The sequence below is a fragment of the Duganella sp. P38 genome (assembly GCF_050859475.1).
Taxonomy (GTDB): domain Bacteria; phylum Pseudomonadota; class Gammaproteobacteria; order Burkholderiales; family Burkholderiaceae_D; genus Rugamonas.
Window position 1 is genome coordinate 2,608,353 of sequence record NZ_CP193936.1, and the last position, 57,086, is coordinate 2,665,438.

50 protein-coding genes and 1 pseudogene (2 of these 51 cut by a window edge) are annotated in these 57,086 nt (G+C 66.3%); 35 read left to right on the forward strand and 16 right to left on the reverse strand.

Going from position 1 to position 57,086, the window contains the following annotated elements:
* The 9 genes from ACRQ5J_RS12130 to ACRQ5J_RS12170 all read left to right on the forward strand — a co-directional run.
* Positions 1–135 carry the end of a proline iminopeptidase-family hydrolase gene (locus tag ACRQ5J_RS12130; RefSeq protein ID WP_432383505.1) on the forward strand. Its footprint begins 858 nt before the window's first position, so 135 of the gene's 993 nt are visible here — the last part of the coding sequence; the start codon falls outside the window, past its left edge; it ends in the stop codon at positions 133–135.
* 99 nt (positions 136–234) lie between these two features.
* Entirely contained in the window at positions 235–783 is a 549-nt protein-coding gene (locus ACRQ5J_RS12135) for an RNA polymerase sigma factor (protein ID WP_432383506.1), read from the forward strand.
* Positions 780–1,832: a FecR family protein gene (locus ACRQ5J_RS12140; RefSeq protein WP_432383507.1), complete on the forward strand. Its 1,053-nt coding sequence runs from the start codon at positions 780–782 to the stop codon at positions 1,830–1,832. Before ACRQ5J_RS12135 ends, ACRQ5J_RS12140 begins: the two co-directional genes overlap by 4 nt.
* Positions 1,833–1,939: 107 nt before the next feature.
* Positions 1,940–3,550 carry a PepSY-associated TM helix domain-containing protein gene (locus ACRQ5J_RS12145; RefSeq protein WP_432383508.1) on the forward strand — a complete coding sequence of 537 codons (1,611 nt, stop codon included), beginning with the start codon at positions 1,940–1,942 and terminating at the stop codon, positions 3,548–3,550.
* Positions 3,547–3,846 (forward strand): DUF3649 domain-containing protein, encoded by a 300-nt coding sequence (locus ACRQ5J_RS12150; RefSeq protein WP_432383509.1) that lies wholly within the window; start codon positions 3,547–3,549, stop codon positions 3,844–3,846. Before ACRQ5J_RS12145 ends, ACRQ5J_RS12150 begins: the two co-directional genes overlap by 4 nt.
* Positions 3,843–4,661 (forward strand): DUF3325 family protein, encoded by an 819-nt coding sequence (locus ACRQ5J_RS12155; RefSeq protein WP_432383510.1) that lies wholly within the window; start codon positions 3,843–3,845, stop codon positions 4,659–4,661. The genes ACRQ5J_RS12150 and ACRQ5J_RS12155 overlap by 4 nt, the downstream gene beginning before the upstream one ends.
* Entirely contained in the window at positions 4,661–5,029 is a 369-nt protein-coding gene (locus tag ACRQ5J_RS12160) for a hypothetical protein (RefSeq protein ID WP_432383511.1), read from the forward strand. The genes ACRQ5J_RS12155 and ACRQ5J_RS12160 overlap by 1 nt, the downstream gene beginning before the upstream one ends.
* Before the next feature lie 16 nt (positions 5,030–5,045).
* On the forward strand, positions 5,046–6,458 hold the full coding sequence (locus tag ACRQ5J_RS12165) for an efflux transporter outer membrane subunit (RefSeq protein WP_432383512.1): 1,413 nt from the start codon (positions 5,046–5,048) through the stop codon (positions 6,456–6,458).
* Positions 6,455–6,904: a Fur family transcriptional regulator gene (locus tag ACRQ5J_RS12170; protein ID WP_432383513.1), complete on the forward strand. Its 450-nt coding sequence runs from the start codon at positions 6,455–6,457 to the stop codon at positions 6,902–6,904. Before ACRQ5J_RS12165 ends, ACRQ5J_RS12170 begins: the two co-directional genes overlap by 4 nt.
* Before the next feature lie 7 nt (positions 6,905–6,911).
* On the opposite strand, the gene ACRQ5J_RS12175 is transcribed toward ACRQ5J_RS12170, so the two are convergent.
* Complete coding sequence (locus tag ACRQ5J_RS12175) at positions 6,912–7,844, reverse strand: glycoside hydrolase family 43 protein (protein WP_432383514.1); 933 nt, start codon at positions 7,842–7,844, stop codon at positions 6,912–6,914.
* Positions 7,845–8,064: 220 nt separating this feature from the next.
* Here ACRQ5J_RS12175 and ACRQ5J_RS12180 point away from each other — a divergent pair, with 220 nt between their 5' ends.
* The 5 genes and pseudogenes from ACRQ5J_RS12180 to ACRQ5J_RS12200 all read left to right on the forward strand — a co-directional run bounded on the left by ACRQ5J_RS12180 (position 8,065) and on the right by ACRQ5J_RS12200 (position 17,611).
* Complete coding sequence (locus ACRQ5J_RS12180) at positions 8,065–10,251, forward strand: formylglycine-generating enzyme family protein (protein WP_432383515.1); 2,187 nt, start codon at positions 8,065–8,067, stop codon at positions 10,249–10,251.
* A gap of 192 nt (positions 10,252–10,443) precedes the next feature.
* Positions 10,444–12,192, forward strand: a complete 1,749-nt coding sequence (locus ACRQ5J_RS12185; protein WP_432383516.1) for an EAL domain-containing protein — start codon at positions 10,444–10,446, stop codon at positions 12,190–12,192.
* A 113-nt stretch (positions 12,193–12,305) separates the two neighbouring features.
* Positions 12,306–14,135 (forward strand): cyanophycin synthetase family protein, encoded by a 1,830-nt coding sequence (locus ACRQ5J_RS12190; protein WP_432383517.1) that lies wholly within the window; start codon positions 12,306–12,308, stop codon positions 14,133–14,135.
* A gap of 21 nt (positions 14,136–14,156) precedes the next feature.
* Entirely contained in the window at positions 14,157–15,059 is a 903-nt protein-coding gene (locus ACRQ5J_RS12195) for an isoaspartyl peptidase/L-asparaginase (RefSeq protein WP_432383518.1), read from the forward strand.
* A gap of 3 nt (positions 15,060–15,062) precedes the next feature.
* Positions 15,063–17,611: pseudogene (locus ACRQ5J_RS12200) on the forward strand (excinuclease ABC subunit A).
* 73 nt (positions 17,612–17,684) lie between these two features.
* On the opposite strand, the gene ACRQ5J_RS12205 reads toward ACRQ5J_RS12200, so the two are convergent.
* From ACRQ5J_RS12205 to ACRQ5J_RS12230, 6 genes are read right to left on the reverse strand one after another with little or no spacing between them, the layout of a single operon-like run.
* A complete protein-coding gene (locus tag ACRQ5J_RS12205; RefSeq protein ID WP_432383519.1) occupies positions 17,685–18,473 on the reverse strand; it encodes a c-type cytochrome in 789 nt (262 codons plus the stop codon).
* A 4-nt stretch (positions 18,474–18,477) separates the two neighbouring features.
* Positions 18,478–20,100: a b(o/a)3-type cytochrome-c oxidase subunit 1 gene (locus ACRQ5J_RS12210; protein WP_432383520.1), complete on the reverse strand. Its 1,623-nt coding sequence runs from the start codon at positions 20,098–20,100 to the stop codon at positions 18,478–18,480.
* The gene (locus ACRQ5J_RS12215) at positions 20,084–20,647 is read right to left on the reverse strand and encodes a cytochrome C oxidase subunit II (RefSeq protein WP_432383521.1); all 564 of its coding nucleotides are present in this window, start codon (positions 20,645–20,647) and stop codon (positions 20,084–20,086) included. The genes ACRQ5J_RS12210 and ACRQ5J_RS12215 overlap by 17 nt, the downstream gene beginning before the upstream one ends.
* Positions 20,648–20,827, reverse strand: a complete 180-nt coding sequence (locus ACRQ5J_RS12220; RefSeq protein WP_432383522.1) for a hypothetical protein — start codon at positions 20,825–20,827, stop codon at positions 20,648–20,650.
* 10 nt (positions 20,828–20,837) lie between these two features.
* Positions 20,838–22,043: a c-type cytochrome gene (locus ACRQ5J_RS12225; RefSeq protein WP_432383523.1), complete on the reverse strand. Its 1,206-nt coding sequence runs from the start codon at positions 22,041–22,043 to the stop codon at positions 20,838–20,840.
* 55 nt (positions 22,044–22,098) lie between these two features.
* Positions 22,099–22,854, reverse strand: a complete 756-nt coding sequence (locus ACRQ5J_RS12230; RefSeq protein ID WP_432383524.1) for a c-type cytochrome — start codon at positions 22,852–22,854, stop codon at positions 22,099–22,101.
* Positions 22,855–23,118: 264 nt separating this feature from the next.
* Between ACRQ5J_RS12230 and ACRQ5J_RS12235 the strand changes: the two genes are divergently transcribed.
* The 5 genes from ACRQ5J_RS12235 (at position 23,119) to ACRQ5J_RS12255 (ending at position 28,004) form a co-directional block, all read left to right on the forward strand.
* On the forward strand, positions 23,119–25,398 hold the full coding sequence (locus tag ACRQ5J_RS12235; RefSeq protein ID WP_432383525.1) for a TonB-dependent hemoglobin/transferrin/lactoferrin family receptor: 2,280 nt from the start codon (positions 23,119–23,121) through the stop codon (positions 25,396–25,398).
* Between the two features lie 18 nt (positions 25,399–25,416).
* Positions 25,417–25,923, forward strand: a complete 507-nt coding sequence (locus tag ACRQ5J_RS12240) for an EF-hand domain-containing protein (RefSeq protein ID WP_432383526.1) — start codon at positions 25,417–25,419, stop codon at positions 25,921–25,923.
* The gene (locus ACRQ5J_RS12245; RefSeq protein ID WP_432383527.1) at positions 25,920–26,723 is read left to right on the forward strand and encodes a DUF4198 domain-containing protein; all 804 of its coding nucleotides are present in this window, start codon (positions 25,920–25,922) and stop codon (positions 26,721–26,723) included. The genes ACRQ5J_RS12240 and ACRQ5J_RS12245 overlap by 4 nt, the downstream gene beginning before the upstream one ends.
* Positions 26,724–26,811: 88 nt before the next feature.
* Positions 26,812–27,585 (forward strand): DUF1624 domain-containing protein, encoded by a 774-nt coding sequence (locus ACRQ5J_RS12250; protein ID WP_432383528.1) that lies wholly within the window; start codon positions 26,812–26,814, stop codon positions 27,583–27,585.
* Positions 27,564–28,004, forward strand: coding sequence for a hypothetical protein (locus ACRQ5J_RS12255; protein ID WP_432383529.1), 441 nt, complete (start codon positions 27,564–27,566; stop codon positions 28,002–28,004). The genes ACRQ5J_RS12250 and ACRQ5J_RS12255 overlap by 22 nt, the downstream gene beginning before the upstream one ends.
* 62 nt (positions 28,005–28,066) lie before the next feature.
* Here the strand turns inward: ACRQ5J_RS12255 and ACRQ5J_RS12260 are convergent, their stop codons facing one another.
* Together ACRQ5J_RS12260 and ACRQ5J_RS12265 are read right to left on the reverse strand one after the other, a co-directional pair.
* Complete coding sequence (locus ACRQ5J_RS12260; protein WP_432383530.1) at positions 28,067–29,374, reverse strand: sugar MFS transporter; 1,308 nt, start codon at positions 29,372–29,374, stop codon at positions 28,067–28,069.
* A gap of 113 nt (positions 29,375–29,487) precedes the next feature.
* A complete protein-coding gene (locus ACRQ5J_RS12265; protein ID WP_432383531.1) occupies positions 29,488–30,393 on the reverse strand; it encodes a LysR family transcriptional regulator in 906 nt (301 codons plus the stop codon).
* A 114-nt stretch (positions 30,394–30,507) separates the two neighbouring features.
* Between ACRQ5J_RS12265 and ACRQ5J_RS12270 the strand changes: the two genes are divergently transcribed.
* The 3 genes from ACRQ5J_RS12270 to ACRQ5J_RS12280 all read left to right on the forward strand — a co-directional run bounded on the left by ACRQ5J_RS12270 (position 30,508) and on the right by ACRQ5J_RS12280 (position 32,972).
* Entirely contained in the window at positions 30,508–31,242 is a 735-nt protein-coding gene (locus ACRQ5J_RS12270) for an SDR family NAD(P)-dependent oxidoreductase (protein WP_432383532.1), read from the forward strand.
* Between the two features lie 107 nt (positions 31,243–31,349).
* A complete protein-coding gene (locus tag ACRQ5J_RS12275; RefSeq protein ID WP_432383533.1) occupies positions 31,350–32,483 on the forward strand; it encodes a sensor histidine kinase in 1,134 nt (377 codons plus the stop codon).
* A gap of 99 nt (positions 32,484–32,582) precedes the next feature.
* Positions 32,583–32,972 carry a response regulator gene (locus ACRQ5J_RS12280; protein ID WP_432383534.1) on the forward strand — a complete coding sequence of 130 codons (390 nt, stop codon included), beginning with the start codon at positions 32,583–32,585 and terminating at the stop codon, positions 32,970–32,972.
* On the opposite strand, the gene ACRQ5J_RS12285 is transcribed toward ACRQ5J_RS12280, so the two are convergent.
* The 3 genes from ACRQ5J_RS12285 to ACRQ5J_RS12295 all read right to left on the reverse strand — a co-directional run bounded on the left by ACRQ5J_RS12285 (position 32,964) and on the right by ACRQ5J_RS12295 (position 34,957).
* Positions 32,964–33,248 (reverse strand): hypothetical protein, encoded by a 285-nt coding sequence (locus ACRQ5J_RS12285; protein WP_432383535.1) that lies wholly within the window; start codon positions 33,246–33,248, stop codon positions 32,964–32,966. The genes ACRQ5J_RS12280 and ACRQ5J_RS12285 overlap by 9 nt on opposite strands.
* Before the next feature lie 132 nt (positions 33,249–33,380).
* Positions 33,381–33,596, reverse strand: a complete 216-nt coding sequence (locus tag ACRQ5J_RS12290; RefSeq protein ID WP_432383536.1) for a 2-hydroxymuconate tautomerase family protein — start codon at positions 33,594–33,596, stop codon at positions 33,381–33,383.
* On the reverse strand, positions 33,584–34,957 hold the full coding sequence (locus ACRQ5J_RS12295; RefSeq protein ID WP_432383537.1) for an MFS transporter: 1,374 nt from the start codon (positions 34,955–34,957) through the stop codon (positions 33,584–33,586). The genes ACRQ5J_RS12290 and ACRQ5J_RS12295 overlap by 13 nt, the downstream gene beginning before the upstream one ends.
* A gap of 98 nt (positions 34,958–35,055) precedes the next feature.
* On the opposite strand from ACRQ5J_RS12295, the gene ACRQ5J_RS12300 reads away from it, so the two are divergent.
* Positions 35,056–35,922 (forward strand): LysR substrate-binding domain-containing protein, encoded by an 867-nt coding sequence (locus ACRQ5J_RS12300; protein ID WP_432383538.1) that lies wholly within the window; start codon positions 35,056–35,058, stop codon positions 35,920–35,922.
* A gap of 188 nt (positions 35,923–36,110) precedes the next feature.
* Here ACRQ5J_RS12300 and ACRQ5J_RS12305 read toward each other — a convergent pair whose 3' ends face one another.
* Positions 36,111–36,371, reverse strand: coding sequence for a hypothetical protein (locus ACRQ5J_RS12305; protein ID WP_432383539.1), 261 nt, complete (start codon positions 36,369–36,371; stop codon positions 36,111–36,113).
* A gap of 154 nt (positions 36,372–36,525) precedes the next feature.
* Here ACRQ5J_RS12305 and ACRQ5J_RS12310 point away from each other — a divergent pair, with 154 nt between their 5' ends.
* Positions 36,526–37,509 (forward strand): ribonuclease T2 family protein, encoded by a 984-nt coding sequence (locus ACRQ5J_RS12310; protein ID WP_432383540.1) that lies wholly within the window; start codon positions 36,526–36,528, stop codon positions 37,507–37,509.
* A gap of 6 nt (positions 37,510–37,515) precedes the next feature.
* Here ACRQ5J_RS12310 and ACRQ5J_RS12315 read toward each other — a convergent pair whose 3' ends face one another.
* Positions 37,516–38,259 (reverse strand): SDR family oxidoreductase, encoded by a 744-nt coding sequence (locus ACRQ5J_RS12315; protein ID WP_432383541.1) that lies wholly within the window; start codon positions 38,257–38,259, stop codon positions 37,516–37,518.
* 109 nt (positions 38,260–38,368) lie between these two features.
* Between ACRQ5J_RS12315 and ACRQ5J_RS12320 the strand changes: the two genes are divergently transcribed.
* From ACRQ5J_RS12320 to ACRQ5J_RS12370, 11 genes are all read left to right on the forward strand, one after another.
* Positions 38,369–39,298 (forward strand): LysR family transcriptional regulator, encoded by a 930-nt coding sequence (locus ACRQ5J_RS12320; protein WP_432383542.1) that lies wholly within the window; start codon positions 38,369–38,371, stop codon positions 39,296–39,298.
* A gap of 47 nt (positions 39,299–39,345) precedes the next feature.
* Positions 39,346–40,416, forward strand: coding sequence for an SGNH/GDSL hydrolase family protein (locus ACRQ5J_RS12325; protein ID WP_432383543.1), 1,071 nt, complete (start codon positions 39,346–39,348; stop codon positions 40,414–40,416).
* Positions 40,417–40,615: 199 nt separating this feature from the next.
* A complete protein-coding gene (locus ACRQ5J_RS12330) occupies positions 40,616–40,882 on the forward strand; it encodes a UBP-type zinc finger domain-containing protein (protein WP_432383544.1) in 267 nt (88 codons plus the stop codon).
* A 91-nt stretch (positions 40,883–40,973) separates the two neighbouring features.
* On the forward strand, positions 40,974–41,936 hold the full coding sequence (locus tag ACRQ5J_RS12335) for an OmpA family protein (protein WP_432383545.1): 963 nt from the start codon (positions 40,974–40,976) through the stop codon (positions 41,934–41,936).
* Positions 41,936–42,643, forward strand: a complete 708-nt coding sequence (locus ACRQ5J_RS12340) for a hypothetical protein (RefSeq protein ID WP_432383546.1) — start codon at positions 41,936–41,938, stop codon at positions 42,641–42,643. The genes ACRQ5J_RS12335 and ACRQ5J_RS12340 overlap by 1 nt, the downstream gene beginning before the upstream one ends.
* 100 nt (positions 42,644–42,743) lie before the next feature.
* The gene (locus ACRQ5J_RS12345) at positions 42,744–45,116 is read left to right on the forward strand and encodes a beta-L-arabinofuranosidase domain-containing protein (RefSeq protein ID WP_432383547.1); all 2,373 of its coding nucleotides are present in this window, start codon (positions 42,744–42,746) and stop codon (positions 45,114–45,116) included.
* Positions 45,117–45,420: 304 nt separating this feature from the next.
* A complete protein-coding gene (locus tag ACRQ5J_RS12350; protein ID WP_432383548.1) occupies positions 45,421–46,692 on the forward strand; it encodes a dicarboxylate/amino acid:cation symporter in 1,272 nt (423 codons plus the stop codon).
* 26 nt (positions 46,693–46,718) lie between these two features.
* On the forward strand, positions 46,719–46,928 hold the full coding sequence (locus ACRQ5J_RS12355) for a hypothetical protein (protein ID WP_432383736.1): 210 nt from the start codon (positions 46,719–46,721) through the stop codon (positions 46,926–46,928).
* The gene (locus ACRQ5J_RS12360) at positions 46,907–47,707 is read left to right on the forward strand and encodes a porin (RefSeq protein ID WP_432383639.1); all 801 of its coding nucleotides are present in this window, start codon (positions 46,907–46,909) and stop codon (positions 47,705–47,707) included. Before ACRQ5J_RS12355 ends, ACRQ5J_RS12360 begins: the two co-directional genes overlap by 22 nt.
* Before the next feature lie 34 nt (positions 47,708–47,741).
* Positions 47,742–49,568 carry a sensor histidine kinase gene (locus ACRQ5J_RS12365; RefSeq protein ID WP_432383549.1) on the forward strand — a complete coding sequence of 609 codons (1,827 nt, stop codon included), beginning with the start codon at positions 47,742–47,744 and terminating at the stop codon, positions 49,566–49,568.
* The gene (locus tag ACRQ5J_RS12370; protein ID WP_432383550.1) at positions 49,565–50,899 is read left to right on the forward strand and encodes a sigma-54-dependent transcriptional regulator; all 1,335 of its coding nucleotides are present in this window, start codon (positions 49,565–49,567) and stop codon (positions 50,897–50,899) included. Before ACRQ5J_RS12365 ends, ACRQ5J_RS12370 begins: the two co-directional genes overlap by 4 nt.
* On the opposite strand, the gene ACRQ5J_RS12375 is transcribed toward ACRQ5J_RS12370, so the two are convergent.
* On the reverse strand, positions 50,896–52,911 hold the full coding sequence (locus tag ACRQ5J_RS12375) for an AsmA family protein (protein ID WP_432383551.1): 2,016 nt from the start codon (positions 52,909–52,911) through the stop codon (positions 50,896–50,898). The two genes, ACRQ5J_RS12370 and ACRQ5J_RS12375, sit on opposite strands and share 4 nt — an antisense overlap.
* A gap of 56 nt (positions 52,912–52,967) precedes the next feature.
* Positions 52,968–57,086, reverse strand: the 3' portion of a protein-coding gene (locus ACRQ5J_RS12380; RefSeq protein WP_432377229.1) for a DEAD/DEAH box helicase. It continues 273 nt past the right edge of the window; 4,119 of the gene's 4,392 nt are visible here — the last part of the coding sequence; its start codon lies beyond the right edge, outside the window; its stop codon occupies positions 52,968–52,970.

Sequence of the window (57,086 nt, forward strand, 5' to 3'; positions counted from 1 at the left end):
GACGATATCCGCAAGATGGCGCGCCTGATGCCGAACGCGCGCGCGGCCATCTGCGAGCACGGCAGCCACCTGGCGATGTGGGACGCGCAGGCGGTGTACTTCGGCCATCTGCTGAAGTTCCTCAGGTCCGTTTGATTGCGATATAATGAGAATCATTTTCATTCAGTATCGGATCAACGGGTGCCTGTCTCTGGCAATCAACAGTTAAAGCAACGCCGGTTAGCGGGCGACACCTTGGCCAGCCTTTACGCGCGCTGGCGGGTGCCGTTGCTGCGTTTGCTGCAACGGCGCACCGGCAGCCGTGATCTGGCCGAGGACGCCACGCACGATGTGTTTGTGCGGCTGGCGGCGTCGGGCAGGGCGCTGGCGCCGGCCGAGGAGGCGCCGTACCTGGCCACGTCGGCGCGCAACGCGGCCACCGACCAGTGGCGGCGCGCCGACGCCGAGGTGGTGTCGATGGAGGCGGCGGCGCAGGAGTTGCGCGCCTTGCCCGACCAGGCGCAGCGCGAGCCGCAGCAGATTGCCGAACAGCGGCAGCGCATCGCGCGGCTCAATGACGCGGTGGCGGAGTTGCCGGAGCGGCAGCGGCAGGCGTTTCTGCTGAATCGCATCGATGGCTTGACGCATGAGGAGGTGGCCGAGGCCATGGGCATTTCGGCGCGCATGGTGGCCAAGCATTTGAGCCGGGCGATGGCGTATTGCCAGTTGCGGGTCAATTACGACAGCGTCGAGCAGATGGCGCGTTTGCATGTGCTCGATGACGCGGCCGAGGATGTGGCATGAGCGAGGCGCTGATTGCCCTGCATGAGCAGGCCGCGCAGTGGTTCCTGCGCCGCAGCGAGCCGGGCTGGACCGGCGCCGACGAGCGCGCCTTGAACGCGTGGCTGGCGGCCTCGCCGCAGCACCGCGATATTTTCGACGGCATGGCGCTGACCGCGCACGACCTGCATCAGATTCCGCTGACCCAGGATGCATCCTGGCGCCCAGGCGCCGCGCCGGGCGCTGCCCGCGCCACGGCAAAGCCGGGGGCCGCCGGCGAGCAAGCCGGTCAGGCCGGCACCGGCGCTTCTGCGCGCAGCCGCTGGGGGCGGCGCGCCTGGCTGGCGCCGGCGCTGGCGGCCTGCGCGGTGCTGGCGGTCGGCGCCGGCTTCGGCTGGCAGCACTGGCAGAACGCGCCTGCCTATGAACTTCAGCTCGCCACCGCAGCCGGCGAAACCCGCACGCTGGGCCTGCCGGACGGCTCCAGCATCGCGCTCAACATCGACAGCAAACTGTCGGTCCGCTACTCCAACCGCCGCCGCGAGGTGGTGCTGGAGCGCGGCGAGGCGTTCTTCCAGGTCGCCAGAGACGCCGGCCGCCCGTTCACCGTAGCCAGCGGCGCCAGCCAGGTCAAGGTGGTCGGCACCGCCTTCAATGTGCGCGCCGCAGCGGCCCACACGGTCGTCAAAGTGCGCGAAGGCCGGGTCGAAGTGCGACCTGACCTTGGCGCGGCGCGGCAACAAGTGCTGCTGCTTAATCCCGGCGACGGCCTCAGCATCGACAGCGCCAGCCACCGCGCGCGCCGCATCAGCGCTGCCGTGCAGGCGGTGGGCGACTGGCGCGGCGGCCATCTGCATTTCAGCAGCACGCCGCTGTCGGAAGTGGCCAGCGAACTGCAGCGTTACATCGGCAAGCCGGTGCTCATCGACGACGCGGCGCTGGCCGCGCAGCCCATTTCCGGCGTTGCCACCACCGGCAATCCGCAGGTCTTCCTGCAAGCGCTGCCGGCCGCCTTGCCGCTGCGCGTGCGGCAGCAAACCGACGGCAGCTGGCGCCTCAGCGCCGTGCGCTAACAATTATTTCAGCATTACTCGCATTCCCAGGTTCCGTATTTCCCAGGCTGAGCGTTATTACTTCTAGGGACAACCCTAGCGCTACATATTAACTTGGGATGGGGAAGATGAAGGAGTCGTTACGTCAATGTGCAGCCTGGCTGCATACCTGGGCCGGCCTGGTGGTCGGCTGGGTATTGTTCTTTGTGTTTGTGACCGGCACGGCCGGCTATTTCCAGTACGAGATCACGCGCTGGATGCAGCCGGAACGCGTGGCCCCGCAGGCGCCGGCGCAGCCGGCCACGCTGGCCGAGACGCAACGCCTGGCCGGCCTGGCGCTGGACCGGCTGCAACAGGCGGCGCCGCAGGCCGCCAACTGGCGCATCACGCTGCCGCATTACGGACAGGGCAACCGCGCGTGGCAGGAATTCGGCATCCGCTGGGAGCAGCTGCCGGAGCCGGGCCACGATTACGGCCCCAGCGTCGCCGAGCGGCTGGACCCGGCCAGCGGCGCCTTGCTGCCGCAGGAAGCCGAGCCGCGCGCCACCACCGGCGGCGCCGGCCTGTACCGCATGCACTACTCGCTGCACTACATGCCGTACACCTGGGCGATCCGCGTGGTCGGCGTCTGCACCATGCTGATGCTGATCGCCATCGTCACCGGCGTCATCACGCACAAGAAAATCTTCAAGGACTTCTTCACCTTCCGTCCCGGCAAGGGCCAGCGCAGCTGGCTGGACGCGCACAACGCCATCAGCGTCATGGCGCTGCCGTTCTTCCTGATGATTACCTACAGCGGCTTGGTGTTCTTCCTCTACACCTACATGCCGGCCGGGCGCGACATCGTCTACGGCACCGACCATGACCAGGTCGAAGCCTTCTTCGACGAGCTGTACGACGGCGGCCACAAGCACCTGCCGGTCGCCCGTCCGGCCATTCCGCTGGCGCCGCTGGTGGCCAGGGCGGAAGCCGAATGGGGCCAGGGCAAGCTGGCCAGCATCCTGATCGAGGCGGACCAGGGCGAGCCGCCGCAGGTGGTGCTGGCGCGCGTGGCCGGCAACCACCTGAGCGCCTATCGCCCGGCCACGCTGCGCTTCAACGCGCAGACCGGCGAGCAACTGCCGGAGAAGCCGGAGCCGGGCGGCAGCGCGGCGGCCACGCAGGGTGCAATGTTCAGCCTGCACGAGGGGATCTTCGCCAACGTCTGGGGCCGCTGGCTGTATTTCGCCGCCGGCCTGCTGGGTTGCGCCATGATCGGCACCGGCCTGGTGCTGTGGACCGTCAAGCGCCGCAGGCATCACCTGGCGTCCGGCCTGGAGGGCGCGGACCACTTCGGCGTGCGGCTGGTGGAAAACCTCAACGTCGCTACCATCGCCGGCCTGCCGCTGGCGCTGGCCGCCTATTTCTTCGCCAACCGGCTGCTGCCGGTGGAACTCAACGAGCGCGCAGCTTGGGAGATGCACTGCCTGTTTGCCGTCTGGCTGGGCACGCTGTTCTACGCCATGGCCCGGCCGCTGACGCGCGCCTGGATCGAGCTGCTGTGGGCTGCCTGCCTGGGCTATGCGCTGGTGCCGGTGGTAAATCTGCTGACCACGACGCGCCACCTCGGCAACACCGTGGCGCAGGGCGACTGGGTGCTGGCCGGTTTCGACCTCACCATGCTGGGCATGGCGGCGCTGTTCGCCGTGATGGCCGTCAAAGTACAACGCCGCCTCGCGCCGGCCAGGGGAATCGCATGAGCAAGACATCCAAACTGACTGTGGCCGACCGTCTGTCGGTATTTTCACGCGTGCTGGCCGCCGCCTTCGGCGGGTATGCGCTGACGTCGGCGGCGACCGTGCTGCTGGCGCTGGTCTGGCCGGCGCCCAGGGCGCAGGCCGTGCTGTGGGGCACCATGCTCAGCTTTGCCGTCTACACCACCGCGGTGATCTGGGCCTTCACCACCCGCAGCGCCACGCGCGCGTGGCTCGGCATGGCCGGCAGCGCGATTGTTTGCGCCGCCGCCGCGTGGTTGCTGAAAGGCGGTGCCGCATGAATACCGCGCTGCATATCGGCCTTCTGATCATCAGCCTGCTGGGCTTGTTCGCGCTGGCGCTGGCGACCGAGCGTTACGGCGAACATTTGCTGGGCCGCCAGCCGTCCGTGGCGCTGCAACGGACGGCGCGCGTCATCGGCTGGCTGCTGCTGGCGCTGGCGCTGGCCTGGGGCATTGCCGAGCTGAACGCCGGCATCGGCATCGCCATGTGGCTGGGCTGGCTGAGCGTGGCGGCGCTGGCGCTGGTGTTCAGCTTTCCGAAATGGCCGTGGCAGCCGGCAGCGCGCGAGAAGGCCGAGCGCGCGCCGCGGTTGCCGGACGCCAGCACGATACCGGTGCCGCGCGTACGCCGCATGGTGGCCGCGGTGCTGCTGCTGTTGACCGGCAGCGTGTTCGCCTACAGCCTGGCGCAGGTGGAACCGCAGTTGCTGAAGCGGCCGGACGCGGTGCGCGGCAAGATCGGGCCGTGGGACTACACGCTGGCCGAGGCGCACCGCGAGGCGCCGGAGCTGATGGCCATGGATATCCCGTTCAAGGAGTTCAGCATCCGTTTCTGCGAAAGCTGCGACCTGGAAATCCGCCAGGTGCTGATCAAGGTGAACAAGCCGCGCAACGAGCGCACCAATGGCATGGCCTTTTTCGGCGCGCGCTGGGAGCGCCGGGCCGAGATTCCGCTGCCTGCGACCACCACCGCCAACAGCGAACTGTGGCTGACCGTCATCGGCAAGGATGGCAGCGTCCACCAGGGCGCCGTGCCGCTGGCGCGGGTGTCGCCGAAAACGGTGGAATGGTTCAACCAACAAAGGAGTAATTGATGCGATACATCGAACGCACGATCGCGCGCGGCCTGGCGCTGGCCGGCCTGACGCTGGCCGCCGCCGGCGCGCTGGCGCACGAACCGGTCGCCAAGTGTTATCTGCTGGATGAGCAGACGGTGCGCTGCCGCGGTTCGACCAACGACGACGAGGCGCTGCCCGGCGCGCGCATGGAGGTGGTGGCGCACAATGGCAAGACGCTGATCGAGGCCAAGCTCGACGCCAACTCCACGCTCACGTTCAAGAAACCGCAGCAAGCTTTCTATGTGCTGTTCGATACCGGGCCGGGATTGCAGGCGGTCGTCGAACAGGAGGAAATCACCAAACCGTTGCCAGGGCGCGCGCCCAGCTGGATGCGCAATCCATAGGCCCGGAGTCGTAACCATGCCATTTGTCTGGAAACTTCCTGTGGCGGCGCTGGCGGCCGGCGTTGCAGCCGCCTTGTCCGCTTGTGCCGGTCCCGGCGGCAGTACGCCTGCGGACGCCGCTGTTGTTGTCGCGCCGCCTGCGCGCTTCGGCGCTCCCGCCGCCCCCGGCAGCGCCGTCAACCGCGACTGGTGGCGCGGCTTCGGCAGCGAGGAGCTGAACGCGCTGGTGGCCAGCGCGCAGTCGCAAAGCCTGGACCTGGCGGCAGCCATCGCGCGCGTGCGGCAGGCTCAGGCCTCGGCCCGCATCGCCGGTGCTGCCTTGCTGCCGGCCCTGGACGGCAACCTGGACGCCAGCCGCCAGGGCCGCATCGGCGGCAATGGCGACGTCAACGGCACGGTAATGACCGCCGGCCTTTCCGCCAGCTACGAAGTCGACTTCTGGGGCGGCAACCGCGCCAGCGCTGCGGCGGCCCAGGCCAGCCTGCAGGCGAGCGCCTTCGACCGCGACACCGTGCGCCTGACCGTGACCGCCGGCGTCGCCAACGCCTGGCTGCAAGCTGTCGCGCTGCGCGAGCGCATCGCCATCGGCCAGCGCAACCTCGTCAATGCCGAACGCCTGTTGACGGTGGTGACATCGCGCGCCAACGCCGGCTCGGCCACGCAACTGGAACTGGCCCAGCAACGCGGCCTGGTCGCCGGCCAGCAGCGCGCGCTGGCTGCGCTGCGACAGCAGGAGGCCGAAGCCCGCACCGCCATCGCCATCCTGCTCGGACAGGCCGCCAGCCCGTCGCTGGCCGCGCAAACGCTGGCGCCGCTGCAAATGCCAACCATCGGCCCCGGCCTGCCTTCCGAACTGCTGGCGCGCCGCCCCGACGTCGCCCGCGCCGAAGCGCAACTGGCCGCCGCCAGCGCCGACATCCAGGCCGCCCGCGCCGCCATGCTGCCGCGCCTGACGCTGGGCGCCACCGTCGGCGGCAGTGGCGAGCGTGTCAACCGCGTGCTGGATAATCCGCTCTACAGCCTGGCCGCCGGCCTGGCCGCGCCCATCTTTAACGGCGGCCGCTTGGCCGGCCGGCGCGACCTCGCGCTGGCGCGGCAGGAAGAATTGCTGGCCGGCTACCGCGCCGCCATCGTCGCCGCGTTTGGCGACGTCGAAGTCTCGCTTAACGCCGCCGCCGGCCTGGAAGCGCAGACACTCGCGCAGACGGAGGAGCTGGCGCAGGCGCGGCGGGCGCTGGCGCTGGCCGAGTCGCGTTACCGCGCCGGCGCCGAAACGCTGCTGGTGCTGCTGGATGCGCAACGCACGCTGTACGCCGCGCAAGACGCCGCCGTGCAGCTCAAGGCCCAGCGCCTGCGCGCCGTGGTCGATCTCAATAAGGCGCTGGGCGGCGGCTGGCAACGGCCAGCCACCATTGCTGAAGACGCATGAGCGACGACAAGCTGATACAACTGCTGCGCGCGGTCAAGCTGCGTCCGACCATCAGCCGGATCAGCGTGATGCGGGTGCTGGATACCGCCGGCGGCGAGCCGCTCAGCGCCGACGACCTGTTCCGCCGCCTGATGGAGCAGGGCGAGCGCTGCAACATCGGCACCGTCTACCGCACCTTGCAGCAGTGCGAGGGCGCCGGCATGCTGCTGCGCGCCTGGGATGACGCGCAGCGCCGCTCGGTCTATCGCATCAGGCAGGGCGACGCCGGCGGCCCCGCCGTCTGCCTGTTGTGCCGCGGTTGCGACCGCAGTTTCGCGCTCGACGACGCGCTGCTGTACGAACATCTGGCGCGGGTGATGCAGCAGCACGGCGTGCGCGTTGCCGACCAGGCGGTGCAGATCGAAATCACTTGCGCCGCCTGCCCGCGCATCGGCTACGCATCCTGACGCGGCGCTAGTTGGCCGGGCGGGCGGCGTCCGCCTCCGGCGTGCCGAAATCGGGCGTGCCGTCGGCGCGCCACTGGATCAGCTGGGCGCGCGTGTGGCGGTTCGGGTCGCCAAGCGGATCGCCCTTGATGTCGCGGTAGTTGCGCGCGTGGTAGACCAGGATGTCGACCTTGCCGTCCGGCGTGGTGGTGAAGGAATTATGTCCCGGCCCATACTGGCTGTTCTTCTCGCTGCTGGCAAACACCGGCGCCGGCGATTTTTTCCACGACGCCGGATCGAGCAGGTCGGCGCCGGCGTCCGCCGTCAGCAGGCCCAGCACGTAATTCGCATCGGTCTTGCTGGCCGAATAGGTCATGAACACGCGGCCGTTTTTGACCAGCACCGCCGGCGCCTCATTCACATCGAAGCCGATCTTCTCCCACGCCAGCTCGGGCTGGCTCAACATCACGGCCGGGCCGCTGATGGACAGCGGCGTGTCCATTTTGGCGAGGTAGATCGCCGTGATGTGCTTGTCGATTTCCGGCGGCCGCTGCGTCCACGCCAGGTAGCGCTGCTTGCCGACGGTGAAGGTGGTGGCGTCCAGCGAGAACGTCTCCCAGCCGGTCTTCAGCTGGCCGCGCTCGGTCCAGCTGCCTGCCAGCGGATTGGCGGACGCGTTCTCCAGCACATACAGCCGGATTTCCCACGGCTTTTGCGACGAGCCGGCGGTAAAGTACAGATACCACTTGCCATCGATGAAATGGATCTCCGGCGCCCAGATATGCGCGGCCATCTCGCCGCTGGCGTGCTTGCGCCAGACGGTCTTCGCCTCGGCCTTGCCCAGCTCGTCCAGCGTCCTGGCCCGCCGCAACTCGATGCGGTCGTACTCGGGCACGGTGGCGGTGTAATAGTAGTAGCCGTCGCTGTGCAGCATCACCTGCGGATCGGCGCGTTGCAGCACCAGCGGGTTTTGAAAGCCGGCGCCGCCCACACGGGCGGCGCCAGCAGCGCGGCAGCCAGCGCAAAAGCCAAGCGGTTCATTGAATGTCTCCTGAGTATTTTCCGAAGATGATCGGATGAAACCGCCGGGGCATCCAATAACTTTTTTGCATGCTGCGATACTTTTATTGGGATCTGTTGCGCTTGCCGTAAAATGCATCCTCCGACCAAGAAACATTTGCATGAAACTGCCTACATTCAAAGCCCTGCGGCCGCTGATGATCGCCGCCGCACTGGCCGCGCCAGCCCACGCGCAGGACACGCGCCATGTGCCGCACGCTTCCTACACCCAGCTGGCGATTCCCGGCCCGGCCTGCCTGACGATGAACCAGCCGTGGGAGGGCGCGTGGAATCCGTGCTCCGAGGCCGACCACAAGGACTGGCTGCAAGATCTGCGCCACTGGCGCGACGAGCGCCGCATCCGCATCGGCTATGACGGCAGCCGCTACGCCCGGCCATCGGCGGCGTGGACGCAATCGAGCTATATGCAGGCGCAGATGATGGTCGAGGACCGCTATTTCTACGATCCGGCAAAGCGGCAATACACGGTGGACCGCTATCTCGACGACCTCGAGCGGCGCTTCGGCGGCATCGACGCGGTGCTGGTGTGGCCGACCTACCCGAACATCGGGCTGGACGACCGCAACACCATCGACATGGTGCGCTCGCTGCCGGGCGGCATTCCGGGCGTGAAGAAAATGGTGGCGGACTTCCACCGGCGCGGCGTGCGCGTGATGTTCCCGATGATGTTGTGGGACCAGGGCACGCGCGCGCTGCAGCGCTCCTGGCCCGACGAGCTGGCCGCGCTGATGAAGGAGATCGGCGCCGACGGCATCAACGGCGACACCCAGGACGGCGTGCCGCTGGCGTTCACGCTGGCCGCCGACAAGATCAATCATCCGCTGGTGTTCCAGCCGGAAGGCCTGCCGTCGGACGAGGCGCTGGCGTGGAACCTGATGACCTGGGGCCAGTACGCCTTCCCCTTCGCGCCGACGGTGGACCGCTACAAGTGGCTGGAAACGCGCCACATGGTCAATATCTCGGACCGCTGGAACCGCAGCAAGACCGACGACCTGCAATTTGCCTTCTTCAACGGCGTCGGCTGGGAGAGCTGGGAAAACATCTGGGGCATCTGGAACGGCGTCACGCCGCGCGACGGCGAGGCCACGCGCCGCGTCGCCACGCTGTCGCGCATGTACTCGCGCTTCCTGGTCAGCCCGGACTGGGAGCCGCATTACCCGTCGCGCCGCCATGGCGTGTTCACCAGCCGCTGGCCGCTGGCCGAGGGCACGCTGTGGACCATCGTCAACCGCAACGAATACGAGAGCAAAGGCGTGCAGCTGCGCGTGCCATACCGCGCCGGCGCGCGCTACTTCGACGCCTACCACGGCGTTGAGCTGAAGCCGCAGCGCGATGGCGACGGCGCGCTGCTGTCGTTCCCGATCGAGGCGCGCGGCTTCGGCGCCGTGCTGATGACGCATGCCGCGCCGGACGCCCCGCTGCAAGCCAACCTGGACAAGATGAAGGCGATGACCGCGCGCCCGCTGGCCTCCTGGCCGGCCGAATGGAAGCCGCTGCCGCAGACGCTGACGCCGGTAACGCCAACCAGGGCGGCGGCCAGCGCGCCGCCGGGCATGGTGGCGATTCCGGCCGCCAGCTTCGACTTCACCATGCGCGGCCTGGCCATCGAGGGCGGCAACAGCGCCGGCGTCGATGTGCAGTATCCGTGGGAGGACAGCGCGCGCCGCTTCCACCAGCACACGATGGACATCAAGGCTTTCTATATCGACCGCTACCCGGTCAGCAACGCCCAGTTCAAAGCCTTCATCGACGCCACCGGGTACCATCCGGCCGACGACGCCAACTTCCTCAAGCACTGGCAGAACGGCACGTATCCGGCCGGCTGGGCCAACAAGCCGGTCACCTGGGTGAGCCTGGAAGACGCGCGCGCCTACGCCGCCTGGGCCGGCAAGCGCCTGCCGCGCGAATGGGAGTGGCAGTACGCGGCCACCGGCAGCGACGGCCGCCTCTACCCATGGGGCAACGACTGGCGCGCCGACCTGGTGCCGCAAGCCGCCACCGGCCGGCTGGTGGCCGCGCCGGACGACGTCGACGCCCATCCGGGCGGCGCCAGCCCGTTCGGCGTGCAGGACCTGGTCGGCAATGTCTGGCAATGGACCGATGAGTACAGCGATGAACACACCCGTTTCGCCATCCTGCGCGGCGGCAGTTCCTATCGTCCGCAAGGTTCGATGTGGTATTTTCCGCAGGCGTACCGCAACGACCAGCACGGCAAGCTGCTGCTGATGGCGCCCGGCCGCGACCGCGCCGCCACGCTCGGCTTCCGTTGCGTGACGGATGCCGAATAACGCCCACGCCGCCGTCGTTCCCGCGCAGGCGGGAACCCATGCTGAGTTCGCGTGCAGGCGGGCCATAGCGAAGATGCGCGCGTGGCATGGGTTCCCGCCTGCGCGGGAACGACGGGCGGCATGCCAATCGTTGCGCAAACCGCCGAGCTAACCGATATTATTCGCTGGCAACCTGCTTTTACTGGATAGCTGATGACTACTTTCGATGCCCTGACCGGCCTGGCCGACCGTCCCACCTTCCGCGAAGGCTTGCGCGCGGCGCTGCAACGCGCGGCCCGCGCCGATACCGAGGTGGCGCTGGTGCTGGTGGACCTGGATGGGTTTCAGTCCGTCAACGACCTGCACGGCCAGGATGGCGGCGACGCCTTGCTGCGCGAGATGGCCGACCGCTTGCAGCACCTGGCGCGCGCCGGCGAACTGGCGGCGCGGCTCGGCGGCGATGAATTCGCCATCGTCTGCGAGCAGGTGACGGCGCCGGCCGGGCTGGCGGCGCTGGCCGAGCGCATCGGCCGCGCGGTGCAGGCGCCGGCCAGCATCAACGGCGCCACTGCCGTGGTGACGGCCAGCATCGGCATCGCCACCGCCGGCGACGTCGGCGCCTCGCTGGCGGCCAGCGCCGGTGACGACTTGCTGCGCTTCGCGGGCGCGGCGGTACAGGTGGCGCGCCAGGCCGGCGGCAACAACTGGCGATTTTTCGACCCGCAGCTGCACGACCGCGCCTTGCACCGGATGGACCTGGCCAACGGCCTGCAACTGGCGCTGGAGCGCAATGAGATGGCGCCGCGCTTCCAGCCCATCGTCGAGGCCGATAGCGGCCGCATCGTCGGCGCCGAATTGCTGCTGCGCTGGTTCCCGGCGCAGGGCGAGGTGTCGCCGGCCGAGTTCATCCCGATTGCCGAGGCCAACGGCGCGGTGATCGCCATCGGCGCCTGGGTGTTCCGCCAGGCCTGCCTGGCCGAGCGCGACTGGCGCCAGCGCTGGGGCGCGGCGGCGCCGTATGTCTCGGTCAACGTTTCGGTGCGCCAGCTCGACGAGCCGGGACTGGCCGACAGCTTCGCCGCCATCCTGCGCGACACCGGCGCCGATCCGCAGCGCCTGCTGCTGGAAATCACCGAGAGCATGCTGATGGACGACATCGACGCCAAGCTGCGCGTGCTGTCCAGGCTGTCCGCGCTGGGCCTGCGCATGGCGATGGACGACTTCGGCACCGGCTACTCGTCGCTGGCGCAGCTGGCGCGCTTGCCGGTGCAGGTGCTCAAGATCGACCGTTCCTTCATCCGCGACATTGCCGAGAGCGGCGAGAGCCGGGCAGTGGTCGAGGCCATCATCAGCCTCGGCCGCGCGCTCGGCCTGCGGCTGGTGGCCGAGGGCGTGGAAACCGCCGCCCAGCAGCTGGAACTGTGCGGCTATGGCTGCGACTACATCCAGGGCTACCATTTCTACCGTCCGATGGAGGCCGGTCAACTGCTGGCGGCGGTCGAGCGGCAGACCGCGCAGGACCAGCTGCCGCGCCCCGGCGGCCTGTATTTCCTGCTGTACGTCAGCGAGGCGGTGGCGCCGATGACGCCCGAACAGCTGGAACGGCTGCTGCACCGCACGCGCGCCAACAACGCCGAGGCCGGCATCACCGGCTGCCTGCTGTACGAGGACGACCATTTCATGCAAATCCTCGAAGGCGAGCGCAGCCAGGTGCTGGCCACCTTCGAGCGCATCCGTGGCAACGACCTGCATACCGGCGTCCGCGTCGTCATCGAAGGCCCGGCGCGGCGCCGCGTGTTCACCCACTGGAGCATGTTGTTGCCCGACAGTACGGCGGCGCGCCGCGATGGCCCGGATTTCCGCTCCTGGCAGCCGCATCCGATGCGCTTCGACACCATCGCCGACGACGCCCGCGTGTGCTACGCCTTCATCACCGCCTACGTGCCCGATGTGAAACACTGATGCCGCTGCGTAAGCTTTGTCTTACGCAAACACAGCGCTCGCCCCTATGCAACAGGCTGGCGAAAGTCCAGATAATCGATCCATTCACCGGATACTGGAAGCGGTCGGCCATCATGAAGATTATCAAGCAGCGCCTGTTGCGCGGCGCCAGCGTGCACGGCGCGCAGCCTTCCCTGCAAGCCATACTTGACGTGCAGCAGTGGCATGAACGCTCGTCGGTGGAGTTCCCGGCGCTGCAGCAACGCCTGCTGGCGCTGATGCCGAGCCTGCGCAAGCAGCGGCGCGGCGGCGGCCGTCCCGGTGGCTTCGTCGAGCGGCTGGAACAGGGCGCGCATTTCGCCGATATCGTCAAGCATGTGGCGATGGAGTTGCAGCACCTGGCCGGCAACTATGTTACGTTCAGCCGCGTCAGCGAGTTGCGCGGCCTACCGGGCCGCTACTGCGTGGTCTGCGCCTACGCCTCGGAGCGCGTGGCAAGCGCCGCGCTGGCGATGGCGGTGGCGCTGACCGACGCGCTGGCGCGCGCTGCCGCCGACGACGATGCGGGTTACGACTATCATGCCGAACTGGGCCGGTTGCGCCGCCTGGCGCAGCGCTGCGCCGTCAGCCCGGCCGTCAGCGCGCTGCTGAAGACCGCGCGCCGGCGCGGCATACCGGTGCACCGCATCAGCGAAGATGCGGAAGAATTCCAGCTCGGCTGGGGCAGCCGCCAGCAGCTGATGCAGGCCGGCACCTCGGCCGCCCGGCTGGACGCCATGCTGGCCGGCGGCGACGGACGCATTCCCGTAATCGCCATCACCGGCACCAACGGCAAGACCACCACCACCCGGCTGATCGCCCACGCGGCCGGGCAGAACGGCGTGCGCGTCGGCATGGCCAGCAGCGAAGGCGTGTATATCGGCGGCGTGCTGGCCGACACCGGCGACTGCACCGGCTACCATTCGGCGCGCATGGTGCTGGGTTCGCCGCAGGTGGATTTCGCCGTGCTGGAAACGGCGCGCGGCGGCATCCTGCGGCGCGGCCTGGCGTTCGACCGCTGCGACGTCAGCGTGCTGCTCAACGTCAGCGAAGACCATCTCGGCATGGATGGCGTAGAGACCTTGGCGGAGCTGGCGCGCGTCAAGCAGGTGGTGGTCAACGCCGCCTCGCGCGCGGTGGTGCTCAACGCCGACGACCGGCTGTGCGTGGACATTGGCGCGCAGTTGCGCGGCGGCCCGGAGCTGCTGTATTTCTCGCTCGACCCTGAAAATCCGCAACTACTGCGCCACCTGGCGCAGGGCGGGCGCGCGGTCTACTTGCAGGACAACGCGGCCGTGCTGGCCGATGGCGTGCGCCACCAGGCGCTGCTGGACGTGCGCCGCATGCCGGTCACGCTGGCGGGCGCGGCGCGCTGCCATACCGCCAACGTGCTGGCCGCCGCTGCCGCCCTGATCGCCGCCGGCCACACGCCGGCGCAGGTGGTGGCCGGCTTGTCCAGCTACGTGGACGACAGCCGCAACGAGGTGCTGCGCTCTAAGCTTATCGATGTCAACGGCGTCAAGGTCATCGTCGACTACGCCCATAACGCGGCCGCCTACGAGGCGCTGGCCGCGATGGCGCACGCGGTGTCGGACGGCCATGTGGTGGGCGTGATCTCGCTGCCGGGCGACCGCCGCGATGCGGACCTGCTGAAGGTCGGCGCGGTCTGCGCCGCCGGCTTCGACGACCTGGTGATCTACGAGGCCGACAACCGCGGCCGCGCACAAGGCGAAACCGCGCGCCTGCTGACCTGCGGCGTGCGCGGCGCGGCAGTCCGCAGGGGACGGCTGCATTGCAAGCTCGACGCCCAGCGCGCGATCCGTTTCGGGCTGGGCATGTGCAAGCCGGGCGATGTGCTGGTATTCGGCTGCGGCACCTCGCTGAAAGACCTGATGACGGCGCTGCCACCGGCTGTGCCAGCTTAAAACACGGAGAAGGCAGGAATAATGCAAGCAGCTTCAAGCGCAATTGTGGTCCACGGCGGCGCCGGGGCCGGTGAGGAACTCAGCGACGGCTGCCGCTGCGCCGCCGAAGCCGCCGCCCAGGCGCTGGCGCGCGGCGAGCAAGGACTGGCGGCGGTCATCGCCGCCGTGGTGGTGCTCGAAGATGATGAACGCTTCAACGCCGGCACCGGCGCGGCGCTGGGACTGGACGGCAAGACCATCGAGATGGACGCGTCGGTGATGGACAGCCGGGGCACGCTGAGCGCCGTTGCAGCGCTGCGCTCGGTGAAAAATCCCGTGCTGGTGGCGCGCGACGTGGCCCGCTCGCCGCATGTGCTGCTGGCCGGCGAGGGCGCGCAACGCTACGCCCGCTTAATGGGCCACGCGCCCTACGACGTGGTGCCGGAGACGGCGCGGCGCCGCCACTGGGAACTGCTGGAGAAAATGGGCACCTGCGAGCAGCCGATGGCGGGCGTCGACAATATCGAGTTCGCCCGTTTCTGGAACTACGGCGGCCAGCCCGGATTCGACGCGCCGCAAGGCTGCGACACCGTGGGCGCGGTGGTGCGCGACGCCGACGGCCACTTCGCCGTGGCCGGCTCCACCGGCGGCTCGGCGCCGTCGCTGCTGGGCCGGGTAGGCGACACGCCGCTGATCGGCTGCGGCTTCTATGCCGGGCCGGCCGGCGCGGTGGCGGCGACCGGCATTGGCGAGTACATCATTCGCAACATGCTGGCCATCACGGTTTATCATTGGATCGCGGCCGGCGTCGATTTGCATCTGGCTTTGCAGCGCGGACTGGCGCTGGTGCCGCCCGACGCCAGCACCGGCCTGATCGCGGTGAGCAAGACGCAGGCGGGCTGGCTGGCCAATAGTTCCACCCCCTTCGCCCATATTCAGGATTGATACATGGCATCTGACTTCGACGGCTACGTCCGTGTGCGCGGTGCGCGCGAGCATAATCTGAAAAACGTGGATGTCGACATCCCGCGCAACGCGCTGGTGGTGTTTACCGGCGTGTCCGGCTCGGGCAAGTCGTCGCTGGCGTTCGGCACGCTGTACGCCGAGGCGCAGCGGCGCTACCTGGAATCGGTGTCGCCGTATGCGCGGCGGCTGTTCCACCAGATGCCGGTGCCCGAGGTGGACGCGGTCGACGGCCTGCCGCCGGCGGTGGCCTTGCAGCAGCAGCGCGGCACGCCGACGACGCGCTCGTCCGTGGGCAGCGTCAGCACCTTGTCGAATTCGCTGCGCATGCTGTACTCGCGCGCCGGCGATTACCCGGCCGGGCAGGAACTGCTGTACGCCGAGTCGTTCTCGCCGAATACGCCGCAGGGCGCCTGCCCCCAATGCCATGGCCTGGGCCGCGTCTACGAGGCCACCGAGAAGTCGATGGTGCCGGACGACAGCCTGACCATCCGCGAACGCGCCGTCGCCGCCTGGCCGACCGCCTGGCACGGCCAGAACCTGCGCGACATCCTGGTCACGCTGGGCTATGACGTCGACGTGCCGTGGCGCGAGCTGCCGAAGAAAACCCGCGACTGGATACTGTTCACCGACGAACAGCCGACCGTGCCGGTCTACGCCGGCCTGACGCCGGCCGAAACGCGGCGCGCGCTCAAGCGCAAGGAAACGCCCAGTTACCAGGGCACTTTCACCGGCGCGCGCAAGTATGTGCTGCAAACCTTTGCCGGCACCGAAAGCGCGCTGATGAAAAAGCGCGTGGCGCAATACCTGGTCAGCATGGCTTGCCCAAGCTGCGACGGCAAGCGGCTGCGCAAGGAGGCGCTGTCGGTGACGTTTGCCGGCCACGATATCACCGAAATCTCGCGCCTGTCGCTGCGCCAGCTGGCGCAGTTGCTGGCGCCGTTCGCGGAGGGCGCGCCGGCTGGCGGCAAGCGGCTGGCGGCGAAAAAGGGCAGCCCGGGCGCGCCGATAAAGCGCATCCCGAGAAAGCGCTGGTCACGCAGCGCATCGCTGCCGACTTGCTGGCGCGGCTGGAGGTGATGCTGGACCTCGGCCTCGGCTATTTGAATCTGGAGCGCGGCACGCCGACCTTGTCGCCCGGCGAGTTGCAGCGCCTGCGGCTGGCGACGCAGGTGCGGTCCAGCCTGTTCGGCGTGGTCTACGTGCTGGACGAGCCATCGGCCGGCCTGCATCCGGCCGATACCGAAGCGTTGTTGCGTGCGCTGGACCGGTTGAAGGCGTCGGGCAACTCGCTGTTCGTGGTCGAGCACGCACTGGATGTGATACGGCATGCGGACTGGATCGTTGATGTCGGTCCGAAAGCGGGCCAGCACGGCGGCCAGGTGCTGTACAGCGGCCGGCCGGAGGGACTGAAGGCGGTGCCGGATTCGCGCACCGCGCAGTATCTGTTCGGCGCGGCGCAACGGTGCGCGCGGCCGCCGCGCGCACCGCGGGGCTGGCTGCAATTGCGCGGCGTGGTGCGCAACAACCTGCACGGGCTGGACGCCGATTTTCCGCTGGGCGTGCTGGCCAGCGTGAGCGGTGTCTCCGGCTCGGGCAAGTCCAGCCTGGTGAGCCAGGCGCTGATCCAGCTGGTGCAGGCCCGGCTGGGACAGCCGGCCGCCGCCGAACCGGCCGAGTCCAGCGAGGATTTGCTCGACGCGGCGGAGCAGGGCGAGCTGCGAGGCCACATCGCCGGTGGGCTCGACACGATACGGCGGCTGGTGCAGGTCGACCAGAAGCCGATCGGCCGCACACCGCGCTCCAACCTGGCCACTTATACCGGCCTGTTCGACCATGTGCGCAAGCTGTTCGCCGGCACGCGCGCGGCGAAGGCGAAGCATTATGATGCCGGCCGCTTCTCGTTCAATGTCGCCAAGGGCCGCTGTCCGCATTGCTCGGGCGAAGGCTTTGTCATGGTCGAGCTGCTGTTCCTGCCGAGCGTCTACGCGCCGTGCCCGGAATGCGCGGGCGCGCGCTACAACCGGCAGACGCTGGCGGTGCGCTACCGCGATCACAACATCGCCGAGGTGCTGGCGATGACGGTGGACGCGGCCTGGGCATTCTTCGAGGACGTGCCGCCGCTGCGCCACGCGCTGGACGTGCTGCGCGCGGTCGGGCTCGGCTATCTGCGGCTGGGGCAGCCGGCGACCGAGCTGTCCGGCGGCGAGGCGCAGCGCATCAAGCTGGCCACCGAATTGCAGCGCGCCAGCCGGGGCGACACGCTGTACGTGCTGGACGAGCCGACCACCGGCCTGCATCCTTCCGACATCGACCTGCTGCTGGAACAGCTGCACGGCCTGGTGGACGGCGGCAATACCGTCATCGTGGTCGAGCACAATGTGCAGGTGCTGGCCGATAGCGATTGGCTGATCGATGTCGGTCCCGGCGCGGGCGAGGAGGGCGGCCGCATCGTCGCCAGCGGTCCGCCGGCCACGGTGGCGCGGGACAAGCACAGCCGAACAGCGCCATATCTGCGCCGCGCCCTGCCTTGACTGCCGCCGCGCCGGAGCTTGCCGTGGCCGCCGTCTCCTGGCTGTCGCTGCCGCGCTGCGCCATCGCGCGCTGTTAGCGGCTGGCGTAGTACGCGGCCAGCTCGGCGATCTCGGCGTCGGTCAGCTGGCGCGCGACGTTGCGCATTTGCTGGTTGAGGTCGTTGGCGCGGGCGCCGTTGCGGAAGGCGTACAACTGGTCGCGGATATAGGTTTCCGGCTCGCCGTCGAGGATCGGCGTGGCCGCCTGGCGCGCATAGCCGCCGTGGCAGCTGGCGCAGGCGCCGATGTTGCGCATCGGCGCGCCATTGCTGACCAGCAGCGGCGCCGCCCGCGTGTCCCGCCCCGGCTCGCGCTCGTGCGGCAGGTAGGCGTAGTACGCCGACAGGTCGCGCATGTCGCGGTCGCTCAGGCCGGCCACCATCGGCCGCATGATGGCGCTGACCCGGTGGCCCGACTGATAATCGCGCAGCTGTTTGTAGATGGCCGCCTCGACCTGTCCCGCCAGATTGGGCGAGTTGGCCTCGCTGACGCCGCGTATGCCGTGGCACATGGTGCAGCGCATGGCCAGCGTGGCGCCACGGCCGATCGATTCGGCATTGGCCGGGCGCATCATGTTGGCGCTGACGATGACGTTGCTGGGACGCATGGCGGCATCGTCGCCCAGCGCGCTGGTGCGGGTGCCGGCCGGGATGCCGGCGGCGCTGCAAATGGCCTCCCACAGCGACAGCGCGGCCTGGCGGTTGTTGGCGTAAGGCACCCAGATGAACCCGACCGCCGCCGATACCAGCGCGGTCGCCAGCAGGATGACCACGCTGTAGCGCGTCCAGCGGTTTTTCAGGGAAAGGACGGAAGGTTCTTGCATGGCATCACCTGATCGGAACGGCCGGCACGGCGGTATTCGGGGTGTTGAGCAGCTGCGCGATCGGGAAGCCGTAGTTGATCAGGCTCAGGCCGACCATCAGCGCGAGCCACAGCGCGAAGCCGTTCAGCGCGGCCGGAATGCGGCCGGTCGCGTGCACCGGCGCGCTGAAGCGGAACTGCGGCAATTCGATGCGCGCGCCGCGGTGGCCGCGCAACAAGATCCACAGGAACAGCACGCCCGAGGCCAGCAGCATCAGCCCGCCGGTGAAGGTGATGATGACCGAAACCGCCATCGGCGCCAGGTCGGCGGCCGTGTAGTCGTAGTAGGCCATGCGGCGCGGCATGCCGAGAATGCCGACCCAGTGCCATGGCAGCGTCACCACCATCATGCCGACAAACCACAGCCACAGCTGCACGCGCATCAGCTTCCAGCAGTCGAGCGCGCGGCCGGTCAGGTGCGGCCACAGGTCGTAGGCGACGGCGAAGTACATGATGACGATGGCGCCGCCGAAGATCAGGTGGAAGTGGCCGGTGATCCACTGCGTGTTGTGGATGGCGAAGTCGAGCTGGTAGCTCATGTTGATTAAACCGCCAGCGCCGCCAAAGCCAAGCATGATGAACGACAGCGCCACCGCCAGCATCAGCGGGTTCTTCCACGGCAGCTTGCCGATCCAGGCGAACTTGCCGCTGCCGCCGCGCAACCGGCCGGCGATTTCGACCGAGGCGCAGATGGTGAAGATGGTCAGCAGCGTCGGCACCGACACCATGCCGGTGAACACGGCATGCAGGAACTTGACGCCGGTGCCGACCTGCGGGTCCTGGAACAGATGGTGGACGCCGATCGGCATCGAGAACACCAGGAACAGGATGAAGGAGATGCGCGCCATGGCGTCGCTGTACAGCCGCCCGCCGATGGCGCGCGGCACCAGCGTGTAGAAGGCGATGTAGGCCGGCATCAGCCAGAAGTAGACGATGGCGTGCAGCGTCCACGAGAAAAATACCCGCGCCAGGCCGGCGTCGATGGTCGTCTTGAAGCCGAGCGCCACCGGCAGGATCAGGAACAGGATCTCAACCGCCGCGCCGACCGAGGTCCAGGCCCACAGGTAGGCGCCGGCGTTGTTGGCGAACATCGCCAGCGGCACCGTCTCGCCCGGATGGTTGCGGCGCCACGCGCGCAGGTTGAGCGCCATCAGCGCCACCCAGATCCACGAGCCGACCACCACCAGCACCACGCCGATGTAGTAGAAGGCGTTGCCGATCAACGGCGGGTAAAAGGTGTACAGCACCGAGGCCTTGCCCAGCGCCACCGGCACCATGGCGACGATGGTGCCGGCCACCACCAGGCCGAAGCCGGCCCAGGCCCATTTCAGGCCGACCAGCGCCTGCTTCAGCGCCAGCTCGACGATGGCGTAGCCGAAGCCCATCGCCACCAGCGTCGGGAACACATAGCCCATGGCCGAGCCGTGCGCGGTGACGGAGCGGTAGTACAGCTCGGGATTGCCCAGCCAGCCCGCCAGCGGGCTGCGGATATACATCTGCCATTCGCCGAGGAGCAGCGCCAAGAAGAAGGCGATGAAGGCCAGCCAGAAATGGGCCAGCACCAGGCGCCGGTTAGGAACGTTCAGCACAGCTCAGCCTCCGTTTCTGTTGCGCCAGGCGCGCGAAGGTTTCCTTGTCGACCACCTTGACGTGGGCCCACATGGCGGCGTGGCCGGTGCCGCAGAACTCGTGGCAGGGCATGGTGTGCTCGCCGGTTTGCCTGAAGCGCGCCTGGAAGGTCGAGACATAGCCGGGCACCAGGTTGACGTTGATATTGGTGTTGGTGACGCTGAAGCCGTGCACCACGTCGGCGCTGGTCGAGCGTATCGTCACCGGCGTATCGACCGGCACCAGCACGCATTGCGGCGTGAACGAATACTGGCTGCCGACCAGGCGCACGGTGACGCTGCCATCGTCCTCGGCGGCGCTGCCGAGGTTGGCCTCGACGAATTCGCCGGCCAGGTGCAGCGTGCCGGGATTGACGGTTTCCATGCGCTGCGGCGGCATCGTGATCCAGTGCAGGCTCATGTAGCCCATCATGCACAGCAGCGTGGCGACGACGATGCCCACCACCCACACCCAGCGGGTTTCCGCCTGCTCGGCGACGTGGGCGGCGGTATGCTGTTGCTCGCTCATCTAGGCACCTCCGCGGGCGACGAACACCAGGAAATAAAAGGCAAACCAGATCAGCATGACGATCGCCACCGCCACCCCCGCCAGCGCGAAGGCGCCGCCCGGTCCCTGCGCCACGATGGCGTCCACGCGCTGCTGCTCGGCCGCCGCGTTGTCCGCCGGCGTATCGGGTTCCACGATCATTGCTGTCCTCCTATTCAAGCAGCGCGCTGCGCAGCTGGTTGACTTGTTGCGAGGTCACCGGCGTGGCGCCGTTGCCCCAGGCGTTGCGGATGTAGGTGGCCACGGCGGCCACCTGCGCGTCGTTCAGGTCCTGGGCGAACGGCGGCATGCCATATGGCATCGGGTTCTTGCGCGTGCCGGGCGGGTAGCCGCCGTTGAGGATCATGCGCACCGGGTTCACCGACGAACTCATCAGGATTGACTGGTTGGCGGCCAGCGGCGGGAAGTGCGGCGGCATGCCGCGCCCGTCGGCCGCGTGGCAGCTGGCGCACTGCGCCTCGTAAATGCGCTGGCCTTCGGCGAACTGCTGCTGGACATCGTTGGTCAGCGCCGGCGGCGGCGGGGCCGGCGGATCGTCGCCCGGCAGGCTCTTCAGGTAGACCGCCATCGCCTTGACGTCGGCGTCGGTCAGGTGCTGCAGGCTGTTGAAGGTGACTTCCGCCATCGGCCCGTAGACGGTGCCGCGATGCGAGACGCCGGTTTGCAGCAGGTCCATGATGTCCTGCAATTCCCAGTTGCCGAGGCCGGCCTCGCGGTTGGAGGTCAGCGACGGCGCATACCAGTTCTGCATCGGGATCAGGCCGCCCTGGAAGGCCTTGGCTTCGGCCGAGCCGCCCAGCGCGTTGATCGGCGAGTGGCACATGGCGCAGTGGCCCAGGCCCTGCACCAGATAGGCGCCGCGGTTCCATTCGACCGATTGCTGCGGGTCGGGCTGGTATTCGCCTTCCTGGAAGTACAGCGTGCGCCAGCCGATCAGCAGGCTGCGGTTGTTGTACGGGAAGCGCAGCTCGTGCTCGCGGTTGGCCTTGCGCACCGGCGGCACCGACATCAGGTAGGCGAAGATGGCGTCGGAATCCGCGCGCGTCACCTTGGTGTAGGAGGCGAACGGCATGGCCGGGTAGAGCAGCTTTCCGTCCGGCGAACGGCCGGTGTGCAGCATGTCGTAGAACTGCGCCGGGGTCCACTTGCCGATGCCGGTTTCCTTGTCCGGCGTGATGTTGGGCGCGTACAGGTTGCCGAACGGCGTGGGCATGGCCCGGTTGCCGGAGAAAATGGCCTGGCCCGGCACGGTATGGCAGGCGATGCAGTCGCCGGCCTGCGCCGGTATTTGCCGCGCTCGACCTGCGCGGTGTCGATGATGGTTTCGGGCGCCGGCGAGCCGCGGTTCATCAGCCACCAGGCGGCGCCGGCGGCCAGCACCAGCAGCAGGAAGACGGTCAGCAGCGCGCGCTTCATGGCCTGGCTCCCGCCGTGGCGGCCGGAGCGTGCCGACCCTGGCTGCCGCAGCCCATCGGCAATTGCGTGCTGTCGGCCGGGGCCGGCTTGTCGTTGGCCGGCACCGGCAGCGTCGACAGGTAGGCCGAGACGGCTGCCACTTCCGGTTCGGACAAGGTGGCGGCGATGATTTGCATGCAGTCCGGCGCCAGCGCCGTGCGGGTGCCGTAGCGCCACGCGCCCAGCTGCGCGCTGACGTAATCGGTGCGCAGGCCGAGCAGGCCGGGAATGCCCGGTTCGCGGCCGGTCAGCGCGGCGCCGTGACAGGTGGTACAGGCCGGGATTTTCTTCTCCGGCAGACCCTTGGTGACGATTTGCTGGCCCTGGGCGATGGTGGCGGCCGGCGCGGCCGGCGCGGTGACGGCGATCGGATCGGGACTCTGCGCGGCGAAATAGTCGGCCATCTGCTTCAGGTAGGCGGGCGGCAGGTAGGCCAGCAGATAGTTCATCGGCGCATAGCGGCGGCGGCCTTCCTGGAACGCGACCAGCTGGTTGTACAGGTAGCCGGACGGCTTGCCGGCCAGGCGCGGGAAGTAGACGTTGGCGACGCCGCGGCCCTTGTCGCCGTGACAGCCGACGCAGGCCAGGGTGCGCGCCTCCATCGTATCCGGCGCGCGCTGCGGGGCAGGGATGGCGGCTGGTTGCTGCGCGTAGGCGCAACCGGCAAGCGTGCTTAAAACCAGTGAAACCAATAGGCCGCGGGATGGGACCATGCCTTCTCCTCTGGAGTGCTGCACAGTGAAGTGCGAATCAATGTATATTTTACAACCTTGCGTGGCTGAATTGACATTGAGCAGCCATTCGGCAGAGACGCTGTTGCATTTTTTGAACGCTTTGTCCACGACAAGCATCATGGTTATTCATATATATGGATGTAAATGATTCTCATTTAATATATGATTGCGTGCCAGCCAGAAATCCCCCAGGTATCCAGCTAATAACAACAACGATGAAACGATTTTATGACTGGATTTGCTATGCGGGATGCATTCCCGAAACGGCGCCTGGCGCTTGCCATCTCTTCCCTGTTCCTGGCGTCCGCGTGCGCGCAGGAGCGCGTTACCCAGGTGTTGCCGCAGGTTGATGTGACCGAGCAGGCCGAGCCGGGCACGGCCACCACCATCAGCGGCGACGAACTTGACCGCGCCAATAATATGAAAGACGTAGTGCGCAACCAGCCGCTGGTGTCGGCGCCGGGCACCGCCGCCGGCGCCACGCGCAATCGCAGCAGCTTCGACCGTTCCGGCACCACCGGCTACAATATTCGCGGCATTGAGGGCAACCGCGTCGGCATGGATGTCGATGGCGTGGAAATGCCCGAGGCCACCACGCGCCCTTACGTCAGCCGTGTTGGCGCCAATACCTTTGGCGTCGGCCGCGACTTCATCGATCCGGAGATGTTCTCCACCGTCAGCATCCTTTCCGGCACCACGTCGGCGCGGCGCTCGGCGGGCGGCATTGGCGGCGCGGTGAGCTTTAAGACCAAGTCGGCCGACGACTATCTGCGCGGCGGCAAGACTTCTTACTTCGGCGGCAAGCTGGGCTACGACTCGGCCGACCGGTCGTGGAACGAGAGCGTCACCGCAGCCGGCAAAAGCGGCAACCTCGACGGCTTGGTCAGCTACTCGCGCCGCGATGGCCACGCCACCCGCAACAACAGCGACGTCATCGACAGCATGCCCGACGACTGGCACTCGGACGCGCTGCTGCTCAAGGGCGGCCTGCGCATCGACGCGGCCAACCGGCTGGAGCTGTCGGCGGACCTGTACCGCCGCAAGAACGATACCGTTTTCAATGGGTGGGATACCACCAGCACCGTCATCACCGAGAATTCGCGGCAGGATAGCGACACCAGCCGCAACACGCTACAGCTGACGCACCAGTGGACGCCGAATAACGCCTGGCTCGACCTGGCCGATACGCGCCTGTATTTCCAGAGCACCGATACGGAAGACACGACCGATACCACCACCGTGGCCAGCAAGGCCACAGTGCGCAATATTTCCGAGAACAAGACCCGCAGCTGGGGCTTGTCGAGCGTGGCCAGCAAGCGGCTGGAGCAGCACTATCTGAGCTATGGTGTCAATGTCTCGACGGCGGACGTGGAGCGGCGCTGGAACGTGGTCGGCTACATGAAGCCGCAACCCGACACCACCACCGAGCGCGCCGGCTTCTTCGTGCAGGATGACATCAGCTTCGACGTCGGCGGCCACCGCCTGGCGCTGATCCCGGCATTGCGCGCCGATTACGTCAAGATCAAGATGCGCAACCTCGCCAACTTCGTCTCGGCGCCGCTGACGCCGGCCGATGTGGAAAAGCTGTACGGCAGCCCGAGCAACGTCATCTGGAGTCCCAGCCTTGGACTGAGCTATAACCTGACGCCGGGCTTTCTCGCGTATGCGCAGTACAAGCGCAGCGGCCGGGCGCCGTCGGCCGGCGAAATCTTTGGTTCGTGGAACATGACCAGCAACTACGTCGCCAGCAACCAATATGCGCTGGTCGGCAACCGCAACCTGAAAGAGGAAACCAGCGACGCCTTTGAAGTCGGCCTGAAGGGCAAGCCGGCGCAGGGCGTGACCTTGAACACCTCGCTGTTCTACACCAGGTACAAGGACTTCATCGCTTACACGCGCTACACGCGCGCGCTGTTCCCGGCGCTGTTTGCAGACATGCCGGCGCACATCGGCACCATTTACCAGGCCGAGAATCGTGACGATGCCAAAATCTACGGCTTCGAACTGAGCGCGCGGCTGGATCACGGGCAGTGGAGTCCCGGCGCCCGAGGTTTCTATTCGACCTGGGCTGTGGGCCTGAGCCGCGGCACCGCCAAGTCCAACTACGCCGGCGACAAGGATGTGCCGATCGAGTCCGTGTTGCCGCGCAAGGCCATCATTGGCGCCGGCTACGACGCGCCGCAGAAGGCGTGGGGCCTGAATCTGACCGGCACCTTCAGCGCCGGCAAGCGGGCGGTGGCGACCAACCGCGATGCCTACAACAACTCCGGGCCGGTGCTGACCGATTCCACCACGGTCCTGTTCGGCGTGCCGGGCTATGCCGCGTTCGACCTGACCAGCTACTGGCAGATCAGCAAGAACCTGCGGCTCGATGTCGGCGTCTACAACCTCGGCGACAAGCGCTACTGGGATTATTCCAGCACGCGCACGCTGCAACCATCGGTCGCGCGCGACCGCCGCGACATCGAACTGCTGACCGAACCGGGTCGCACCGCGGCGCTAACCTTGAATATGGCGTTCTAACTTCTCAGAGGACTCAAGATGGAAAACCAAAAAAGCCCACGCGGCAGGCACGCCGGCCGCCTGGCCATCGCGCTGGCGGTGGCAGCCATGACGGCGGCCTGCGCGTCGACCACGCAAGCCCCGCCGGCCGACGGGCCAGCAGCACCGGCCGGCGGCCATGGGCTGTCGGCCTTCATCGGCGGCTTCGACGCCAACCGCGACGGCGTGGTAACGCGCGCCGAATACGACACCGTGCGCAAGCAGCGCTTCACGTCCGCCGACACGAATCGCGACGGCTGGCTCAGCGAAGACGAGTACGTGGCCGAATTCGAAGGCCGCCTGAAGCAGCAATACGCCGACCGCCCGCAGGACGAACGCTACGCCGCCTCGATCAAGCAGGCGCACGTGCGCTTCAAGATCCTCGACACCGACCACGACGGCAAGCTGACGCTCGACGAGGAGAACGCCATCGCCGAAAAAACCTTTAAGCGCACCGATACCAACGGCGACGGCAAGATCGATAAAACAGACGGAGAAAAATCATGAAACGACCATTGTTGCTGCGCGGCCTGCTCGCCGCATCGTGCCTCGTCGCGCTGACGGCGCAGGCCCACACGCCATACCTGCTGCCGATCAGCTTTGACGTGCAGCCGAAGGACACGATCGGCGTCGATGCCGGCTTTACCGAGAAGTTCTTCATTCCGGACGTGGCTTTTGGCGCCACCGAGTTTGCCATCGTGACGCCGGAAGGCGCGCGCATTCCGTTCGGCGACATCCGCCAGTTCAAGCAGCGCACGGTGGCCGAGCAAAAGCTGCCCGATGAGAAGGGTACCTACCGCCTCAGCACCGGGCCGCGGCTGGGCGCGGTGTTCCGCACCTGGGAGCGCAATGGCAAGACCGAAAGCGCGCGCGATCCGCAGCAGGCGATGCCGGCCGACGCCAAGTTGCTGAGTCACTACCAGTCGCTGTCGGTGTCCGAGGCCTACGTCACGGCCGGCAAGCCATCGGCGAAAGCGCTGGCGCCGGTGGGCAAGGGGCTGGAAATCGTCGCCATCACGCATCCTAGCGATCTGTTCGTCAACGAGAAGTTCGAGTTCACCGTGCAGTACAACGGCAAGCCGTTGCCGAACCAGAAGGTCAGCATCTATCGCTCGCCGATGGACCTGGCCAGCCAGAGCACGGTGCAGAATGTATCGACCGATGCCGACGGCAAAGTCGCGCTGCCGTTGACGAAATCCGGCATCTACCTGGCGCTGGTCCGCTACCAGGCAGCGGCGCCGGCCGGCGCTGCCGCGCCGATGTACGGCAACAACTACACGCTGACCTACCGCGTGCTGGATCAATAAGTTGCCAAGGCTGCGGCCGGCCCCGGCCTTTTGTTCTTATCGATAACCGGTTATCATTTACCCTTTGTCGAACGGGCCGGAGTATCAATTGGAAAACATTGCATCAATTATTCGACCGCCGCAGCGCGCCGATGCGGCGGCCATCGCCGTGAACCGGCGCCGGTTGCAGAGCCTGGACGCGTTGCGCGGCTTCGTGATGGTGATCATGTTGATCGACCATATCCGCGAGAACTGGTATCTGTACATGAACGTCAGCGACCCGGTCAACCCGCTCACGGTGGAACCGGCGCTGTTCTTCATGCGCCTGGCCACCAATCTGTGCGCGCCGATATTCGTGGCGCTGACCGGCCTCGGCGCCTACCTGTATGGCCAGAACCATACCAGGGCGGAAACCGCCAGCTATCTGGTTAAACGGGGCCTGCTGCTGATGGCGATCGACGTCCTGCTCATCACGCTGGCCTGGACGGTCAAGCTGCCGATGACGTTCTGGCTCCAGGTCATCTGGGCCATCGGGCTGTGCATGATCGCCCTGGCCGGCCTGATCTACCTGCCGAAGAAATTGCTGCTGGCGCTGGGCTTGCTGATTGTGTGTGGCCACAACCTGCTCGACGGCATCCGCTTGACGCCGGATGAACCCGGCTTCATCGCCTGGGCCATGCTGCACCAGCGCGACCTGATCGCCTTGCCGTTTGGCGCGGCCGCGCGCACCTCGTATCCGGTGCTGCCGTGGATCGGCGTGATCGTGCTTGGCTATCTGCTGGGCGCCTGGTTCGAGCGCGACACGGATGGCGGGCAGCGCGTGCGTCGCCTGCTGGTGCTGGGTGTGTCGATGCTGGCGGCGTGGTGGCGCTGCGTGCGCTGAACGTCTACGGCGACCAGCCCTGGCTGGTGCACGACTCGGCGCGGCACACGGTGATGGGATTCATCGCGCTGACCAAATATCCGCCGTCCTTGCTGTTCCTGCTACAAACGCTGGGCATAGGGGTGGTGTTGCTGGCGCTGTTCGAGCGCTGGCAGGGCCATCCGTGGCTGACCGCGCTGGCGGTGTTCGGCGGCGCGCCGATGTTCTTCTACATCTTGCACATGTATGTGCTGCGGGCGCTGTACCACGTTGCGTTCTTTATCTGGGGACCGACGCATGGCGTGAGTTTCGGCCTGGATCACTTCAACTGGATCTGGCTGTGGTACGCGGTCTTGCTGCCCGTGCTGTATGTGCCGACAGCATGGTATTCCCGCCTCAAAGCGCGCCGCCGCGACATCACCTGGCTTAAATACTTCTGACCGCCAAAAAATGCCTGCGCGAGGCAGGCATTCGGGCGGGAGCGCGCTGTGGCCGCCGTTGCTTACGCGGCTTTTTCGGCCGGGAAGGCGTTGGTGGCTTTCGAGCCCCAGACGGCGTAGAACAGCACGTACAGTTCGCACAGCGCGGTCAGCAGGAAGGACAGTTGCAGGCCGACGGTGTCGGCCAGCCAGCCTTGCACCACCACCAGCGCGCCGCCGGCGATGGCCATGATCAGCAGGCCGGCGCCTTCTTCGGTCAGCGGGCCCAGGCCCTTGATGCCCAGCGTGAAGATGGTTGGGAACATGACCGAGTGGAACAGGCCGACCGAGATCAGCGCCCACATGGCGACGCTGCCGGTGCCCAGCGCGGCAATCATCATCACGATAAAGGCGCCGATCGCGCAGAAGGCCAGCACGCGCTCGGCGCTGGTTTTGTTCATCGCCCACGCGCCGACGAAACGGCCGACCAGCATGCCGCCCCACAGCAGGAACAGGTAGTGCGCGCCTTGCTCGTGGCTCAGGCCGCCAATTTCAGGTTGGGCGGTGAAGTTGATGAACAGGTTGGCCACGCCGATTTCAGCGATCAGGTAAATGAAGATGGCCGGGATGCCGAACACCAGGTTGCGGTGCTTCCACAGCGACAGCTTTTCACGCTCGGCGTCCGACACGCGGCTGGTGGCGCCGTGGTGCATCGACGGCATCTTGAAGCGGGCGATGACCAGCGCCAGAATCACCAGCACGCAGGCGACGATCAGGTAGGGCAGTTGCACCGCCTGGGCGTCGGCCAGGCGTTCGGCCTGGGTCAGCACGCGGCCGGCTTCGGCGGTGCCGGAGTTGGAGCGGCCGAGGATCAGGTAGGCGCCGAACAGCGGCGCCAGCGTCGCGCCCAGCGAGTTGAACGCCTGCACCAGGTTCAGGCGCGAGGACGCGGTTTCCGGCGAGCCGAGCACCGCCACATACGGGTTGGCCGACACTTGCAGCAGCGTGATGCCGCAGGCGATGACGAACAGCGCCATCAGCGTGACGCCGTAGGACGGCATGCGCGCGGCCGGGATCATCAGCAGCGCGCCGGCAGCCATCATGACCAGGCCGAACACCATCGATTTCTGGTAGCCGATGCGCTCGATCAGGCGCGCCGACGGAATCGAGGCGAAGAAGTAGGCGATGAACCAGACCGATTCGATCAGCGTGGTTTGCGTGTAGTTGAGGTCGAACACGCTGCGCAGGTGCGGCAGCAGCGTGTTGTTGATGACGGTGATGAAGCCCCAGGTGAAGAACAGGCTGGTCAGCAGCGACAGGACGGCGCGGTTGCTGGTGCCGTTGGCGTGCGCTTGCACGGAACTGGTGGCGCTGGAAATGGGTGCGGGCATGGGTGTCTCTGGAAGTTTTCTTAATCTTGTAATGCTATAGCAGTGCTCGTATGTTCTCCAATGCCAAAAAAATCATTATCAATAACATTTGGGTATAGCTGGCATGACGGAAGTTATTTATTGCCAACAAGGAAGTCGACCAGCGTGCGCACCCGCAGCGACAGGTGGCGCGCATGCGGATACAGCAGGAGGAATGGCCGCGATGCGCCGCCGTGCTGGGGCAGCAGTTCGACCAGCGCGCCGCTGGCCAGGTCCTGTTCGACGATGAAGCGGTAGGTCTGCACCAGGCCGGCGCCGGCGCGCGCCAGCGTGACGACGCCGAGCACGTCCTCGGAACAGCACAAGCCGCCGTGCGTGACGACGTCGATCTGCCGGCCGTCGCGCATGAATGGCCACGGGATGCGCTTGCCGGTGCTGGGCAGGTCGAACTGGATGCATTCGTGCCGGCCGAGTTCGTCCAGCGATTGCGGCGTGCCGGCCCGCTTCAGGTAGGCGGGGGCGGCGACCAGCACCAGTTCGGCGTCTTCCAGCTTGCGGGCGACCAGGTTGGAGTCGGCCGGCGCGCGGCCACGGATGGCCAGGTCGTAGCCCTCGTCGGCAAAGTCGATGTTGCCGTTGCTGACGTGGATGTCGATGGTGACGCCGGGATAGCGGCGACGGAATTCCGCCAGCAGCGGCAGCAGCCGGTAGTGCGCGTAAGGCGTCGGCGCGCTGATGCGCAGCGGGCCGGCGGGCTGGACCTGGGCGCCGGTGATCTGCCGTTCGGCCTCGGACAGCTGCGACAGCGCCTGCCGGCATTGCTCGAAGTAGGCGCGGCCGCTGTCGGTCAGGCGGATCTGGCGCGTGGTGCGGACGAACAGGCGCACGCCCAGCCGCTCTTCGAGCCGGGCGACCGAGCGGCTGACGGCGGCCGGCGTGACGCCGGCGCTGGCGGCGGCGGCGGTAAAGCTGGAGAGTTCCGCCGCCAGGCAGAACAGCTCGATGCTGCCGAGCAGGACATCGTCGAATTGGCGTTTCATGGTCGGAGATTGATTACGTGGTGTATCAATTGTTTTGTGTTTCCCTGTCTTTATCAAGGTGTGGCGCAAAAGTATAGTTTGCTTACACCAACCAGTTTTGAAAGGAAACACATCATGAGCAAGACAGTGATTATCACCGGCGCCTCCAGCGGCATCGGCTTTGCGCTGGCCGAGGCCTACCTGAAACGCGGCTACAACGTGGTCGGCAACGCCCGCACCATTGCGCGCCTGAAGCAGGCGGCCGACAAGTTGGGCAATCCCGCCAACTTCGTGCTGGTGCCGGGCGATATTGCCAGCGCGGCCACCGCCACGGCGTTGTTCGCGCGCGCCGTCGACGCTTTCGGCAAGGTGGACATCCTGGTCAACAACGCCGGCATCTTTATCGCCAAGCCGGTCGGCGACTATACGGAGGACGATCTGGAGGCGCTGCTCGATACCAACCTGAAGGGCATGTTCTTCCCGACCCAGCAGGCGGCCGCGCACATGGGCGCCAACCGTTCGGGCCACATTGTCAATATCACCGCCAGCATTGCGATGCAGCCGAACGTGAAAGTGCCGGCGTTGCTGCCGGTGCTGATCAAAGGCGGGCTGAATCATGCCACCCGCGCGCTGGCGATCGAGCTGGCCGCGTCCAACGTCCGGGTGAACGCGGTGGCGCCGGGCATCATCGCCACGCCGATGCATAGCCAGGACGAGGCCACGCAGGCGTTCTTCCGCACGCTGTCGCCAGGCGGCGCGACCGGCGTGACCGACGATATCGTCAACGCGGTGCTGTACCTGACCGAATCCAGCTTCACCAGCGGCGCCATTCTGCCGGTCGATGGCGGCGCCAGCGCCGGCACCTGGTAGCTGCGGCGCCGGCAAAAAGACCGCGCCAGCACGGCTTAGTGCGGTCTTGCACGATATCGCGCCGGGTTTTGGGCTAAGCTGGCGGCTGCACTGAGAGGAAGCCGCCCATGACCCTAGCGACGGATCAAAAAGACGACGAAGCCGGACTGTCCGCCACCTCAAAGGCCATGCTTGCCATGCGCCAGCAGGTGTTCGACCTGTGGGAAGCCGGTGTGCGCGACCATATCGACGAGGCGCAAGCCGTGTCCGGCCCGATCCTGGTCAACACGCTGCCGGCGTTCTACGACAATATCGCCGAGGCGCTGACGCCGTCCTATCCGCGCCGGCATGGCGCCGACAACACCACCTCGATGTCCGCCCACGGCGGCGAGCGGGCGCGCATGACCACCTTTCGCGCCGACCAGATCATTCTCGAATACCAGCTGTTCCGCGACGCCATCGCCACCGCCGCCAGCCGCAACGGCCTGCGCTTCGCGGCCGAGGAGTGGCGCGTGGTGGAGGTGTCGATCGATGTCGCCGTGCGCGACGCCATCCGCGAGTTCGCGCTGATCCACGAGCGCATGCGCGAGCGGCTGGCGGCCACGCTGTCGCACGATATGCGCAATCCGCTGTCGCTGATACTGGCTGCCACGCAACTGATCGCCCGCAGCCCGGACCTGGATGCCGCGCGCCGCATGGCCGGCAAGATCGAGGTGGGCGCCAAGCGCATGCAGCTGATGCTGGCGCAGCTGGTCGATGTGCTGACCTTTGAACGCGCCGCCAGGCTGCCGCTGGTGTTGTCGGTGTTCGATATCCGTGACCTGCTGATCAGCGCCGCCCAGCAGTTCAACATCGGCGGCGATGAACGTGTCGAGGTCAGCAGCATATCGATGGTCGGCCACTGGTGCCGCAGCTCGCTCTACCGCGCGCTGGAAAACCTGATCACCAACGCCGTCAAGTATGGCGACGGTGGCGTTATCCGGCTCAAGGCCACCAATGACCGGGGACGGCTCATGCTCAGCGTGCACAACACCGGCCATCCGATTGCCGAGGACCAGCGCGAACGTATCTTCGAATACTTGCGCCGCGAGGGCGAGGGCCAGATGGCCGAAGGGTGGGGCATCGGCCTGCCATATGTGCGCTCGGTGGCAGAGGGCCACGGCGGCAGCGTGGCGGTGGACAGCTCGGCCGCCGCCGGCACCACCTTCATTGTCGACATTCCGCTCGATTGCCGGCCTTACGCCGGTGAGCGGTCGGGTTGAGCCGGGCATTCTCCTACTTGTCGACAAGCTTCAGGCTTACTGGAGACCGGCGCGCGCTGGCTTACCATGCCTGCATACGCTACATCGCAAGGAGACATGATGCCGCAAGCAGCAACGCAGCGTCGGATTTTGATCGTGGACGATAACCGCGACGCGGCCGACTTGCTGGCCCAGGTGCTGGCGCTGCATGGCCATGCCACCGATGTCGCGTATGACGGCGAGGAGGGCTTGGCGGCGGTGGAGCGCCTGCACCCGGATTTGATCTTCCTCGATATCGGCATGCCGCTGATGAACGGCTACCAGGTTGCCGAGCGCATCCGTGAGATGCGCCATATTCCGCAACCGCTGCTGATCGCCTTTACCGCCTGGAGCGATGATGAGGCAAAAGCGCGCGTTATTGCCGCCGGGTTCGATCTTCACATGACCAAGCCGGCAGATTTCACTGTACTGCTGGAGACGGTATTGCAGTCGCCGGTGGTGTCACTGTAGCGCTGTCGACTGCTTGCCAGGCCGGCCTTGCGCACCCGACAGGCGGAACTTGTTGCGGCGGTCACCCATCAGATTTTGCAGTTCACGCACCGGCATGCCGGTCACCTCGTGCATGCGGATCAGCAGCGATGCGCCGACCGGCATGCGGAAGTTGCGCACCTTGCTGATCATCGGCGCCGTGACTTCCAGCGTGCGCGCCAGCGCGGCATCGTTCTTCAGGTTGAGCTTAAGGGAGATATTGTCGAGCAGGTAGTTGGGATCGTATTGCGTTTGCATGGGGGCCTCCGTTGATGGAATCAATTCCAAATCCACTGTAGCGAAAAAGTTTGTTGAAGCGCCGCATTTTCAATCGTGCTGTGCGAATCATAAAAATACTTTTATTTTTCGCACAGCCTGTCCACGACAAGTTTATTTTGCGGCCTCAGCCGCGCGCTTGCGCAGCGTGGTGACGGCGGTGCCGGCCACGCCCCAGTTATCGGTTTCCACTTCGTCGATGATGACGAAGGTGGTGGCCGGGTTCTTGTTGAGCACCTTTTGCAGCAGGTCGGTCACGCCCTGAATCAGTTCCTGCTTTTGCTCGGCGGTGGCGCCTTCATTGGTGATGCGGATATTTACGAATGGCATAGCTTTTCTCCTTGGTTAAAATTGCTTGATACGGCCAGCAGCGCGCCGCCGAGCAGCAGGGCGGTCGAGACGCCCAGCGCAATATGAATGCCCGACAGGATAGCAGCTGTGGCCGGCGTTGCGACCAGCGCGCCGTACACGGCCACGCCCATGGCGCCGCCGACCTGGCGCGCCGTGTTCAATACCGCCGAGGCGGTGCCGCCCTGGCTGCGCTCCACCGAGGCCAGGATGGCGGTGGTCATGGCCGGCACCGCCAGCCCCATGCCGGCCGGGATCAGGGCCAGGCCGGGCAGCATGGCCCAGAAGCCGGCGCTGTCCGAGATGCCGAACACGGCCAGCAGCGCGTAACCGCTGGCGCCGATCAGGCCACCGATAATCATCGGCTGGCGCGAGCCGACGCGGGCTTGCAGCCAGCCGCTGGCGATGTTGGCGAACAAAAAAGTGCCGGTCAGCGGCAGGAAAATCAGCCCGGCGTGCAGCACCGAAAAGCCGCGCACTGTTTGCAGGTAAAAACTGAGAATGAAGATCACGCCGTAGTAGGCGAAGTTGACGAATACGCCGAACAGCACCGCCGGCGTGAAACCGTTCAGCTTGAACAGCCGCAGCGGCAGCATCGGCGCCTTGCTGCGGCGTTCGACCAGCACGAACAGCACGCCGGCCACCAGCGCCACGATGAAGGCGCCGATGACTGCCATATGCGTCAGGCCCAGCGCGTGCACTTCGATCACCGCGCCGATGAAGGCGGTGAGCGCGATGATGGCCAGCACCTGGCCCGGCAGGTCGAAGTGGCGGGCAGGGCCGTGGTGGCGGATCGCCGGCACCACGCGCAGCGTCAGCCAGAAGCCGATGGCGCAGACCGGAATATTCACCCAGAAAATGCTGCGCCAGCCGAAAGCCGACATTAGCACGCCGCCCAGCACCGGGCCGGCCGCAATCGAGACGCCGCCGGCCGCCGTCCACCAGGCGATGGCCTTGGCCAGCATTTTGCGGTCGCCGGCGTAGACGGCGTTGAGAATGGCGAGCGAGCTCGGCACCAGCAGCGCCGCGCCGATGCCTTGCACGGCGCGGGCCAGGTTGAGCGTCAGCGCGTCCGGCGCCACGGCGCAGGCCAGCGAAGCAAGCGTGAACAGCGCGAAGCCGCCGAGGAACACGGCGCGCGAGCCGAAGCGGTCGCCAACCGCGCCGGCCGACAGCAGGAAGACGGCAAAGCCGAGCGTGTAGGCGTCCACCACCCATTGCAGCTGGCTGACGCCGGCCTGCAACTCGCGGCCGATCTCCGGCAACGCCACGTTGACGATGGTGACATCGAGCTGAACGATGATGAAGGCGAAACTGCACGCCAGCAGTATCAGGGGTTGCATGATGATGCTCCGTAAGTCGATGTAGCCAATATAGCCCGGCTTGCGCATCATTAAAAATGAATTATACTGAATCGGTGATTCTTTAATTGAGAACGATGATGGAACTTTCAGCCCTGCGCATCTTTAAAACCGTGGCCGAGGAGGGCGGCGTCACACAGGCGGCGGCGCGCCTGAACCGCGTGCAATCGAACGTCTCCGCCCGGCTGACGCAGCTGGAGGAGTCGCTTGGCGTCAGCCTGTTCCACCGTTCGGGCCGGCGCATGCTGATCACCGAGGAGGGCGCGCGACTGCTGGCGTACACCGAGCGCCTGCTGCAACTGGCCGACGAGGCGCAGCAGGCGATGCGCGGCGACCATCAGCCGTCCGGCCAGCTCAAAATCGGTTCGATGGAAACCACGGCGGCGGCGCGCCTGCCGCTGGTGCTGGGGCGTTTCCACCGCCAGTTCCCACAGGTGGACCTGGTGCTGGATACCGGGCCGACCGATTACCTGGTGCAGGCGGTGTTGAATCACCGGGTTGATGTGGCGCTGGTGGCGGCGCCGGTCGAGCGGCCGGAGCTGGCGCAGTTGCCGGTGTTCGAGGAGGAACTGGTGTTGTTGACCGACAGCCTGCACGGCCCGGTGGCATCGCCGGCCGATGTGGCCAAGCGGACCTTGCTGGGTTTTCGCAGCGGCTGTTCGTATCGGCGGCGGCTGGAGCGCTGGTTCGCCGAGGGGGAGGTATCGCCGGCGCGGATTGCGGAATTTGGGACGTTTGAGGCCATCATCGGCTGCGTGGCCGCCGGGATGGGCGTGGCGATGATGCCGAGAGAAGTGCTCAAGCAACGCGAGCTGGCAAAATCGGTGCGTGTGCACACCTTGCCGGAGGACGTGGCGCGCGTGCAGACCATGCTGATCTGGCGACGGGATATCGCCCAGCACGCAGCGCGTGACGCCTTTGCCGCCGCCTTCGGCGATTTGAAGTAAGGCGCCGCAGCCCGGCGAGCCGCAGCCGCTGAACCGAAGCTCAATGCGTCGAAGCTCAATGCGTCGAAACCCGGCGAGTCGAAGCCCAATGCGCCAAGGCCCAGTGAGCCGAAGCCCAATGAGCCGGATCAGCCGAATCGCGGCGCGCCGAAGGCTGGCGGCGCGCCGCTAACCTTCAGCCCTGCGGCTTACTTGCCTGGTGGCGGCGGTTCGGTCGCTGGCGGCGTAGTGGTGGCCGGTGCGTTCGGGTCAGGCTGCGTGGTGGTCGCGCCGCCTTCAGTAGTTGGGGTGGCCGCTGGCGGAGTGACCGGAGCTGGCGTTGCCGCTGGCGCCGGGGTCGCTTCCGGCACTGGTGGCGGATCGACTTCTTTCTTCTGGCAGCCGCTGATGAAGGCGGCGGTAGCGATCAGGGCACAAGCGAACTTACCAGTGAGATGGAATTGTTTCATATTGGACTCCTCGGTTGGATGACTCGAATTGTCATGTTACCCATTCCTGAGGCTGCGCCCTATCGGCGTGTTTGCACTCGGCTTGTAGGACTACTGCCCGTGTGATGGCCTCCGGTACAATATTGGCATCCAGATCAAATTCCAAAGGGAAACTATGCGTGTTTACATCGCGGCAGCGCTGCTGGCTTTTACCGCGCTGGGCGTCAGCGCCAGCGAGTCCGCCAGCGGCAGTTTTACCGCCAGCAAAAGCTGCGAAGCGTATTCCTCCTTCGCCAAGCGCAGCAATCCGGGCAATGTCAGCATCACCGCCGGCGCCTCCTACACCGTCCGCGAAATCAACAAGGCGGACTACGACTGGGTGCGCATCGACGTGCCTGGCGCCGAACCCAAGCTGCGCTGGGTGCAGCGCGAATGCGGCAAGCCCGAGCTGGAGCCGCGTGAGGATCGCGCCGACCGTGGCAACCGCGCCGCGCGCGGCGGCGAAGTCTGCTCGCTGCCTAACCAGCAGGACAGCTACGTGCTGGCCATCACCTGGCAGCCCGGCTTCTGCGAACACGTCAACTACAAAGGCAAAAAGCCAGAATGCGACGCCATGAACGGCGGCAAGCTGGAGGCGAAGAACCTGAGCCTGCACGGCCTGTGGCCGAACAAGAAGGAGTGCGGCACCAACTACGGCAGCTGCAACGGCCCGGCCTTCTCGGTCAGCAAGGAAACCATCGACAAGGTGGCGCCGTGGATGCCCAATTTCTACTTCGAGCGCACGTTCGGCGCGTATGAGTGGAACAAGCATGGCAAATGCCAGTCGCTGCCGCCGGACGAATACTTCATCAAGGCCGTGTCGGCCGTGCGCGTGGTGAACGATTCGGAAGTGGGCAAGATCGTCCTCGGCAGCACTGGCAAGAGCTTCCGCGTGAACGACTTCTTCGACCGCGTGAAAGCGCGCTACGGCGACCAGGTGGCCAACAGCATTACGCTGGTGTGCACGCAGCGCAAATATTTGCAGGAGATCCGGGTAGCGCTGCCGCTGGACTTCAGCACCGACCGCGATCTGCCGCAGATGGTCGGCAACGCCAAGGCGGCCGGCGGCCGCACCGCCAACTGCGCCGACGAAATCTACGTCGAAGCAGCTGGCAAGTAATCCCGCTCAGGCCGCGAAGCCGCCGTCGATCAGCAGGTCGGCACCGGTGACGAAGCCCGCTTCCGGCCCGGCAAGGTAGGACACCATGGCTGCCACTTCGTCGGCCGTGCCGTGGCGTTTCAGCGCCATCAGGCCATGCATGCCGGTGGCGAAATCGCTGTCGGCCGGATTCATATCCGTGTCCACCGGGCCGGGCGCGATGTTGTTGACGGTGATATTGCGTGCGCCAAGGTCGCGCGCCATGCCCTTCACCAGGCCGACCAGCGCCGACTTGCTCATCGCGTAGGCCGCGCCGCCCTCAAACGGCATCCGTTGCGCATTGGTGCTGCCGATGTTGATGATGCGGCCGCCGTCTTTCATGTGCCTGGCCGCTGCCTGCGAGGCGACGAATACGCCGCGCACATTCACCGCCAGCGTGCGGTCGAAATCGGCCAGCGAGAATTGTTCGACCGGGCCGAGATGCAGCACGCCGGCGCTGTTGACCAGGATGTCCAGGCGGCCGTAGCGCGCGGCCACGGTGTCGATGGCATTGGTCAGCGCGGCGGCGTCCGAGGCGTCGGCCTTGATGGCGAACGCTTCGCCGCCGGCAGCCTTGATTTCCTCCACCAGCGCTTCGGCGGCGATGGCCGATGCCGCGTAGCCGATGGCGACCCTGGCTCCTTCGCGCGCCAGGCGGCGGGCGGAAGCGGCGCCGATGCCGCGCGAACCGCCGTTGATGAAAGCGACCTGGCCGTTGAATTTGGTGTTCATGATGTTTTCCTTTCGGGTTGGTTGATGAACACAGTATGGTCTGGACCGGCTGATCTTTGTAGTCATACAATGGCGTGTACAGTTTCAACCATTGGTATAAGATGGACGCATGTTCACCGAATTAAGCAGCTATCTCGACGCCTTCATCGCCTCCGCCGACGAGGGCAGCTTCTCCGCGGCCGCGCGCCGGCTGGGACTGACGCCGGCCGCCGTCAGCAAAAGCGTCAACCGCCTTGAATTGCGGCTCGGCGTGCGCCTGTTCCAGCGCAGCACCCGCAGCCTGTCGCTGACCACCGACGGCGAGCGCCTGTACGGGCAGGTGCGGCTGCCATGGAGCGAGATCGGCGATGCGTTGACGGACCTGAGCCAGGGCGCGGGCAAGCCTGCAGGCACGCTCAAGGTGGCGCTGGCGCATACGGTCGGCCGGACCTACTTTGTGCCGCTGCTGGAGGAGTTTGTGCGCCGCTATCCTGACGTGGTGCCCGACCTGTATTTCGATAACCGCCAGGTCGATTTGATCGCCCAAGGTTTCGACGTCGCCATCGGTGGCGGTATCGAACTGACCGACGCGCTGATCGCGCGCGAACTGGCGTCGATGCATATCGTGCTGGTGGCGTCGCCTGCGTATCTGAAGGCGCATGCGGCGCCGTCGCAGCCGCAGGAACTGGCGCGGCATCGCGGCCTGTTGCGGCGCTCCCTGAGCACCGGACGGCTGACCCCTTGGACTTTGAAGAACGCTGCCGGGCAGGAGGTGGTCGCCAGCGTGCGGCCAGTGGCGGTGATGGACGATCCGGAAGCGCTGGCGCGCGCCGCCGCCGACGGCATGGGCATCGCCATGCTGCCGCTGGCGCATGTGTTGCCGTTGCTGGACAGTGGACAACTGGTGCGCGTGCTGCCGGCGTGGCACGCCGAAACGCGTTCGCTGTCGATCTACTATTCCAGCCGCAAGCTGGTGCCGGCCAAGGTGAGGGTGTTCGTGGACTACATCGTGGAGCAGTTCCGCGCCAGCGGCTACGCGTCACGTTTTCGCGGCGCGTAGCGGTGTGATGTATGCTGCGATGAATTTAACATGACAGGGACATATCGATGAAGTTCAGGTTTGCATTGGTGGCATTGCTGTTGACGGGGCAGGCGTTTGCGGGCGTGTCCATCGCGCCGGATAACGCGCAGTTGCAGTACACGGGCCGCATCGACTTTGCCGACCGCGCGCGCCCCATGCTGTCGTGGCCCGGCACCAGCATCGCCGGCAATTTCAGCGGCGGCAGCCTTGCCGTCAAACTGGACGACCAGCAGGGCAAGAACTTCTTCAATGTGTTTATCGACGCTGACTACACCCGCCCGGTGGTGATCGAGGCGAAGCAGGGCAGCACCACCTACCCGGTCGCCAGCGGCTTGAAACCGGGCGCGCACAGCTTCCTCATCACCAAGCGCACCGAGGGTGAGGAGGGCGGCACTGTCTTCCGGGGACTGGAGCTGGCCGATGGCGGCGCGCTGCTGCCACCGCCGCCGCGCAAGAAGCGGCGCATCGAATTTTTCGGCGACTCGATCACCACCGGCATGGGCAACGAATCGCCGGACGATGGGCCGGACCATCTGCTAAAGGACAAGAATAATTTCATGTCCTACTCGTCGATCACGGCGCGCGCGCTGGACGCGGAGGCGCATATCATTTCGCAAAGCGGCATTGGCGTGATGGTCAGCTGGTTCCCGTTCACCATGCCGGACTTCTACGACCAGCTTAGCGCGGTGGGCAACAACGACAGCAAATGGGATTTCAAGTCGTGGACGCCGGATGTGGTGGTGGTCAACCTGTTTCAGAACGATAGCTGGCTGATCGACCGTGAGAAGCGTTTGTCGCCGGTGCCGGCGGATGGTGAGCGCATCGCGGCTTACCGCGTGTTCGTGCAGAAGATCCGCGCGCTGTACCCTGACGCTTACATCGTCTGCGCGCTGGGCAGCATGGATGCGGTGAAGGAAGGCTCCAGGTGGCCGGGCTATGTGCGCACGGCGGTGGACCAGATGCGGCAGCAGGGCGACCAGCGTATCGACACCATCGTCTTCCCGTGGAATGGGTTTGGCGGCCATCCGCGCGTCAAGCAGCACCAGGCCAATGCCGCGCAACTGACGGCGTTGATTCGCGAGAAAATGGGCTGGTGAGCTAACCGCCGTTCAGCCCCCGCTCGTCATTCCCGCGAAGGCGGGAATCCATAGAGCGTCTCAGAGCACATTCAGCATGGATTCCCGCCTTCGCGGGAATGACGGCGGGGCGGGCGGGGGGCAGGGACGGCCACTAACCGAACGGGAGATTCCCCGCCGTGACCGCGCGCTAGACTGAACCTTTTTCCAGGAGGCCGCAATGGGCGATCAATGCCAGCACTTCAACCAGATTCACACGCATCACGCCAACACCAACGGCTGCGAGGAGTGCCTGAAAAGCGGCGACCGCTGGGTACATCTGCGCGTATGCCTGAGCTGCGGTCATGTCGGCTGCTGCGACCAGTCGCCCAACCGTCACGCCACCAAACATTTTCACAGCACCGGCCACGCCATGATGCGCTCCGGGGAGCGTGGCGAATCGTGGGGCTGGTGCTATATCGACCGCGAGATGTTTGACCCGATCTGACGCAACGGTGCGCACCCAAGACGTTGCCACTGTTACATTAAAGGCAATTTGTCTTCAAAGGGACCCTATGCGCACTAACCACCTCCGCGGATTGCTGACGCTTGTTCTGTCGCCTGTCGCATTCAGCGTGCATGCCGCCGATTTCAACATCGATTACAAGGGCAGCGCCGATCATCCACTAGTCTCGCGCTACAAAGGCTCTGTGTTGTACATGACCGGCGAGGAGCGTCTGGCCCAGGCCCCTGTGCTGGTTGCTGTCAAGGACCAACCGGTGCCCAAGACGGTGGAGGGGCGGATCAGCAATCGCTGGTATCTTTCGCCCAAGGGCGTGACGGCGCTGGAGGTGTACCGCAACTACCGTCAGGCATTGAGCAGCGCCGGCTACGAGGTGCTGTACGCTTGCGAACTGGCGCAATGCGAAAAGCCGGACACGCAGGATAAGGTCAAGGAGTTTCCACGTAAGGCGCGCTGGGTGAAAGGCGATGCGCATATCGACAGCACATTCAACAGCGGCAACCAGCCAGGGTTCAGCTATTTCAGCATGAGCAAAACCGGACCGGAAGGCGTCACCTACATCCAGCTTGGGACCAGCACCGGCAGCGGCTCGTTGGCCGACCGCACGCGCGTGTTCCTGCAGATTATCGAGCCGCAGCAAATGCAATCGAATATGGTCACCGTCGGCGCCCGGACGATTGGCGACGGCCTTCAGCGCGACGGCAAGATCGCGCTGTACGGCGTGCTGTTCGACACCAACAAAGCAGAGATACGCGAACCATCCGCCGCGCAGCTGAAGGAAATGGCGGATGCGCTGAAGGCGTCACCTAAGCTTAAAGTCTACATCGTCGGCCATACCGATAGCGATGGCGATCTGGAAGCCAATCTGGCGCTGTCGCAAAAGCGCGCGCAGGCGGTCGTCGCGGCGCTGACCAAAACCTACGGCATCGCCGCCGAGCGTCTCAACGCGCGCGGTGTGGCCAGCCTGGCGCCGGTCGCCAGCAATGCCGCCGAAGCGGGGAAATCCCGTAACCGCCGGGTAGAAATGGTGGTGCGATGATGAGCAAACCGACGTATGCGGCAGCCCTGATCGCCATCGCCGGCGCCGTTCATGCGGCGAATGACTTCACGCCACCCCCGGGCCTGTATCGGGTGGACACCGATAACACGATGACCAGCGGCGGCGGCAATCCGGTATCCGTGCAAATGCGCGAGAGCGGCGCCACCGGGAGCGTCACCCGCACTGGGAGCGTCAACGGCGTCCCGCGCAGCACGCAGCAATATCAGGGTGAAGGTCAGGTAACGGTGTGTGTGCAAGCAGGGGCGAAGGAACTGCCGGCGCAGATGGCGCAGGCCGGATGCACGTCGGCGCCCGCAGTGGTCAGCGGCGGCGTGGCCACGTTCAAGAGCAGCTGCGGATTTGGCGATGTCATCACCACCATGCGCAAGGTCGACGCCAGGACGTGGGAATCGGTGACGCGGGTGGCGCAGAAAAGCGCGGCCGCCAGCCCGCAGGGCGCCGGCACCATGAGCATGATACGCGCGGGGCTGGAGCGGGCGACGAAAGAAGGGACGCCGGAACAGCGCGCCGAGGCGAAACAGGCGTTGGCGAGTTTTGACAAGGACAAGGAGTCCATCAGCAAAGCGTTTGCCGACAAGGCGGGCGACGCCAGGGCAGCCGGTGTTAATCCGGACGCCGCAATGTTCGAGAACGTCACCACCAGCCGCATGACCCGCATTGCGGATTCCTGCGGTGCGCAGCGTTAGGCGGTTTGTGCAGAATTCGTCATCGTTTATGAAGCTGTAAAACAAGACGCGAGGGACGGTACGGCGTACATTATTGGGATACCAATAATGAAGGGCAGCCATGCGACCATCTCCATCCTTTCACCAGCGCCGATTGATTTTGCAGGGCGCGGCCAGTCTGGGCCTGGCGTCCGGCCTGAATGCAAACGCCGCCACGCCCGGCGGCGCGGTGCCAGAATCTGCCAGGGCGCTGCCGCTATCGTCGGTGCGCCTGCTGCCATCTGCGTACGCCGACGCGGTGCAGGCCAACCAGGCCTACCTGCTGCGCCTGAGCGCGGACCGCTTCCTGCACAACTACCACAAGTTTGCCGGCCTGCCGGTCAAAGGCGCGATCTACGGCGGCTGGGAGTCCGACACCATCGCCGGCGAAGGATTGGGGCACTACCTGTCCGCACTGGCGTTGATGCATGCGCAAACCGGCGCGCCCGCGCTGAAGCCGCGCATCGATTACATCGTGGCAGAATTGGCGCGCGTGCAGCAGGCGCAGGGCGACGGCTACATCGCTGGCTTCATGCGCAAGCGCAAGGATGGCACAGTGGTCGACGGCAAAGAGATCTTCCCCGAAATCACGCGCGGTGAAATCCGCTCGGCGGGCTTTGACCTGAACGGCTGCTGGGTGCCGCTGTATAACTGGCACAAGGTGTTCGCCGGCCTGTTCGACGCGCAGACTTACGCCGCTAACGATCAGGCGCTGCAAGTGGCGATCGGCCTCGCCGGCTATATCGATAAAGTCTTCGCGTCGCTCAACGACGAGCAGGTGCAGCAGGTGCTGAATTGCGAGCATGGCGGCATCAACGAGAGCTTCGCCGAGCTGTATGCGCGCACACAGGACAAGCGCTGGCTGGCGCTGGCCCGGCGCCTGTACCACACCAAGGTATTGCTGCCGCTGACGCAGGGCCGCGACGAACTGGCCAACCTGCACTCCAACACGCAGATTCCGAAACTGCTCGGCCTCGCGCGCCTGCACGAGCTGACCGGCCGCCAGAGCGACGCCGCAGCAGTAGACTTCTTCTGGAAGCGCGTGACGCAACATCACAGCTACGTCATCGGCGGCAATGGCGACCGCGAATACTTCTCGGCCCCGGACACCATCGCCGCCCACATCACCGAGCAGACCTGCGAAGCCTGCTGCAGCTACAACATGCTGAAGATGACGCGCCACCTGTATAGCTGGGCGCCGGACGCCGCCTATTTCGATTACTACGAGCGCACGCACCTGAATCACATCCTGGCGCACCAGAATCCTCGCACCGGCATGTTTACCTATATGACGCCGCTGATGTCCGGCGTGGCGCGCGAGTATTCGAGCGAAGAGAATGACTTCTGGTGCTGCGTGCTGTCCGGCATGGAGAGCCACGCCAAGCACGGCGACTCGATCTATTGGGAGAATGGCGACACGTTGTTCGTTAACCTGTACATTCCTTCGACGGTGGAGTGGAAGGGTACTGGCGCAAAGCTGGAGCTGAACACGCGCTATCCGTATGAAGGCGATGTCGATCTGAAGCTGCGCGGCCTGGCCAGCCAGCGCCAGTTCACGTTGGCGCTGCGTATCCCGGCGTGGGCAGGCAAGCATGCGGTGCTGGTCAACGGTAAGCCGCTCGCCGCACCGCTGGAGAAGGGCTATGCGCTGATCCGCCGCCGCTGGAAGGCCGGCGATACGGTGCGCCTGTCGCTGCCGCTGGACCTGCGGCTGGAATCGGCCGCCGGCAACGACAAGGTGGTGGCGCTGCTGCGCGGACCGATGGTGCTGGCGGCCGATCTGGGCGCGGCCGATAAGCCGTACAGCGGCGTGGCGCCAGCGCTGGTGGGCGCCGATATTCTCGGCGCATTCGCGGCGGCCGACAAAAGCAAGGCCGTGTACCGCAGCGTGGGCACCGGCCGGCCGGGCGATATGAAGTTTGCGCCGTTCTTCGCGTTGTATGAGCGGCGCGCGGCGGTGTACTTCAATGCTTACAACGAAGCGGAATGGGCGGCCTCGGAGGTCGCCTTCCGCAAGGAGGAGGCGCGCCTGAAAGACCTGGCCGAGCGCTCGGTGGACGTGATGCACCTCGGCGAAATGCAGCCGGAGCGCGATCATGACCTGCAATCGGACATCTCGTATCCGGTTTCCTATCGCGGCCGCAACGGCCGCGACGCGCGCACTGGCGGCTACTTCAGCTTCCGCATGAAGTGCGCCAGCGGGCCGCTGGTGCTGCAAGCCAGTTACTGGGGCGAGGAGCGCAACCGCGATTTCCACATCAGCGTGGACGGCGAACGGATTGCGCGCGTCAAGCTCGATGGCGGCCATCCGGGGGTATTCATCGACCGTGAGTATCCGGTGCCGGAGCGGCTTACTGCCGCCAAGAGCAGCGTGGTGGTGCGCTTCGATCCGGAACCGGGACACACCGCCGGTCCGGTGTTCGGCGTGCGCCTGTTTACCACGACGCCAAAGTAACGTCATTCCCGCGCAGGCGGGAATCCATAGAACGCCTGCTCATCGATGCAGCATGGATTCCCGCCGGCGCGGGAATGACGGCGGGTGGCGGGGCGTCCAACTTTTCATACAGGCGCCCACGCCGGCCTCTCAAAACTTGCGCTTGATTGCTTGCTCTAGTGTAATTTCCCAAAAGAATCTCCTTTCCTGTCAGAGACTTACGGCACCCACGGGTGCCGTTTTCGCATTGGCACAGCCATTGCTATCCAAGCCCCAAGCCCGGCGCCCGCCGGGAACCACAACGACAAGAATATTGGAGGCTCCAGTGAAAAAGACCCGCCCATTAACGCTGTATATCCTGATCGCGATGGTGCTCGGTGTCGCCGTCGGTTACGCGTGCCACGAGACCATCGCCGATAAAAAACTCAGCGCCGACATCGCAGCGCACATTTCCATCGTCACCGACGTTTTCCTCCGCCTGATCAAGATGATCATTTCGCTGCTGGTGTTTTCCACGCTGGCAGTGGGCATCGCCCACATGGGCGACGGCAAGGCCGCCGGCCGCGTGGGACTGAAGGCGATGGCCTGGTTCATCATCGCTTCGCTGATATCGCTGACGCTGGGCATGGTGCTGTCCAACCTGATGCAGCTCGGTTCACACCTTGGCCTGCCGCTGCCGCCAGCCGACGCGACCACCGGCCTGAAAACCGCCGCTTTCACGCTGAAGGACTTCGTTTCCCACATGGTGCCGAAGTCGCCGATCGAGGCGATGGCCAATAACGAAATCCTGCAGGTGCTGGTGTTCGCCATCTTCTTCGGCGGCGCACTGGGCGCGCTGGGCGAGTCGGCGCGCCAGCTGACCAATGTGGTCGACCAGCTGGCGCAGGTCATGCTGCGCATTACCGGCGTAATCATGAACCTGGCGCCGATCGCGGTGTTCGCGGCCATGGCGTCGGTCATCACCACCAATGGCCTGGCCATCCTCGGCACCTTCGCCAAATTCATGGGCGGCTTCTATCTGGGCCTGGTGTGCCTGTGGGCCTTGCTGATCCTGGGCGGCTTCGCCTTTATCGGCAAGCGCGTGTTCCGCCTGATCGCGCTGATCCGCGAGCCGTTCCTGCTGGCGTTTTCCACCGCATCCTCGGAGGCCGCGTATCCCAAGCTGCTGGTGGCGCTGGACCAGTTCGGCGTCAAGCGCAAGATCTCCAGCTTCGTCATGCCGATGGGTTACTCCTTCAATCTGGACGGCTCGATGATGTACTGCACCTTCGCCGTGCTGTTCATCACGCAGGCTTACGGCATCGAGCTGTCGCTGGGCACGCAGATCACCATGCTGCTGCTGTTGATGGTGACGTCGAAAGGCATCGCCGGCGTGCCGCGCGCCTCGCTGGTGGTCATCGCCGCCACGCTGAACCAGTTCCACATTCCCGAAGCAGGCCTGCTGCTGTTGATGGGCATCGACCAGTTCCTCGACATGGGCCGCTCGGCCACCAATGCGGTCGGCAACGCCGTCGCCACGGCGGTCGTCGCCAAGTGGGAGGGCGCGCTGGAAGACGAAGCCGAACCGCAAGCGGCCGCCGAAAAAATCGCAGCATAAAAAAATACCTACAACTGGAGACACATATGCAGAAATTCCTCATCGGCGCGCTGGCGCTGGCATCGCTGGGCGCGCAGGCGCAATCGTCGCTCACCGTTTATGGCGTGGCCGACGCCGGCCTGGTGATGGAGCGCGGCGGCGAAGCCGGCGCCGTCCAAAAGTTGGAAGCGGCGTCGCTTCCAGCTCGCGCCTCGGCTTCAAGGGCAGGGAGGACCTGGGCGGCGGCACCGTGCTGACCTATGTGCTGGAAAACGGCTATTCGATCGACACCGGCGCCGCCAAGCAGAATGGCGCGCTGTTCGGCCGGCAGGCGCTGATCTGCCTGACCGGGGACGCCGGCTCGATCAGCATCGGGCATCAATACACGCCGTTCTACAAGGTGTTGAACAACGTGGCCGATCCATTCGCCACCGGCATGGCGGGCAATGCGCAGAACGTCGTCGACGGCACCACGCGCGTCAGCAACACCGTGGAGTACATTACGCCGCGCGTGGCCGGCTTCTCTGCCGATGTGCAGTACGGCTTTGGCGAGGTGGCCGGCGACACCAGCAAGAACCGCTATCTCGGCGCCAGCGGCGCCTACGAGCAAGGGCCGCTGACCGTGGTGCTGGTGCACCAGCAGCGCGATAACGCCAGCGCCACGGCGCACAGCCGCAACACCATGCTCGTAGGCCGCTACCGCTTTGGCGACATCAAGGGCCATGTCGCCCATGTGCGCAACCGCGATCTGTCTGGCGGCGAAAGCCACGACACGCTGCTGGGCTTCACCGCGCACCTCAGCGGCAGCAACAAGCTGATTGCCTCGGTCATCGACCACCGCGACGAGACGGCCGCAAGCCAGCACGCGCGCCAGCTGGCCATCGGTTTTACCCACGGGCTGTCGCGCCGCACCGATTTGTACGCGGCCTATGGTCATATCAACAACAGCAACGGCGCGCTTTTCCGCGTCGGCACGGCGGCCGACAGCGGCTCTGGCACGACCGGGGTTAACCTGGGTGTACGTCATGTGTTTTAATGCTAACCACGGATGACAATACGCAGGGGAGACTATGGCAATATCGCACGCCGCGACATCGGCACGGCCGGCACGCCGGCTCTGGCGCCGGCTGACGCTGTGGGCGGTGGGCCTGGCCGTTGCCGTGGCGCTGGCCAGCCTGGCGGCGCGCTGGGCGCATGATGCGGCCATCGACAAACTGCGCGTGGCCGGGGCGCAGCGGCTCGACGGCTATGCGGCCAGTCTCGAAAACCTGCTGTCCAAGTACGACTTCCTGCCCGGCACACTGGAGCTGAACAAGGACGTCATCGCGCTGCTGCAACGTCCTGGCGACGAGGCGCTGCGCGCGGAAGTCAACAGCTATCTGGAACAGCTGAACCGGCGCTCCGGCTCCACCACCATCTATATCGTCAACCTGAAGGGAGTGACGCAGGCGGCCAGCAACTGGCGCTCGCGGCAAAGTTTCGTCGGCGATTACGTCGCCTTCCGTCCCTATGTGCGCGACGCGCTGCTCGGCATCCCGGGCGGCTTCTATGGCGTAGGCACCACCAGCGGCGAGGCAGGATACTTTTTCGCGCATGGCATCTACCACGAGGGCCGCATGCTGGGCGTGGCGACGGTCAAGGTCAACATCGAGCGGCTGGAACGCGACTGGGCCCAAGGCGCTGGCAAGGTGCTGCTGGCGGATGCCAAGGGCGTGGTGTTCCTCAGTTCCGTGCCGGCGTGGAAGTACCGCACGCTCAAGCCATTGACGCCGGCCGCCTTGCGCGAACTGGAAGAGTCGCGCCAGTATTTTTCCCACGCGCTGACGCCTCTGGGCCAGCGTGACCAGCGGCAGCTCGATGGCGGCGCGGCGCTGGTGACATTGGCCGAAGACCCGCGCACGCCGGTGCTGAGCCAGACGCGCTCATTGGCGCCGCGCCAGTGGAATTTCGTTTATCTGTCCGACCTTGGCAGCGCGCGCGCCAGCGCCCGCAATGTATTCCTGTTTGCCCTGCTGGTGCAGGCGCTGCTGCTGTTGCTGGTGCTGTACGCCCGCCAGCGCAGGCAGACGCGCGAGCATCTTGAAGTGCTGGTTGCCGAACGCACCGCCAGCCTGCAGCAAATGACGCATCACCTGAGCGAAGAAAACAGCGTGCGCCGCGCGGCCGAAGAAAAGCTGCGCCGCGCGCAGAGCGAACTGGTACAGGCCGGGAAGATGGCGGTGCTGGGCCAGATGGCGGCTGGCATGACGCATGAACTGAACCAGCCGCTGACGGCGCTGCGCACCATGTCCGATAACGCGCAGGTGCTGATCGAGCGCGGACGGCTGGATGACGCCAGGGGCAACCTGGCGACGATTTCGCAACTGGTGGCGCGCATGGGCGCCTTGACCGGCCAGTTGCGCCAGTTTGCACGCAAGGCGGACGCCAGCCGCACGGCGGTGCCGGTGGTGGCGGCAGTGACGTCGGCGCTGTTCCTGGTCGAGCGCCGCGTGGAACAGGAACGGGTCAACTTCCGCCTGGCGGTGCGGGATCAGGATGTGCTGGCGCTATGCGACAGCAACCGGCTGGAACAGGTGCTGGTCAACCTGTTCAACAATGCGCTGGACGCGATGGCCGTTCGCGCGGAGCGCCAGCTGACGGTCCACGTCGAACGCGCCAACGGCCGCGCGCTGATCGCCGTGGCGGACAGCGGGCCGGGCATTCCGGACGAGATCCGCGCCCATTTGTTTGAACCATTTTTCACCACCAAACCGCAGGGCAAGGGGCTGGGGCTGGGACTGGCGATCTCCGAGCAGATCATCCGCGAATTCGGCGGCGAGCTGCGCGCCGAAGCGGCGGCCGGAGGCGGCGCCCGTTTCGTCATTGTCCTGCCGCTGGCGGAGCAGGAGACAGCATGAAGGTTTTATTGATCGAAGACGACGCCACCGTGCGCGCCGGCAGCGCGCAGGCGCTGGACCTGGCGGGCTTTGAGGTGGAAGCGTTCCACGCCGCCGAACCGGCGCTGGCGCGCATCTCGCCCGGCTTTGCCGGCATTGTCATCAGCGATGTGCGCTTGCCCGGCATGAGCGGGCTGGAACTCATGGCGGCGGCCAAGGCCATCGACCCGCAACTGCCGGTGGTGCTGGTCACCGGCCACGGCGACATCACCATGGCGGTGGGGGCGATGCGCAACGGCGCGTATGACTTCATCGCCAAGCCGTATTCGTCGGAACAGCTGACGGACGTGGCGCAGCGCGCGCTGGAAACGCGGCGCCTGATGCTGGAAGTGGCGGCGCTGCGCCATCGCATCGAACATGGCGATGGTATCGAGGCGACGCTGCTGGGCGATTCGGCGCTGATGCGCGAGCTGCGCAAGCTGATACTCGACCTGGCCGACGAACCGGCCGATGTGCTGATCTACGGCGAAACCGGCACCGGCAAGGAGATGGTTGCGCGCTGCCTGCACCAGTTCAGCCGCCGCAGCCAGCGGCACTTTGTCGCGCTGAATTGCGGCGCGATTCCCGAGACGATCTTCGAGAGCGAAGTGTTCGGCCATGAATCCGGTTCCTTCACCGGCGCCGGCAAGCGCCAGATCGGCAAGATCGAACATGCCGACGGCGGTTCGCTATTCCTCGACGAGATCGAAAGCCTGCCGATGGCCTTGCAGGTCAAGCTGCTGCGGGTGCTGCAGGAACGCTATGTCGAGCGGCTGGGTTCCAACAGCCCGATCCCGGTTGACGTGCGCGTGATCGCCGCGTCCAAGGTGGATCTGAAGCAGTGGTCGGACCAGCAGAAATTCCGCAGCGATTTGTACTATCGGCTGAACCTGATTGTGCTGAACCTTCCGCCGCTGCGCGAGCGGCGCGAGGATATCCCGCTGCTGTTCGAGCACTTTGTGCTTGGCGCTGCGGCGCGCTACAAGCGCGAAGCGCCGCCGGTGCCGGGGCCATTGATGCAATCGCTGATGGCGCACAACTGGCCGGGCAATGTGCGCGAGCTGCGCAACATCGCCGAGCGCTATGTGCTGGGTTTATCGAGCGGCGCCGATGGTTTGCTGTCCGAGCGCAGCCAGACGCCGGTTCCGCTGGCCGAGCAGGTCGGCGCTTTCGAGCGCGCCGTCATTGAGCAGGAGCTGCGCAAGGCCGGCGGCAGCGTCACCGCCGTCAGCGTGGCCTTGGGTGTGCCGAAGCAAACGCTGTACTACAAGATGCAGAAGTACGGCCTGACGGCGGAAGGCTACAAGCCTTAAGGCTTTTTCACCGCCTGCGTCCTGGCTTCAAAGCGGGTCTTGTTGGCTTCCGCCAGCAGGGCCTTGCAATCGACCGGGTCGACTTTGCCGGTGTTAATCAGCGGGACCACGGCGGCAAGAGGATTGACCACGGTGGCCAGCGCCACGGCGGCGCCGGCCTTGAGCGCCAGCGGGCCCGCCTGCGGGCCGACCTTCGGTTCCGTGAACGTGCCCTTGGCGTACAGCGGCGTGCGCAGCGAGACGATGCGCACCCCCTTGGTTTGCGGACGCACATCCAGGTCCAGCGTTTCCTTCGACAGGTCGACATAGCCGTTGACGTTGATGACGGCTTCCTGCGTGTCGACCACGAACTGGCGCGCGGTGGCCTTGCCATGTTCGACCACGAAGTCGCCGGCCAGGCAGTTCAACTGGATTTGCTTGTCGCCGAACAGTTTGACGAACACCAGGTTGGCGATGTTGAGGCCAGCCGCTTCGAGAATGAATTTGCTGACCGAGCCTTCGCTGACGGTCGCGCCCAGCTCCCCGCTGGACGTGGCCAGCATGGCGGAGACGGAATTGCCTTTGCCTGCCAGCGCGGCGTCTGCGCTGACTTCGCCCACGCTGGCCTGCATCGATTCCAGTTTCGGGAACAGCTGGTTGATCTTCAGGTGGCGCGCGGCCATGCGCACCTGGGCGTCGATCTGCTTCTGGCGGCCATCGAGCTTGATGTTGGAGGTGATGTCGCCGCCCGCCATGCCAAAGTTCAGCGGCGTCAGCGTCAGCACCTTGTTGTTCATCTTGATGTTGGCCTGGATGTCGTTGAGCGGAATGTCGTGCGTGCGTATCAGCTTTTTGCCGGTGAATTTGACGTCGGCGTCCAGCGCATCCCACTTGGCGGTGTTGAACTGCTCGACCGGCAGCGCCTTGTCGCCTGGCTGGTTTTGCGGCTTGTTGCGCTTGGCCTTGTCGGCGTTGCTTTCGGCGCCGATGGTCGGGCCCAGGTCTTCGAGCCGCAGTTGGCGCGAAGTGACGGCGCCGGTCAGCAGCGGACGCGGTTTGCGCGGGCTGTAGGCCAGCGTGCCTTCGAGGTCGCTGCCGCCGACGGTGCCGGTGAAGTTCTTGTAGGTCCAGTTCCAGATGGCGCCGGACTTTTTGCCGATGATGCGGCCGGACGTGGCGTAAGGCGGCGTTTCTGGCAGCAGCACGCCGGTCAGCGGGTACAGGTCGGCCATGCTGGCGCCGCCCAGCGACAGCTTCAGGTCCAGCCCCGCCGGCGCGCGCGGATCGGTGAGGATGCCTTCCACGGCGATTTTGTTGTTGGCCAGGTGGGCGTTGGCCTGCACCGGGAAGTTCGTGTGTTCGTCGGTGAGCGCGAGCACCTTGCCGACCTTGCCGCCACCCGTGACCGGCGCGTTGCGGTAGCTGCCGCCAAGGTCGAACTTGATGCCGTACTTTTGCGCGTCCGGGCCTTCGTTGATGCCGGTGGCTTTGGCGCGCAGATCGAGCTTGATGCCGTCGTCGATGTAACGCAGGTCGCCTTCTCCCAGCGTCAGGCGCTGGATGTCGACTTCCCATTCGGACGGGCCGTTGTCCTTGAAGGTCCAGGTATTGCTGCCGTCGGTGCGGCGCTGGCCGGCCAGCACGATCTTCTCGACCGCGAGGTCGGTGATGGCGACCTCCTTGTGCAGCAGCGGCAGCGGGTGCAGGGCGACGGTGATGTTGCCGGCGCTGGCCAGTTTGGGGCCGGCCTTGGTCCATTCCGGGTTGGCGATGTAGACGTCATTGGCGCTGATGCGCGGACGCGGCACGTAACGCCGCCAGCCTGCTTCGGCGGCGTCGCCCTGTTCCCAACGCACGCGCAGGTCGCCGTTGATGGCGAACTCGCGGCCGATGGTTTCGGAGACGCGCTGGTTGATCCACGGGCGGGCGCGGTTCCAGTCGAAGGTCAGCACGAAGATGACGATGGCGACCAGTACCAACAGCAGCGTGGCGAACAGGCCAGCAATAATTTTGAGTGGGCGCGATTTTTTCATGGGTACCCATGCTACGCCTCGCGCGCGGCGGCTTATGTGCGGTACGCCACAGTAGACTAAATGCTGGCGTGTTTGCCGACCAGCCAGGCGTGCAGCAGCTCGCGGTCTTCGGTCCCGGCGCCGTAGTTGAATTTACCGGCGACCTGCGTTGCGACGGGCGCGCCGTCCCGGAACAGGATGCGGTTGCCAGCCAGGGCCGGTACTTTGTCGCCCGGCAGCAGCGTGCCGCACAGGTTGAGCGGATCGACGGCTGAGATGCACACGTAGCCGCCGTCATACGGCCGGCGGCGCATTTCGCGCAGCAGCGGTATGGCTTCCGGCAGGGCGAATTGTTCGCCCGAGAGGCCTGCGACGAAGCGGCCGCCGCGAATTTCGCCGCGCGCTTCGAGGCGATGGTAGACCGGCAGCAGTTCGCGCCAGTTGGGCATCCAGCTGGCTTCGCGCTCCAGCAGGCGCCACATCATGACGCCGTAACGGCGCAGCAGCGTCATGGCGATATGCTCCAGCGTGGCCGCATCGGTGCGCGGCTTGCGGCCTGGCGGCGATGGCGGCGATGGCGGTAATGGCCTTGATGGCGGCGGCGCGGCGTCGGCGTCCTGGCCGGTTTGCAGCGTTTCCACCGTCCGGCTAGTGATGTTCAGGTTGTCGCCGCGCCGGACCAGCGCCCAGCGCCCGGCTTCCTCCATCGTCGGACCTGCGCCGCGACGGCGCTTGCCGGTGCTGCCGCGCTTGTGGGCCGGCGCCAGCATCGCGCGCAGGCCGGCGTAGCTGTCGGCGTTGACCAGGCCCGTGGCCACCAGTTCGCCCAACGTGTTTTCCAGCTCCACCGGCAGCAGCCGCGCCTCGTGCGATAGCTCGTCGAAGAACATCGCACCGTCGCGCCGCAGTGTGTCGAGCACGCGGGCGGCGCGCGGCGACACTTCAACCTCGGTGGCGACCGCCGGCAGCGCGTGCCACAGCGCCAACTGGCGGCGCGGCAGCAGCACCAGCGGCGTGCCGCGCACCGGGCCGCCATTGGCGCGGGGTGGGGCGCCCACCCGGGTCCAGACAATTTTGCCGGCGCGGCACAAGTCGTCCAGCCACAGGGCCGAGTAGTCCTTGACGCGCGCAGCCAGCAAGTCGCTTTCCCAGGCGCCGGCGGCGGCTTCGTAGCCTTCCAGCTGGGCCAGCGCCGCTGGCAGGGCCTCGTTGCCGCGCAACTGCGTGTCCGGCGTCAGGTGCTGCCATTCGAACAGGAAGCGCATGAAGTCCTGGCGTTCGACCGGCTCGACTTCGCGCCGCAGGTTGCGGATGGTGTAGCGGTGGATGCGCGCCAGCAGGTGGCGTTCGCACCATTCCTCGTCCGTGGCGCCGGGCGTGAAGCGGCCGCGCATCACGTAGCCTTCGCTTTCCAGTTGCGTCAGCGCGATGGTGATGGTGGATGCCGGCAGCGCAAGCGGCGCGGCGATCGCCGCCACCGTCTGCGGCCCGACGCCGCTTAGCCGCGCGCGCAGGATCTCGACCAGCGCCGCGTCGCGCGTCCAGGTTTCGCCACCGTCGCCGTCCGGCGATGCAATCGCGGCGGGGTAGGCTGCTTGCACGCATGGCATGCGCTCCAGCGCCACCCACAGGTCGGCCGCGCTGGCCGTGTCGCGCAGGCGCGTGGCGCGGCCGCTGGCGGCGAGGCCGTCCAGCCAGACGGCCCAGCCATCCTCGCGCGCCGCCTCGCCGGGCGTGATGCAGGCCAGCGACATCAGCGCTTCGTGCATCTCATCGCTGCTGCGCACCGACGGCCAGGCCTCCGCCGCTACCGCCGCGATCGCACCCGCATCGAGCGCGCCCAGGTCGTCGGTGGAGGCGGGATCGGTCCAGCGCCGGTTCAGCACCGCCTGCGTGCGGCGCTCCTCCAGCGGCGCATCATCGAGAAACGCATACGGCCGCGCATTCAGAATCTCCATCGCCAGCGGCGAGGGCGCAGGCAGGTCGCGCGCCAGCAGGCGCACTTCGCCAGCTTCCATGCGCCGCAACAGCGCCAGCCAGGCCTCGCTATCCATCGCCTCGTGCAGGCAATCGTCGAGCGTCTGGTCGACCAGCGGATGGCTGGGCAACTCCCTCTCGCCGACGATATTCTCCAGGCACGCCGCCTGATCGGGGAACACGGCGGCCAGCAAATCATCGCTCTTCATGCGTTGCAGCTGCGGCGCCACCTTGCGCCCGCCGGTAAAGCGCGGCAGGGCCAGGGCGGTGGTGGCGTTCCATCGCCAGCGCACGTTGAACAGCGGTGCATCCAGCAAGGCCTGAATCAGAATATGCTCGGCCGTCGTCGAGCGCAGGTAGCGCCATACTTCGTCCAGCGGAAAGCTATGGCTCTCCGACAGCGACAACACAATCGCATCCTCGGTGGCCGCCGCCTGCAACTCGAAATTAAATGTGCGGCAGAAGCGCTTGCGCAGTGCCAGCCCCCAGGCGCGGTTGACGCGGCTGCCGTAAGGCGAATGAACCACCAGCTGCATGCCGCCCGATTCATCGAAGAAGCGCTCCATCACCAATGTAGTGCGCGTCGGCAGCGCGCCCAGCGCCGAGCGGGCGCGGGCCAGGTATTCGGCGATCTGGCGCGCGGCGTCGTCGCGCAGGCCCAGGTGCCCGGACAGCCAGCCGACGACGCGCTCCAGCGCCGCCTCGCCATCGCCGGCCTCGTCGCCGCCGGCGGCCAGCAGGGCCTCGATCTCGCCGCGCAGGCGCGCCACGCCCATCGACAACTCGTCGGTGCGCCCCGGCGCCTCGCCGATCCAGAACGGGATATTCGGCGCCGCGCCATGCGCATCCTCCACCCGCACCTTGCCGGCATCGATCCGCAGGATGCGGTACGAGGTGTTCCCAAGCTGGAAAACGTCGCCGGCCAGGCTCTCCACCGCGAAATCCTCATGCACTGTGCCGATGTTCTGCCCCTGCGGTTCCAGCATGACGGTGTAATCGGCGTTGTCCGGTATGGTCCCGCCGGACATCACCGCCGTCATCTTGCCGCCACGCCTTCCGCGCAAGGTGCCGCTCACCGTGTCGCGGTGCAGGTACGAGCCGCGCACGCCCTGGCGGCTGGTATAGCCGTCGGTCAGCATGCGCAGTACATCGTCATAACGGCGGCGCTCCAGCTGCGCATACGGCGCCGCGCGCCGCACCAGCGCAAACAGCTCATCCTCGCGCCATTCGCGGCACGCCACTTCCGCCACGATCTGCTGCGCCAGCACGTCCAGCGGCGCGGGCGGGATGCGCAGCGCGTCCAGCTCATTGCGGCGCACGCAGTCCAGCAGCGCCGCGCACTCGATCAGGTCATCGCGCGAAGTGGGGAATAACCGCCCCTTGGGAACGCCGCCCACATGGTGGCCGGAGCGGCCAACCCGTTGCAGGAACGAGGCGATGCTGCGCGGAGAGCCGATCTGGCACACCAGGTCGACGTCGCCGATATCGATGCCCAGTTCCAGCGAGGCGGTCGCTATCAGCACCTGCAATTCGCCGCGCTTGAGGCGCTGCTCCGCCTCCAGCCGCGATTCCTTGGACAGGCTGCCGTGGTGCGCGGCCACCAGCGCCGCGCCGAGGCGGTCGGCCAGGTGGCGCGCCATGCGCTCGGCCATGCGCCGCGTGTTCACGAAAATCAGGGTGGTGCTGTGCATGACCGTCAGCTCGGCCAGGCGGTCGTAGACGCGTTCCCACACGTCGTTGGCCATCACCGCCTCCAGCGGCACCGGCGGCAGTTCGAGATTGAGGTCGCGCGCACGGACGTGACCCACGTCCACCACCGCGCACTGGCGGCCGGCGCCGGCGAGGAACTGCGCCACCAGCGAAACCGGCTTCTGCGTGGCGGACAGGCCGACGCGCACCGGCGGCCGCGCGCACAAGGCGTCCAGCCGTTCCAGGCTCAGGGTCAGGTGGCTGCCACGCTTGCTGCCGGCCACCGCGTGGATTTCGTCGACGATCACCGTGCGCACGCCGGACAGCATGGCGCGGCCGCTGTCCGAGCCCAGCATCACGTACAAGGACTCCGGCGTCGAAACCAGGATGTGCGGCGCGCGGCGGCGCATGGCGTTGCGCTCGGCCTGCGTGGTGTCCCCGGTGCGCACGGCCGTGCGGATGCCGTGCGGCGGCTGGCCCATCGCATCGAGCGCGCGGCCTATGCCTTCCAGTGGCGCCAGCAGGTTGAC

Excerpts from the sequence above, each read along its gene's own strand:
- ACRQ5J_RS12140 (WP_432383507.1), top strand. The coding sequence starts at position 780 with ATGAGCGAGGCGCTGATTGCCCTGCATGAGCAGGCCGCGCAGTGGTTC.
- ACRQ5J_RS12145 (WP_432383508.1), top strand. The coding sequence starts at position 1,940 with ATGAAGGAGTCGTTACGTCAATGTGCAGCCTGGCTGCATACCTGGGCC.
- ACRQ5J_RS12150 (WP_432383509.1), top strand. The coding sequence starts at position 3,547 with ATGAGCAAGACATCCAAACTGACTGTGGCCGACCGTCTGTCGGTATTT.
- ACRQ5J_RS12155 (WP_432383510.1), top strand. The coding sequence starts at position 3,843 with ATGAATACCGCGCTGCATATCGGCCTTCTGATCATCAGCCTGCTGGGC.
- ACRQ5J_RS12160 (WP_432383511.1), top strand. The coding sequence starts at position 4,661 with ATGCGATACATCGAACGCACGATCGCGCGCGGCCTGGCGCTGGCCGGC.
- ACRQ5J_RS12165 (WP_432383512.1), top strand. The coding sequence starts at position 5,046 with ATGCCATTTGTCTGGAAACTTCCTGTGGCGGCGCTGGCGGCCGGCGTT.
- ACRQ5J_RS12170 (WP_432383513.1), top strand. The coding sequence starts at position 6,455 with ATGAGCGACGACAAGCTGATACAACTGCTGCGCGCGGTCAAGCTGCGT.
- ACRQ5J_RS12180 (WP_432383515.1), top strand. The coding sequence starts at position 8,065 with ATGAAACTGCCTACATTCAAAGCCCTGCGGCCGCTGATGATCGCCGCC.
- ACRQ5J_RS12185 (WP_432383516.1), top strand. The coding sequence starts at position 10,444 with ATGACTACTTTCGATGCCCTGACCGGCCTGGCCGACCGTCCCACCTTC.
- ACRQ5J_RS12190 (WP_432383517.1), top strand. The coding sequence starts at position 12,306 with ATGAAGATTATCAAGCAGCGCCTGTTGCGCGGCGCCAGCGTGCACGGC.
- ACRQ5J_RS12195 (WP_432383518.1), top strand. The coding sequence starts at position 14,157 with ATGCAAGCAGCTTCAAGCGCAATTGTGGTCCACGGCGGCGCCGGGGCC.
- ACRQ5J_RS12205 (WP_432383519.1), bottom strand. The coding sequence starts at position 18,473 with ATGCAAGAACCTTCCGTCCTTTCCCTGAAAAACCGCTGGACGCGCTAC.
- ACRQ5J_RS12215 (WP_432383521.1), bottom strand. The coding sequence starts at position 20,647 with ATGAGCGAGCAACAGCATACCGCCGCCCACGTCGCCGAGCAGGCGGAA.
- ACRQ5J_RS12220 (WP_432383522.1), bottom strand. The coding sequence starts at position 20,827 with ATGATCGTGGAACCCGATACGCCGGCGGACAACGCGGCGGCCGAGCAG.
- ACRQ5J_RS12230 (WP_432383524.1), bottom strand. The coding sequence starts at position 22,854 with ATGGTCCCATCCCGCGGCCTATTGGTTTCACTGGTTTTAAGCACGCTT.
- ACRQ5J_RS12235 (WP_432383525.1), top strand. The coding sequence starts at position 23,119 with ATGCGGGATGCATTCCCGAAACGGCGCCTGGCGCTTGCCATCTCTTCC.
- ACRQ5J_RS12240 (WP_432383526.1), top strand. The coding sequence starts at position 25,417 with ATGGAAAACCAAAAAAGCCCACGCGGCAGGCACGCCGGCCGCCTGGCC.
- ACRQ5J_RS12245 (WP_432383527.1), top strand. The coding sequence starts at position 25,920 with ATGAAACGACCATTGTTGCTGCGCGGCCTGCTCGCCGCATCGTGCCTC.
- ACRQ5J_RS12260 (WP_432383530.1), bottom strand. The coding sequence starts at position 29,374 with ATGCCCGCACCCATTTCCAGCGCCACCAGTTCCGTGCAAGCGCACGCC.
- ACRQ5J_RS12265 (WP_432383531.1), bottom strand. The coding sequence starts at position 30,393 with ATGAAACGCCAATTCGACGATGTCCTGCTCGGCAGCATCGAGCTGTTC.
- ACRQ5J_RS12270 (WP_432383532.1), top strand. The coding sequence starts at position 30,508 with ATGAGCAAGACAGTGATTATCACCGGCGCCTCCAGCGGCATCGGCTTT.
- ACRQ5J_RS12275 (WP_432383533.1), top strand. The coding sequence starts at position 31,350 with ATGACCCTAGCGACGGATCAAAAAGACGACGAAGCCGGACTGTCCGCC.
- ACRQ5J_RS12280 (WP_432383534.1), top strand. The coding sequence starts at position 32,583 with ATGCCGCAAGCAGCAACGCAGCGTCGGATTTTGATCGTGGACGATAAC.
- ACRQ5J_RS12285 (WP_432383535.1), bottom strand. The coding sequence starts at position 33,248 with ATGCAAACGCAATACGATCCCAACTACCTGCTCGACAATATCTCCCTT.
- ACRQ5J_RS12290 (WP_432383536.1), bottom strand. The coding sequence starts at position 33,596 with ATGCCATTCGTAAATATCCGCATCACCAATGAAGGCGCCACCGCCGAG.
- ACRQ5J_RS12295 (WP_432383537.1), bottom strand. The coding sequence starts at position 34,957 with ATGCAACCCCTGATACTGCTGGCGTGCAGTTTCGCCTTCATCATCGTT.
- ACRQ5J_RS12300 (WP_432383538.1), top strand. The coding sequence starts at position 35,056 with ATGGAACTTTCAGCCCTGCGCATCTTTAAAACCGTGGCCGAGGAGGGC.
- ACRQ5J_RS12305 (WP_432383539.1), bottom strand. The coding sequence starts at position 36,371 with ATGAAACAATTCCATCTCACTGGTAAGTTCGCTTGTGCCCTGATCGCT.
- ACRQ5J_RS12310 (WP_432383540.1), top strand. The coding sequence starts at position 36,526 with ATGCGTGTTTACATCGCGGCAGCGCTGCTGGCTTTTACCGCGCTGGGC.
- ACRQ5J_RS12315 (WP_432383541.1), bottom strand. The coding sequence starts at position 38,259 with ATGAACACCAAATTCAACGGCCAGGTCGCTTTCATCAACGGCGGTTCG.
- ACRQ5J_RS12320 (WP_432383542.1), top strand. The coding sequence starts at position 38,369 with ATGTTCACCGAATTAAGCAGCTATCTCGACGCCTTCATCGCCTCCGCC.
- ACRQ5J_RS12325 (WP_432383543.1), top strand. The coding sequence starts at position 39,346 with ATGAAGTTCAGGTTTGCATTGGTGGCATTGCTGTTGACGGGGCAGGCG.
- ACRQ5J_RS12330 (WP_432383544.1), top strand. The coding sequence starts at position 40,616 with ATGGGCGATCAATGCCAGCACTTCAACCAGATTCACACGCATCACGCC.
- ACRQ5J_RS12340 (WP_432383546.1), top strand. The coding sequence starts at position 41,936 with ATGAGCAAACCGACGTATGCGGCAGCCCTGATCGCCATCGCCGGCGCC.
- ACRQ5J_RS12345 (WP_432383547.1), top strand. The coding sequence starts at position 42,744 with ATGCGACCATCTCCATCCTTTCACCAGCGCCGATTGATTTTGCAGGGC.
- ACRQ5J_RS12355 (WP_432383736.1), top strand. The coding sequence starts at position 46,719 with ATGCAGAAATTCCTCATCGGCGCGCTGGCGCTGGCATCGCTGGGCGCG.
- ACRQ5J_RS12365 (WP_432383549.1), top strand. The coding sequence starts at position 47,742 with ATGGCAATATCGCACGCCGCGACATCGGCACGGCCGGCACGCCGGCTC.
- ACRQ5J_RS12370 (WP_432383550.1), top strand. The coding sequence starts at position 49,565 with ATGAAGGTTTTATTGATCGAAGACGACGCCACCGTGCGCGCCGGCAGC.
- ACRQ5J_RS12375 (WP_432383551.1), bottom strand. The coding sequence starts at position 52,911 with ATGAAAAAATCGCGCCCACTCAAAATTATTGCTGGCCTGTTCGCCACG.